Genomic DNA, 47,659 nt, shown 5'->3' on the forward strand with positions numbered 1-47,659 from the left:
GAATCGCGGCATAATGTCATGTCAAACTTGTGTCCAAACAATCGGGTGCGGTACACCGGGAAAAAAATGTGTAATATGGGGGCTTGTTTTTGGAGGGAGGAACCCATAAAATGGAGTTGTATTCGGACACCGTATCGTCCGAGCGAGTATCGTGTATCGTCCTCTGGCCCTCATTCCCTGTTGTTTGCGCGTATCACTATCATGAGTATGGAGTAACGCATGCGCAGTATTTCCCGGTATTGTATTTCCATTGGTATCTTTTCTCTTCTTTGCGGCATCGTGCCGGCGTCCTTCGGTCAGGAAGGCATCGATTGGAAGTCCCGCCTTGCGGGAATCCAGGATGCCTCGCTGAAGCGGACGCTCGAAAACAGCATCGCCGCTGGCCTGATCGTTGATGACGCCGATTTTGAAACGGCTGTCGCGAGGGCCGAAACGAGATTCCGCTCGCAGAATCCCACGTCCTGTTCGTCGGTTCGCGCCGGCGGAAACACGGAGGCGATCCGTGACGCGATCGCGAAGGCCGCGGCGCCGATTCCCGCCCTCGATCGTGACGCGGTCGATGTCAAAAAGAACGAGGGGCTCCGCACGAATCTGTTCAAGCCCATTACGGACAAGGTTCCTGCGAGTTATGAAACCGCCTACCGCCTTGCGGTCCAGTTCGATCCCCGCGTCGGAACGGATGACAGCACGCGGCTCGGGAAGGAAATCGATGCGTATCTGGCTTCGATCGCGAACGACCCCGTGATCAAGCAGGCCCTCTCATCGACAGGAACGACGTTGTCGGATCTCAAGCGCAACTGGTTCGGATCGGGCGCCGGCTTCGAACACGTCATCTGCGGCGAGATCAAGGGAACCGGCGTGAGCGGATACCACTGGTGGTACAAGTTCTATCGCGACGAGCAGAACGGGAACGCGAAATACGTCAGCACGCTCGATAACGCCGGCAGCGAGTTCGCCTACACCGGCGCCTTCACCTGGGACCCGGACGGCTCGGGCCCCCTGCCGAACGCGAAGAAGAAGAAAGGCGGGTTCACGGTCGGCTGCTCGGCGCAGGCCCTTCTTGCGCTTGGGCACATCGCCATCGAAAGCGCCCGCAAGTTTGGTTCCGTTCCCGGCGCGCTCACGTTCGACGCGGCCGTGAACGGCCGGACCTTCACCTGGCAGCTGTACACCATGGGCGGCACGATCCGGAGCCTGTATCCCATGGGCGGCAAAGGATTCGAGGCCGATGAAAACAGGGTGGCGGAAGAATACTTCGAACTCGAGCAAGAAGCCCTGCAGGCCGTGAACTCCGCCGGCTCCCTCACGGTCCACTGACGGAACAATCCCTGCCCACCCCATCGTAACGGGGGGTGAGCCGATTCCCCAAAAGCGTGCGTAGGGGCGGGTTTGAAACCCGCCCCTACGCAGCATCTGCCATTATTCGCCGAAGAGGAAACGGGAGAGGATCGAGACGAGCATCGCGCCCCAGACGACGGCGACGAGGATCCAGACGAAGATCGTCATTTTCGCACGCTGTTCTTTCCGTTCCTGCTCTGCCTGCTCGGGCTTTACCTGCCGAACGATGGGGTCGGACTGGAAAGCCTTTGCGATCTTTTCTTTCGACGCCGTCGAGGCAGAGGCGGGCTGTCCGGGGGAAACGCAGGACCCCGTCTCCTGGATGGACGTTTCGGGAGATTTTTGTTTTTCCAGCGTCGCCGTTTCGCCGGCGAGGAGCTCCTCCGGCGAGGAAATTTTGTCGAGCGCGATGGAAAGCTTCTCGGCGAGTTGTTTCAGAACGGCCTGCTTCTGCTCCGCGATGCCGACGGGGGCCGCTTCGACGGCCAGGGCGACGGAATGCAGGATTTCTCGGTCGGGGTTCGAGCAGAGGATGAGGCCGATTTTTTCAACCAGCTCGGGATTCGTTTCCTGGTGAAAGGCTTTGAGCAGTGGTTCGCGGACGAGGCCGAAATCGACGAGCGTAGCGGCAGGGATGCCGAGGGCCCGCTGTCGGACGCTGTTGGACATCAGGAGACTCGAAACGAGGCTTTTAATCTGGTTCCGGTCGATACCGCCGAACGCTCGGGTTGCGTTCATGCGTATCTTGCCGTTCTTGTGCTGCATGAGCTGCGGCAGGTAGATGCACAGATACTCGGAGTCGAGTTTCGAGAGGGCGTCGATGGCGGCGGAAACCTCGTCGGGATTCTCCTTCGCGAGAAACGGCCGCACGATCTGGGCGTCTTCCGACGAGCCAAACCTTCCGATGACTTTGATCAGTGCTCCGAGTTCCTTGCCGCGAGCATCGCGGATGAGAGAGGGAAGCCGGGATTTGAGGAGCCGGTATCCGTCGATCGACAATCGGTTGAGCAGCTGAATGCGAGCGGTCGCGTCGAGCGAATCATACTCATCGATATTTGTGGGGAGAGGCGTCGATTTCATCGCCGTATCCGATTCAACGGCTCCGGAGTGTGCGTCGATCGAATCGATATCCGGTAAAAAAGCGTTTTCCGACGACGATGTCGAAAGGGCAGCTGTCGGATCCGTTGGGAGCGACTGAACGTCTGGCTTCGGGGATGTGGCCTGATCGACGCCGGAAGTCGGGTTGGCGGAAGGCGGGAGCGTGGGCGGCTCCGAAATGATCGAGAGCGAAGCCCGGAGAAGCCGTTCTTCCTCCTTCCTGACGCGTAATTTGAGCTGATCCAGGAACTCCTGCGCGCTCATCGAAATTTTTCCCGTATCTGCGAGCGCGCGCGCGACACCGAGCAGAATGCCCTTGACGAGGTTCTGGTGCTGTCCACGGAGATTGCGGCAGATCCAGTAGAGGCGAAAGGGAAGCTCGACATGCGCGTTCGCCTTGAAGATGAGGCTCACCCGCAGCAGGAGCCGCGGATCATCGACTTCGGCGGCGAATCGGAGAAGGTGGGGCTCGATTTCGGCATACGGGAAGGAGGCGGCGTGATGAAGCGCGAGGGTTCGTTCCGTCGGTTCCTGCGCGAACATCAGTTCGACAAGATATCGGAGGGCATGTGGTTTATCCCAGCGATAGAGGCTTTTGATGGCTTTCGCGCGGATGCCGGGGTTGGGATTGTCGAGAAGGGGCGTGACAAGACTTTGCAGGTTGTCCGGGTCGATTTTCTCGAGGGCATCGAGTGCCGCGGCCAGGACGACGGGTTGGGGGTGTCGGCACAGTTCGACGAGCGCGTCCGAATCCCTGATGTCGCCGAACCGCTTGAAGTAGGTGCAGATCGAGGGAAGGACTTCGGGAGGGAGTGTGTTCCACGCGGAACTTCGGAGCAAATCGTTCGCGAGAAACGCATCGGAGGATTCGAGACGCGTCATGACGAGCGCGAGGTCCTCGCGCTTCGCGGGATCCGAGAGGACGGCCTGGAGATCGGCAAGGGTCGAGGGCTGGACGGCCCCCCGGAGTTTGAGCAGTTGGTACTTGACGGTTTTCGCGACCTGGAAGGCGAGAACGGAGTCTTTGATCTCGGGAAGCGTCTGCTGAAGGGCTTCGACGACCTGCTTCGCGAACGGCGAGGCTTCGATCTCGGCGAGGAGATCGAGAACGAGGGTTCCGTCGCCGCTTCGAAGCGTCGATTTGATCTCTTCCGTCGCGAAGTTCGATGAAGAGGTTGTCATGGGGCGGCCGGTCCCGGAAGATGGGGCATGGTCAGAACCCGAAGTTGAGGCCGAACCGTACGTCGGGTTCGACGTTGATCGAGGTGACGAAGAGTTCGGCCTGGACGGTGTCCGAACCGCCGCGGACGCCGGCGTTCAGCGAGATGCGGTCGCCGGAGTCGTTATAGAAGTCGCGATAGTTCAGAAACTGGCTTTCGAGCATGATGCTGACGTTTTTTTGGGGCGCGTAATCGAAAGCGACGGCGCTGACGAGAAACTCCTTCTTGTCGTAATGGAGCTTTCTACCTGAGGGAAAAACGATGTCCTGTTCGTCGGTGAAGCAGTGTTTGAGGTTCAGATATCCGCGGAGTTTTTCCGAGAGCTTTTCTCCGAGGGTGAGGTAGACGTTGCGGAGGTGTTCGATCTGGACGAGGTCGGCGTTGTTGATCTGGACAGCCGACATCGGGGCGAACATGCCGCCGAAGCAAAGATCCTGCGAACCGGCGTGAGCCGAGTATTTCATCCCGAAGCCGGTCGAATCCTCGGAATAGTTCAGGACCCCGATGTAGGGCGCCGAAGAGCGCTTGTAGCGAAGATGGTTGAGCGATACCTCGAGATTCGGCTGGAGCGAATACGCCGCCGACACCCAGTGTTCGTTCTTCTCGAGATCGTATTTTATATTATCAACGATAATATCACGCTTGGTGACGCCCGTCTTGAACGAGAAGCCGCCCGTACGGTTCGTCTGGAAGTCGGGGGTGGGAACGGCGATCAGGCCGCTCGTCCCGGAGAGGCAGAATCCAGTCCGGGGCGTGTCGGATGCGAAGGAGAGCGGCGGTTCCGTATCGTAGATCTTTTCGACGGAGCCCGTGCGCTCGGTCTTCCACTCGAAGCCCTCGTCTTCGCTCAGCATCATCGCGGAGGCGGCCATCGGCATGGCGAACGCGAGAAGAATCGTTGCAAGATATCTGTTCATGGTCGTTCTCACGGCAGATGGACGACGGAAACGATCGTCTGAGCGGGATCGGATGCTCCGTTGCTCCTGATGTAGCACGTTCGTGTCACGGCGACATATGTTGGTACGCCGGCAACGGTACCGGGAACGATGATCGAGTAGGTGTCGGGCCGGAGGTTCTCGAAGAGGAACTTTCCTTCGGAAGTCGTCTTGATGGTGCCGCCCACGGGATCCCCGTTACTGTCTTCAAGCCTGACGTCGACTTCCGGGATTGCGGCGCTGGTACTGGCGAGCCGCACGTAGCCGATGACCGTTCCGACGACCGAGGGATCGGGGGTGAGAGAAATGTTCGACGTTGCGGGATCGACGATTCCATTCGTTGCAATATAGACCGTTCTCGTCACCGGGAGATATCCGGCGGCGTTGACTGATATCGTATACACACCGGCGCCGAGATCGTATGCCGCGAACTTGCCGTCCTGGGTCGTGATGAACGGGCTTGAGGCCACCTGATCGCCGTTGCTGTCACGCACGGTGACGGAAATTTCCGGCAGAGCGGCGGTCCCGTATTTCACGTAGCCGATGATGTTCCCGGTCGCCGGATCTCGCGACAGGACGATATTCGTCGAGGTGGGGTCGGAGGTTCCATTGTTGAGGATATAGCAGGTGCGTGTCACGGAGGTGTAGTTCGTGCCTGATGCGTTGAGCGTGTAGGTTCCAGGCACGAGTCCGTAGAAGCCGAACTTGCCGTCCGCCGTCGTCTTGAGCGGGCTGCCCGTCACGTGGGCGTTGCTGCCGTTCTTGAGACTGACGGAAATCTCGGGAATCGCCAGGCCGGTCGTATCGAGTTTCACGGTGCCGACGACGTTGCCGACGATGGCCTGGGCAACGGAGGTCAAGGTGATCCTGGGCATGGCAGGATCCTTGGTGCCGTCTTCCTTGATGGTGATGGCGTAATCTCTCGAAACGTAGCCGGTCTTCGAGACGGCGGCAAGATACAACCCCGGATCGATGCCGGAGAATGAGAAGTAGCCGCTTCCGTTCGTGACGGTGTTCAAGCCGAGCGCGTTCCACAGGCCGGTGTCTTCGTCGTATTTGGAAAGCGACACGTCGGCGAGACCGATGCCGGCGTTAGTCGACGCATCGATGACGTATGCCTCGATCTTCGAGCTTGCCATAGAATAGGAAAGAATCAGATCCGTCGACGGAGGATCGGCCGCTCCGTCGGTCTTGATATAGCAGGTGCGCGTCACTTCGGTATACCCGGTTCCGGAGGCGGTCACGGTGTATTCGCCCGGGGGAAGGTCGTAGAACGAATACCGGCCTTCCGATGTGGTTTTTCGAGGACTGCCGGCCACGAACAGACCGGTGCCGACGTTTTTGGCCGTGACGGTGATTTCGGGAAGGACGGCGTTCGTGATGTCGAGCCTGGCAAACCCGGTGATGGTGCCCTTGATATCGGTCACGCGGGTGAGAGCGATCTGAGTCGTGACCGGATCTGCCGTCCCGTCACTCCTGATGTAACAGGTGCGGGTGGCGGTCGAGTAGCCGGCGCCCGTGGCGGAAACCGTGTAATCACCCACGGGAACACTCTCGAAGATGTATTTGCCTTCGGTCGTCGTCCTCCGAGGACTGCCGGCGATGGCGAGGCCCGTATTGATGTTGGTGACGGTGATGGTGATTTCCGGCAACGGCGTGCCGTTTTCCAGCTTCACGTAACCGACGAGTGAGCCGGTGATCGCCGTGATCGGGGCGAGAATGAGATCCGTCGAGGATGGATCGGCCGTTCCGTCGTTCCTGATATACGACGTCCGTGTGACGGATGTATATCCGACGCCTGCCGCCGTGATCGCGTATTCGCCGATCGGCAGATTGTCGAAGGTGAATTTTCCCTCGGTGGTCGTGACTCTCGGGCTTCCGGTGACCTGGATGCCCGTTTTGGAGTCCTTGACGGTTATCGTAATCTGGGGAATGACTTTCCCGGAAACATCTTTCGCATATCCGGAAATCGTGCCCGTGATCGTGGGAACAGAGGAAATGAACGTGAGCGGGATCTTCGGCTTCGACGGGCTCATCGCGCCGGTACTCTGGAGATTCACGGGATACGCCATCGATGCATATCCCGCCTTTTGAATGTTCAATGTGTACAGCCCGGGCAGCACGTCGCTGAAAAAGAAATAGCCGCTGCCGTCCGTCAGAGTCGTGCGATTCTGGGGAACCCAGACGCCGCCGGAATACACGGAAAGAGAAGCGGTCGCCAGCATGATGGGGTTGTTCGTCGACGCATCGACGACATACGCCTCGAGCGTGCCCGATGCCGGAATGACGTTCGGATTCCGGAGTTCGATCGGAATGACGAGGTCGGCGGGCGACTGGGCCCCGTCTTCGGTCACATAGACCGGATACAGCATCTCAGTGAAGGTTGCTGAGCCATGACCGACCCGAAGCGTGTACAGAGCGGGCCCGAGGTTTGAGAAGATGAACTGGCCGTTTCCCGCCGTCTGGACGGGCGATGCGACCTCCTTGTTGCCGACGAACAATTCCACGGGCAGGTTGACGACGGGCATGCCGTCGTTCTTGACGTACCCCTTGATCGAAAAAGTGCCGGAGAATTCGTCGAGCGTGCCGCTGGTGGCCTGAATGCCGGAAAGAGTCATGGATATGGGGGTGGAATTGTTCCCTTCCTTGCAGCCGCTGCCATAAATCACGAGCAGGCAGAGCGCAAGAAGGAAAGCCCCTGTGATCCAACCGGGTATCCGTTTAACCATGATTCGCCCCCATCGCGAAAAATAATAATCCAGTATTCGTATCGGCAGATCGTCGTCAGATGCGAAGAGCGAAGAAAAAGACGATGCGGCTCAGTCTTTTGTAAGGGCCTGTTCGAGAGCCTTTCCTATCTTGCGGAGCTGCCTGGCGCCTTCGATTTTTTCCTTGACGGATGGAAGACCGATTTTTTCCATGATGCCTTTCGTTTCTGAACTCGGTTCGGGAGGCGCATCTCTGAGGAATAACTCGGAAATCCAGCCGTTGTACGGGATGCCGGCGGAATCCGTACCTATTACGCGAAACCATCTGACGCCATCGACGACTTTCCAATCGATGCCGTGCGGTTCCGATGCCGTGGCGATGGAATGATCGCGATCGGTCTCAGACAGGGTGTACATGGCGTCGATGGAAAACCGGCCTGAAGCGATGTAATACAGGAACACGACGCCTGCAACGGATGACAAGGCATATCGAAGCCCGCTGCGACCGCGCGAGGGCATTGAACAGACGTCGTCACCCTCGGATACCGCCAGCGAATGCAGAGAACTGGAAGATGTACCCGTTTGGTCTGGATGCGAAGGAAATTCGTGGCTTGCGTGGATGATGCCGCACTTTACCGCGAAGAGACGCATCAGGGGAAAAACGAAAACGAAAACCAGTACGACCGTGGTCAGGAACAGAAAGACATTCATCGGTGCAGATTCACGGATGGTCCGGGAGGGCGAAGGGGCGCGAGGTCCGTCATCGGGTCAGCGATGTGTATTGCAGACGACGCTCCCGGACTGATCGAAGGAATAGGAGCACGGACAGCCTTGCGGGAGATTGAAGCTGCCGGAAAACAGACGCTTGAGATCGAGGTCTTTCATCGGAGGATTGTTCAATGAGTAGAGTTGAAGTTGCTGGGTGATCAGCGATCTGTTGGCGGCGCAGACGGCATCCCAGCTTCGCTGAACGGGAGTGGGACCTTCATTGCCGCCTGTCGGGACGAACGACCTGGTTGCCATGAGGGAGCCGACGGCTATGACGAGAACCGCCAGAATGAGCATAATGATGCCTGAGCCGCGTCTCGATATGTTCATCCGTGTACTTCTCCGATTGAAAAAATGTACATAAAGAATACCATAATGGGCGAACGTACACATCGGCATGAGAATATATAAATGACAATATGCAGTTCGAAAAGCCTTCGGGCGCCGTTCAGATGACATGTGAACGGTGCGTTCGCGAGCCGGACGGAGGGTAGTCAATAGTGGAATGTCAAGAGAGGCATGGATTGTTGGTCAGAGAGATTGAGAGAGTCGTCACCCGGCAACATGTGTGAGGGTATGAATGGGTGAAGGCCGGAGGCTGGTGATTCATGCATTTCTTGATGATCGGCATCCCCGCATAAATGCACCATGAAGCCCTGAGCCAGGGGAGATAGAGGTGATATCGGCATGTCATAGCCCTCACCGGATGCGTGCAACGGGAGATGATGAGTTGGTGCAAAAAAAAATATTTTGCCCCACTTGACATTCGCAAATCATGCTTCATATAATCCCATCATAGTCCTCAAAAACAAATCTGAAGGGAGATACAATCAGGATGAACAAAGCAGATCTCGTGAAGACCATTGCCCAGAAGGCCAAGCTGAATCAGGCCGCCGCTCAGAAGGCTCTTGAGACCATGCTCGACACCTTCAAGGACACCCTCAAGAAGGGCAACAAGATTCAGCTCATCGGCTTCGGCTCCTTCGAAGTTTCCAAGCGCGCTGCTCGCAAGGGCGTCAATCCCCAGACCAAGAAGCCCATCAACATCCAGGCCAAGAAGGTCGTCAAGTTCAAGCCCGGCAAGGAGCTCAAGGAAATGGTCTCCAAGGGGAAATAATCCGCCCCTCGGACTCGTCCTTATAAAAAGCCCGGTCGACAAGACCGGGTTTTTTTTCAAAAAAATCTTCAGAAACGCCCCTTACTTCTCTCGACGTTCTGGGGTATGATGCCGTATTCCCTTTCGGGTTCCATACCCCTGTGAGATCCAGACAGTGACTCGTTCTCTCATGACGTCCATCGGTCCTCGTGCAGTGCGTTCCGGCAGGCTGAAGGCATGATGAAGCTTCTGCGTGCGGCTATCGCATCGATTGTCCTGTTCTCGATCTTCGCTGGTATTCTCCTTTACCGTGGATGGACAAGTCGAGTCGAACTTCCGTCCCCCCTCGCATCGCTTCTCAAATCCGCCATCAAAACGCAGACAGGTTCTCGACTGCGGTATGAGTCGCTGAAAATCAACGGATCGGAAGGCACTGGAACCCTTTCGAACGCCGCCCTCGAGAATGCCTCTTCCGTGGCTTTTCTCACGATCCGGGAAGCCGGCATTCGTCTTGCCTCCGGCACCTCGGTTCTCAGCGTCCTAGCGGGAGATGCGCCTGTCCATCTGTTCGAAGCCCGTGATATCGATGTCGATCTCGATCACCTGAAGCTTCCTGAACGGAAATTGCAGACCGGGGAATACCCGGGAACGATGCCGATAAACCGTTTCATCGCGAGGAATATACGCGTACATACGGTCGTGGGGACGTTCACGATCGATGCGCTGGAACTCGACGCCCGGCGTGTGGCCGGTGAGTATGCCGGCCAATTGGGAGTGGCTCGGAATCCTCTCGGCGGCGTGGCATCGGTATCGTTCCGGATTCCGTTCGACCTTGGTACCGGGTCGGTCGCGATCGACTGGAATGACGTTGATATTCCGAGGTTGACGGCCCTGTATCCCGTCCTCTGGTTGTGGGGAATCGCGGTGGAAAGCGGCAGCGCCACAGTATCGCTCCGATGGACGGGAAACCTGCGGGAGCGTCTCGAAAAGCTGGACGCGCGGCTTGACGCGCTCTTCAGAAACGAATTGAAGGGACGACTTCGCGTCAGCGACCTTGCTGTCACTCGGGATCGTCTCACGACGAAATGGAACGGAACGATTCAGACGGCTCCGAATGCTCATGGAACATGGAACTGTCGCCTGGATGGAGGCCATGCCCGCGACAGCATCCTTGTCGAGTCCGTCATAGACGGATCCGGGCCGGGATGGGGAATCGGCGCCAGCGGAACAGCCGATGTTTCGACCGATACGTGGAGCCTGATCGAGGCATTCGCACCCGTGACGGCGGCCGTCGAGCCGGGCGCCGCCAGGCTGCGCTTCAACGTGAGGCGTCCCCACGGCAAACCCTGGCAGGGCGACGTCGCCGGCCGCCTGGACGGCTTCCTCGTCGAAGGCGTGCCGGTCGAAACGGCCAGTTTCTCTCTCCGAACCGAAGGCCGGAAAATACGATATACCGCAGCGGTGCGCTCCTCGACGGGCCGATGCGACGCCGAAGGCACGTATGATCCCGACACGAGTCTCGGGGATGCCGATCTCTCGATCGCCGCCATCAGAAGCGATCGAATTCAATATATTCCTAAAGAACTCCAAGGAATTTTCTCCGGAACCTTTCATGTGTCGGGAAATCCCACTCGGCTCGAGGATGCATGCGTGACCGGCTTTGTCGCCATCGACCGGCCGAAGTTCCCGGGGCGCGTCGTCGAGAGGCTCGAGGGACATATCACCTGGGACCGGGGGGCGTGGTCGCTACGAAATCCGGTCCTGCGGCTTCCCGGCGGACAGATAGCGTTCGAAGGCATCGTCTCGGACGGACACATTGAAGGGGAGCTTGCCGGCCGGGACGTTCCGGCGGAATTTCTCGGTATCGACGCGGATGTCGTGAAGGGGACCTGTAACTTCAGGGCCGACGTGGCCGGTGTCCCATCCGCTCCCCGGTATGCCGGAGAACTCTGGACCGACCGTGCGAGATTATGGGACCGGCCCATATCGATGCTTCGAGCCCGTGTCACGGGCGGGCGGGCGTCTCTCGCCCTGGACGAACTGCAGGCAGATCTCGCGGCGGGCGGTGCGATCTCCGGATATCTGAATGTCGATCTGAACGCCGGCAGGATGACGGCGAGCCGGTTCGATATCGTCCATGTCGCCTTGGCGCAGTTTGCCGACCGTCTGCCCGAAGAATGGAGGCGCCTCGAGCCTGACGGGCGTTTAAACGCCATGTTCGAGCAGATTCCGGCGGAAACCGAGGCGATGATCTGGAATTTTTCGGTTTCCGGCAGCAAGATCACGCTCGCTTCCGCAACGATCGATGAGCTTTCCATTGGCGGCATCCTGCGGGGTGGGCGCCTCGAGAAGTTCGAGACAGCCGCGAGAATCGGGGATGGTCGCATCGCCCTGAAGGGGCATCAGGTTCCGAACGACGGGTATACCGGCGAACTTGGCCTTCACGAGGTCGACTTGAATGTTCTGGGTGTCTTACTGAAGGCCCCGTCACCGCTTCGAGGCATTCTGAGCGCCGACGGGACGATTCTCTGGAACGAGAGCTCGCCCTCGGGAGCGCTGCGGGTGGTCGTGCGCGATCTCGGCATCGGTGACCGCTTCCTCGGAAACGGCGGCGGCGAAATCGTCCTCGACACGAACGGGGCACGGATGGAAAACGCCGCATTCGACCGGCTGGGAGTAAAGCTCGACGGATCGGTGCGGTTCGATGGCCGAAATTCATACGACATCACGTGCCGGATGGATCGGACGGACCTTTCGGCGCTTCCTGCGGCGTATGGGTTCCGGAGCTTCCAGTCGGGCGATCTTCTCGTCACGGGTTCCGGCCGGCTCGAGGGTCGCATCGGGGAGGCGAAACCGGATCGTATAGAAGCGAATATACAAGCTCTCGAGATCAGGCGCGGCGATGATCTCATCGTGGCGAACAGGCCGATGCGGTTTCTCTACCAGAACGGCATCGTCGAACTTCGTTCCTTCGAGCTGAAATACCGGCAGGGGCTGTTCGGCATCGAAGGCGTCTGGGATCCGGCCGGCAGGACCGCCATGACCCTCACCGGTCGCGACTTTTCGCTTCTCGCACTCGGAACCCTCCTCGAGATCCCCGACTGGACGGTCGGCGGAAGCCTGTCGTTCGACGGTGGAATCGTCGGCTCGTATCCGGCTCTGCGGCTCGATTCCAACATCAACGTGAAAAACCTGACCTTCAATAACCGTTCGATCCCCGAAATCACGGGCAATATCGGTCTGACGCCCGACAAACTGAAGCTTGCCTACGTCACGGTGAAGCTGAACCAGATGAGCATCGGCGTTTCCGGAGGGATCCCCCTTCCCGGAAGCGGCGCGCCCGACTCGATGGATCTCGCGCTCGACATCGCCTCGTCTCCCATCAACGATCTTCCGCTCCTGCTGCCGGAGGTATTCAGCAACGCGAGCGGAAGCATTCAGGCATCCCTGAGGTTCACGGGGAAGCCGAAAGCGCCTGTCGTCGCTGGATCGATGGCATTCCGAGCGGATCAACTGGGTCTGCGGGGCATGAACAAGCCGCTCAGGCAGGTTGACATCGGCCTCACGACGAAGGACGGTCTCATCAGGCTCGACCCGCTCAGGGCGACGATGGGGCGCGGCGTCTTCGAGGGCGGAGGCAACATCGATTTCCAGTCAGGCATTGGCTCAGTCTCGGCAAAACTTTCCGGTCAGAAGCTCGACCTGAATTGGAACGGCATCGACATCAACGGCGCGAGCGCCTCGTTCGATCTCGGGGGCACGATGTACCGCCCCGTCGTCCGCGGAAAGATCAGGATCCCCAAAGGCCGCGCCCAGGTCGGTGAATTCAGGACTTCGCCCGATTTCAAGCTGCGCTTGCCGCTCGAAAGCCTCGATTATCGGTTCGACGTCGAGATCCCGAGGAACTTCTGGGTCAAGAACTCGTTCATCAACGCCGAAATGCGCGGTTCGTTCAGCGCGTTCGGCGACCTCGAGAAGTTCCATCTCGGCGGCATGATCCAGAGCGTCCAGGGATGGCTGTTTTTCCAGCGCAGGAAGTTCCAGTTGGAGAACGGCGAGATCAGGTTCGGCGAACAGGACGAGCAGATCAACCCGTATCTCTACATCAAATCCGTCACGAACGTACAGAATACGCAGATCTACCTGACGCTCGACGGGACGGTTTCATCGCTCACGCCGCGTCTTCACTCGTCGCCGCCGCTCGCGGAAAGCGACCTGATCGCCCTTTTGACCCTCGGCCGGAGCATGGAAGAGGCGCGCCAGTCTGATTCGAAAGACCTGTTCGAGAAAGAGATCCTGGAGGGCCTCAAGAACACGTATCTGTCCGGGCTTCTCGGCTCGACGATCTCCACGGCGCTGAACCTCGACGAGGTGTTTTTCGGCTCGCTGTTCGACCGGCGCACCGGCATCACGAGTTCGTTCCTCAGGGTCGGTAAATATATCGGAAGAAATCTATTCATCGCGTACGAAGGCACCCTGTCGAACGAAGGCGACAAGACGTACATTTTCGAATACCGCCTGCCGAAAGGGTTCTTCATCAACATCGAAATCGAAAAACCGCGCAATCAGACGAGAATTGGCGTAAAATACGACTGGAGATTCTGAACGTCCCGGCAGGATAAAACGGGCGAAAGAGGTGAACCATGAGCGATCTGAGAAATTTTTTCCTCCAGATGGAAACGTCCCTGGGGTCCGGCATCCCGCTGGTCCGTTCCCTTCAGCTTATTTCGGCAAACCTGCCGGCGTGGGGTCTGCGCGGGAAAGTCGAGCGAATCGCGAAACTGGTCGACGGGGGGGCGTCATTTTCCGGGGCGATGGAACAGGTCGGCAAGCCGTTCACCCGGCTGCACGTCAGTTTCATCAAGTTCGGCGAAGAAGCCGGCTGTCTTGACAAGGTCTGCTCATCGCTCGCCCAGCACTCCGACCGCGAGGTCATGTTGCAGCACGATATCGTGAATGCGATGCTGTACCCCGGGTTCGTTCTCGGCATCGCGTTCTTCATGCTGCCGATCATCAACGCGATCCAGGCAGGCCAGGAATGGTCGACCGCCCTTCCGTGGGCGATCGGAAACCTGGTTATCTACGCCGGAGCGATTTTCGGCGGGACGCTGGCGTGGAACTCGAGCCTCGGCGGATCGCTGGATGCGGTTCTCGTGCATGTTCCGTTCATCGGCGGGATCATGCGCCAGACCGCCCTGGCCAGGTTCACCAGAACCCTCGCCGTCGGCCTCGCCGCCGGCGTGCCGCTCATCCAGTCGCTCGAAACGGCGATTAGCGTGAGCGGGAATCCCTGGCTCCAGAACCAGCTGCAGCACCTGCCAAAACACGTCGGCAGCGGGAAGGGTCTCAGCGCAGGCCTCGAGCAGGCCGGCTGTCTCCCGGGGACCCTCCGCGAAATGATCGCCGTCGGAGAGCAGAGCGGCCGGCTCTCGGAAATGCTCGAAAAGACGGCGAGTTACTTCGAGCAGGAGGCGTCGAACCGCGTCGGCATGGCGATGAAAATCCTGCCGGCGCTTCTCTTCCTGCTCGTGGCGATGTACGTCGGGTACAAGATCGTCGGATACTGGCAGAACACGTTGACCACCCTGATGAAATAAGGGACTCTTGCCCCCCGGGAGAGCTACGACTGGTGCGGGAGCGACTCGAGCGGTTGTTGAACATCCGCCCCGACGAATGGGGCGAGCTGGCGTATTTCGGACTGCTCAACACCCTGCTCTGGACGGGGCTCACGATCGGCGAGTCGGTCGGCGAAACCCTGTTCCTCAAGCGGGTCGGCGTCGAGCATCTCCCGAAGATGTTCATCCTCTGCTCTCTCTTCGCGATCCCGATCGGCATCGCGTATGACCTTCTCCAACAGCGAATCGAGCGGAGGCGCCTCTCCTCCGTGCTAGGGGTCGTCGCCGTCTCGGCGGTGCTTGTCTGCCTGTTCCTTATCGACGGCGGATGGACGATCGCCGGAACGGCCGTAGGATATCCTTTGTTGTATATCGTACAGAACATCCTGGCGACCGTTCTCGCCGCTCATTTCACGATTCTCCTGTCGGGACAGTTCAACACCCTCGACTCGAAACGGCTGATTCCGATCATCCTCGGGGGGGCCGTCGCAGGTTCCATCGCCGGCGGTCTTTCCGTGAGAGTGCTGGCTGACGGGTTCGGAACCGTGAACCTCCTCTGGATCTGGATCTTCATGCTCGGGCTCGGCGAGGTATGGTTCGCCTTCGGCGGTCGATCGCTGAAGGCTGCCATGTGGGCCCGCGAAGAGAAAGAGCCGCCACCGAAATACGCCGGCGAGGGGCGGCTCGACCGATGGTTCTACGAAGCCCGGGCGGTCGTCTCGACCCCCCTCCTGATGCTGCTCGCCGCGTCGATGTTCATGATGACGATCTGCAGGTATTTCATCGAGTATCAATATAGTGAAATATTCAACGCCCATTTTACCTCGGAAACCGCTCTCGCCGGCTTCATCGGCGTGTACACCATCGTCTCGAACCTCGCGGCTCTCGCCATCCAGAGCATCGTGACGGGTCGGCTGATTCAGACTCTTGGCGTCAGCAGCGCGAACCTGTTCTATCCGATCTCGACCCTGCTCGCCTTCACGGGAACGGCGTTGTCCTACACGATTCTTCCCGGCGTCTTCGCCCGCTTCAACCAGGAGGGACTCCGCCGGGCCGTATTCCACCCGGTCATCAGCCTCTTCTACAACGCCATTCCGGCGAAACGGCGCGCCCGGTCGATCGCGTTCAACGAAGGCATCATGATCCCCCTCGGAACCATCGCCGCGGGGATCATGATCATGATGCTGCAGGGGCACACGCGGGCGCTGCTGACCGTGTCGGTGGCGCTCGCGGCCGTCTGGTCGATCCTTGCCTGGGGGCAGCGCCAGGTCTACAGCCGGAGCCTCATCGAACTGCTGCGCCGGTCGCAGATCGAGAGCGTCTCCGACGACGAGAAGGACCTCGGCACGCTCGACGGTCATACCCAGGCCCTGGTGATCGAAGCCCTCAAGGACGAGAACGACGAAGTCGCTGAGCTCGCGGCCGACCTCCTGATCCGTTACGGGTCATCCTCCGCCAGGGCCGCGCTTCTGCGCCAGGCCGTCGATGCGCGACCCTCTTTGCTCATCATTCTTCTCGACAAGCTTTCGTCGTTTCCGGGACCCGACACCAGGCAGTTCCTGCTTCGCTCTCTCTGCCACTCAGACGCGGAAGTCAGGCTCTCGGCGCTCAAAGCCCTCATCGTCTACCCACACGATGACGAGATCCGCGCCCGCATCGCCGAGTTCCTCTCCAGCGGCGACATTCGCCACCGCACCACGGCCGCTGCCGGAATGATCCGCGGCGGCGATCTCGGCCAGATGATGAAGGCGCTTTCCGTCCTCCGGCAGATGCTGTGCGAGAAAGACTCGGATACCGTCGCCCTCGGCATCCATTCGCTTGGCCTCACGCGCGACGAACGATTCTGGGTCAACCTCCGCCCCTTCCTGCTCAGCGAAGATCCCAAGCTTCGGCTCGCGGCGATGCGCTCGATGAACCTGATGGTCCAGGCGGGCGAAATCTACGAGCACCTCGACGTCCTCCAGGCGCTGATTCGCGACTCGGTCCGGGAGATCCGCACCCTCGCCATCCGAATCGTCGGCCGCGTGCGCGCACGACAGAGCGTGCCGCTCCTCCTCGAAGCGCTTTCCGACTCGAGTCCGCGCAACCGGCGCCTCGCGTTCGAAGCGCTGTCAGGCTGGGGACCCGATATCCTCAACGACCTCCTGATGATTCTCGACGACCCGCAGGCCTCGATCCATGCCCAGGAAAGCGCCGTCAGGCTCCTGAGGTTCTCTCAGGATCTCTGCATCCAGGATCGGCTCGCGCGGTTCGGATTCGCCCAGATTCGCACGATCTACGAAATGAAGTGCGACGAACTCACCATCGTCCGGGAACTCCCGGCGGAGGGCGGCGAATTCCTGCGCATGTTGCTGAACGAGCGCGCCCTGGGACTGCTGAAACTGGTTCTCGCCCTCGTCGCCCCGGAAGAAAGCCGCGAGGCGAGGACGGTCTTCCGCGGGCTGTATTCTCCGAACCAGGAAATGATGAACAACGCCATCGAAGCCCTTCAATCGATGGGCGAGCGGACGCTGATCTACCACATCGTCCCCGTACTCGAAGGCCTGCCGCTCGAGCAGATCGCCGAATACGGGCGACGAACGTTCGGCATCGAGATGCGCACGGCCCGCATGGTGATCGGCAAGCATCTCGTATCGATCGAAAAGAATCTGAAGGAAGCCGCGATCTACACCGTCGGCATCAACGGCATCGACGATCTCCTGCCGGCGCTGAAGAAGATCCTGACCGCAGATGCCGGTCAATCCCAGATCGCCACCGTCTGCGCGTGGAGTATCGCGAAACTCGCCGGCGGCATGACGCGTTCCGAAATTCCCGGGCCGGCGACGGCGCGATGACAGGTGCAGACAGATGATCACGATTGAAAAAATTCTGTTTCTGAAACGCATTTCGATCTTCCGGAGTCTGAACAGCCAGGAACTTCGCATGATCGCCGAGGTCGTAAGCGAGGAAGAGTTCGCGGCCGGCGAAGTGCTGTTCCAGGAGGGCCGTCCCGGCGATTGCATGTATCTCGTGGTCGAGGGCCGGGTTGCCATTTACACCGGCGTCGCGCCGCAGACGAAGACGCTGGCGGTGTTCGAGTCGGGAGACTTTTTCGGGGAAATGGGCCTTTACGACGACAAGCCCCGTGCCGCGTCGGCGATGGCCCGCGATGCCGCCCGTCTGCTGGTGCTGAGGAAAAACGATTTCTGCGAGTTGATCTCGGAATACCCCGAGGTCGCGCTTGGGATCATGAAGGAGCTGAACCAGCGCCTGCGCGACACGAACCTGAAACTCCGCTCGTTCGAGGGCCAGATCCTCGACAAGACGACGAAACTATACTCGAGAGAGTATTTCACGGAATGCATGGCTACCGAGTTTCTGAAGGCGAAGAAGGAAGTGGTCGGCCTGTCGTTCATCGTCGCGAAATGTTCCGTTTCGGGAGAAAACGTGTATCTCGAGCAGTTGCTCGGAGAGATCGGCAGGGTGTTCGGCCTGCACCAGCGGCCCACGGACCTGTCGGCACGACTCGGAAACGCGAAAGCCGTGATCATGCTGTGCGAGGCGAACCGTGACGGGGCGGGGGCTTTTCTGCGCAGAGTCCGCAGGGATATCGACAAGTTCATCGTCGAGTTTCGCGAGTCGCGGGGGAGCGAAGCGGACGTCGCGTTCTTCACGTTCGTATTTCCCGAGGATTCGCAGGAACGCGAAGCCATGATCGCGCTGCTCGACCAATGCTGATTGCGGCCGGTCGATCGCGTCTCGGTGCCGCGCTCATCGTCTTCGCCGCCGGGCTCGCCCTCTATCTGCCGACCCTCCAACCCGGCATCGGCTGGTATAACGCCCCGGAGCTCGTCTGCGCTGCGCTCACGCTCGACGTGCCGCACTCGCCGGGATACCCCCTGTTCACCCGGCTCGCCTCGGCGGCGATCGCGCTGGTTCCCTGGGGCGACCCCGCCTGGCGCGTCAACCTGCTTTCAGCCGTCCTTGGCGCTGCGGCGGCTGGCGCGTGGACGGCATGGCTCGCGGGGTGGGGGATCCGCCGGAGGATCGCCGCATGCGCAGGCATCTGGCTGCTTCTCGTTCCGACTTTCTGGGAACAGGCCACGTCGTCTGAAGTATATACCCTCGAATGTTTCATTCTGGCCTCGTTCATGCTTATCGCCCAGGCGGCCCGCGAAGGCAGGGTCGGCTTCGGGAAAAGCCTGGCCACGGGGCTGCTTCTCGCCGCCGGGATCGGGCACAGGCCGACCTTCGCCCTTCTCGCCGCAGGCGCCCTCTTCACGCTCCAAGGGACTGGCTTGAGATCACGCCTCGACGCATCGTCCGGCGCTGGGATCGCCTGCGGGCTCCTGGTCGGCGCCATTCCGACCCTCGATCTCTTCGTCCGGCTGCAGAATGAAAACCGCATTCTCATCGATCCGATGATCGGACGCGGTCTCGACGGGTTCTGGAGGTTCTTTACCGGCGCCGATTACCGGAATGCGATCGGCGTCTTCGGGCCGGGCGAGCTTTTCGAACGGTTCAAAGGCTGGCTGTCCGTCGTCAGCGGCGCCGGAATCTGGATGCCGATCTTGGCCACGGCGGCCGTTCTTGCAAAAAATCGTGACTGGCGCATCATCGGGGCCTGTCTGTGGTTGACCGCGGTCAATACGGGGTTCGTGCTCAACTATAACGCGTTCGAAGCGCATACGATGCTTCTTCCCACGCTGATGGCGATCGGCGGTCTGGGAGCGTCCCTTCTCTCGCGCCACCAGGGCGGAAACGTGTCCAGCGTGATGCTGGCCGTGATGGTGGCGACCGGACTCGCCGTTCCCATCTCAGCGACGAGGATCGAAGGCCGTTCGCGCGATTCCGAGATCGTCACGAGGCGGATCGCGGCGCTCGTTCCGGAACGCTCCGTGCTGATGATGAACAACGATATCGAGTTCAGGCCGTTGTATTACCTCCGCCTGACCAGAAAGTTCAGACCCGATCTTGGCATTCGCCTCGTCGACGCGCTGACCGCGTCCGATGCGGCTGATCTCGAGCCCGAGGTCGCGCGGGGAGTTCTGTTCGGGTCCCTCATTTACCCGGCGAGCTCCGCAAGGGTTCTGGGCGAGCGATATATGGTCGAATCGTGGGGATACCTCCGGCGGATCAGAAATCCCGACGCGGCAGACTTCGCTGACGAGCTGCCGCCCACGTGGCGTCGACTCGAAATCGGATCGTCCGCATCGATCGCGGTCGATCCCGACGTGCAGGTTCTCCCTCTTGGCGGGCAGGCGGGGCGAATCGCCTCGAATACCCTTCTGCCAGGCGACGTGATCGTGTACCGATACATGATGCCGATCCGGGCAGGCTTCAATCCATGCCTGTTGAAGGCGGAACTCGTCGATGACGACGGCAGGGGATTCGCTGATGCCGGCGTGAAAACGGGGCACGACATTCACTTCCTTTCCATTGGAAATGCCCTGATGCAAAGCGGATATGCGCGTGCCTACGCTGTCGTTCAGCGGACGATCGTCGTGCCTGACCGAGTATGGGGCACGAACGTCCGGCTGACGATGTGCACCGTGAGTGTTGGCAACTTGCCCCTTGAAGGGTGGATTACGGATGTCCTGCCCGGAGCTCACCCCCTGAATGCGGAGGGTGCGACCGAGCTGTTCAGATTGCGTAACGGAATGGGCGGAGCCCCGCTGTTTTTCTCGGGGAGATCGGGTGGCATCGATGACGCACCGAGTTCCGGGCGTATCGTTGTCGCTGAATTTACCGCCCCCCCAAACATTCCTTGATTTCCCCTATCTCCCCGACTATAATGCATCAGCCTCGCATCTTATTGTTCGGGGAGTCTTTTTGCCACACGCATTTCTGCTGGAAGCAGGGTTCTGGGGGTTGCCCTACGGGACGCTGGCACGCGATCTCCGCGATGCTCCGGCGGCCGTTCTTGCCGTTTTCACACGGGAGCGCATCCAGGCTGGCCGCGCCAGGCTCTGGATAAGCGCGCATCGAGTCGGCATCCTCATCGACGGCATCCCCGAGTCCCAAACCGACCAGATGACCGAGATCCGCGGTCCCAAAGCGTCGGTCGCGTATGATTTCAACAGGCTTCCAACACCAGCCGCCCGCGGATTCGCATCAGCCCAGGGCGTCGAGCTCAAAGATCTCGTGGTTCGCGACGTCGACGGAGAAAAGTTCCTGTTCGCCCGCCGCGGGGATAAGGGGAGACCGTCCCTCGACATCATCCCGAAGCTCATTCCTGCGATCCTGGCGGCCCTCCCCTGGACGGGCAGACCGTGGAACGACGATGCGGCGTTTCCGCAGCCGCCGGCCTATGTCTGCGCTCTCGCCGACGAAAAGATCGTTTCCTGCTCGATCGACGGCGTCACGTCGGGAAGGGACACCGGTCTGCTGGAAGGCGGAGTGTTCCGCAAGATCGGCGTTCCGTCGGCTGTCGAGTATCCCGGCATCATGGCGGGACTCGGGCTGACCCAGCTCCCCGCCGACCGGCAGAAGCTCATGGATTCCCACTTCCAGTCGGTCGTCGAATCCGGCGCAACGGTGCGGAAGGAGCCGCGCATCCTCGAGCGTATCGCATTCGAAGTCGAGCGGCCCCAGCCCGTTGTCATCAACCTGAGGGACGACGCCTGGATCGAACTACCAGATCCGGTCTACATGCAGATTCTCGGGGAATCCCCCGCCTACCTGCCGACGGAATCGTCACGCGGAGGGCTGCTCCCGAAACTCATCGGGTTCGTCGAGAAGCGCAATCTCGCTTCGAACGAGGCCGACGTGCGCGCCCGCGATATCGAGCGACGAATGATGGCCGCCGCCGACGCCTGGGCTGCGGATCTCGCAAAGCCCCTCGACGAATGGGCGGCGGGGCTTCGCCAGCTGCCCCAGCCCTCCGGCAACGGAACGATGTACGACGCTGCCTTGAACGTGTCCAGGACGGCCCAGCAGCTGAGCAGGCTTCCTGGGCTTGCCGCCGAAATCCAGGAGTCGCAGGTCGACCGAGTCATTCTGCTGGCGATGTCGGAATACTGTTTCGCGATCGTCCGCAAATACCCCGAGCTCGCCGGAACGCTGATCGCCGTCGTCGCAGAGCGCAAGGGCGTCCCTCCCGAAACGGTCTCGATCGTCCGCGACACGGCCGGGTTCTGGGCCGGACGCGACGTGATGCCCACCGACCGCATCGCGATCGTCTGCTCTCTGGCCGGCATGCTGGCCAGACTGCGTGAACTGCCGGCCGATGGAAACAGGGAGGCGATTGCGGACAGGATTCTGAACCTGCTCGTCTCAAATAATATATGTGTTGATATTATACAGGCCGCCGGAGTCTCCGACGTCGCCGCCGCAAGAACGTTCTGGCTGGAGGCTCTCACACGGAAAATGCAGCGCGAGGGCATCGACAGGCGGAAGTTCGACTGGCTGATTCCCGAGGGCCCGATCGATCCCGTTTCGATCCTGACGGCCGCCCGCTCCTGGAAAGACGGCGTTCCCGCAGATGCGGATCAGCTCAAATCCCTGCTCGGCAGGCTCCAGCAGAGGCTCGCGCTCGCCGGCACCTCCGAGCTTCCCCTGCCGCCCGAGACGCCGCCGGAAAAGGCCCTGCACGCGAAGCTCGAGCTCCTCGAGCATCCGTCCTGCCTCTCATACGTCGATCTGTTCGAACACCTCGCCGGCGCGAGAATCCACGCCGAAGCATGCCTCATGGATCTTCCCACCGCTCTCGATCTCTCCCGGCCGGATATCGGCCGTCGCGTCGCCCTGCTCAGACGATATGCCTGCCAGCTTCGTCGCCTGCCGTTCATCGGCGGCGCGCAGAAACAGCAGACATCGGCGGCGGCAGGAGGTGCCGCATGACTCGGACGCTTCCGCCCGCCGGCTTCCGGAGTTTCGTCGTCTCGGTCCCGTCGCGGCCCGGGAACAGGCCTTGGCTCGTAAACGTAAACTCGCTCGCGCACGCGCGTGAGATGTCCCTGTCAACATCCCAGGAGGAATATATCGCATGATCGCTTCTGAAGACCATCCCAACACCCCAGCAACTCCTCCCGCCGGCGGCGCAGGACGCGACGGAATCAAGGGCACGTATCCGTTGCTGCCTCTGCGCGACGTGGTCGTGTTTCCGTATATGGTGGTCCCGCTGTTCGTCGGCCGCAAGAAATCGATCCGCTCGATCGAGGAAGCGATGATGAAGGACCGCAAGATCATCCTCTGCGCGCAGAAAGTCGCGAAGACCGACGATCCGAGCGTCGAGGACCTGTACACCACGGGGACCGTCGCCGAAATTCTTCAACTCCTCAAGCTGCCCGACGGCATTCTCAAGATTCTCGTCGAAGGGACGACCCGTGTGAAGATCGACAGGTTCACCAAGGACGACGACTGCTTCGAGGTCGAAGCGGCGGAAGTCGTCATCGCCGACGAGAAGACGGTCGAGCTGCAGGCGCTCATGCGGAACGTGATCAGCCTGTTCGAGCAGTATGTGAAGCTGAACAAGAAGATCCCCCTCGAAGTCATCATGGTCGCCAACAACGTCGAGGAGCCGGGACGGCTTGCCGACATCATCACGGCCCACCTCCAGCTCAAGGTCGAAGAGAAGCAGGAGATCCTTGAGGCGTTCGAGCCCCGCGCCCGCCTCGAGAAGATCGCCACGATCCTCAACCGCGAGCTCGAGATCATGATGGTCGAAAAGAAGATCCGCGGCCAGGTTCGCAAGCAGATGGAGCAGATCCAGAAGGAATACTACCTGCGCGAGCAGATGAAGGCGATCCAGAAAGAGCTCGGCGAGGGCGAGGAGCGCGGAGACGAGCTCGAGGAGTTGAAGGAGGCGATCGCGAAGGCGAAGATGCCCGAAGACGCCCGAACGAAGGCGGACAAAGAGCTGAACAAGCTGATGAAGATGCCGCCGGGCTCCGCCGAGGCGACCGTTTCCCGCAACTACATCGACTGGCTCGTTTCGCTGCCCTGGTCCAAGCAATCGAAGGACCGCATCGACATCGAGAAGTGCGAGGCCATTCTCAACGAGGACCACTTCGGCCTCAAGAAGGTCAAAGAGCGGATCATCGAGTATCTGGCGGTATGCAAGCTGAAGAAATCGATCAAGGGCCCGATCCTTTGCCTGATCGGCCCTCCCGGCGTCGGCAAGACCTCGCTCGGCCGCTCGATCGCCCGCGCGCTCAACCGCAAGTTCGCCCGCATCTCGCTCGGCGGCATGCGCGACGAGGCCGAGATTCGCGGCCACCGGCGCACCTACATCGGCGCCCTTCCCGGCCGTATCATTCAGGCTCTGCGTGACACCGGCACCCGGAACCCCGTCATCCTGCTCGACGAAATCGACAAGATGGGAATGGACTTCCGCGGCGACCCGAGTTCGGCTCTTCTCGAGGTGCTCGACCCCGAGCAGAACCATGCGTTTTCCGACCATTTCATCGCCACGCCGTTCGACGTGTCAAAAGTGCTCTTCCTCACGACGGCGAACGTTCCACACACCATCCCGCCGGCGCTGAAGGATCGCCTCGAGATCGTATATCTTCCCGGATACACCGAAGAGGAAAAAGTCCAGATCGCGAAGAAATACCTGGTTCCCAAGCAGCTCGAATCGAACGGCATCGACAAGTACGATATCACGATCCAAGATTCGGCCATCATCGAGGTCATCCGGAAATACACCCGGGAAGCCGGCGTCCGGAGTCTCGAGCGTGAGCTTGCCGCCGTCGGCCGGAAAGTGGCGCGCAATATCATCGTGAAGCTCCAGAAGTCCGACATCAAGACCAACACGGATGACAGCGATGAAAAGGATGCTCAGGCTGAAGCGGCTTCCGACGCGAAACAGGCGAAGGAGTCGAAGGAGTCGAAGGAGCCCCGCGAAGGGAAGAACGGCGGCGAGGCGAAGGGGGCGAAAATGACCGAAGCCGAACTCGCCGCGCGTGCCGCGATCGGCCCGATCGTCGTCACGGCCGCGAGCATCGAGTCGTATCTCGGCGTTCCCACCTTCCACATCGACAAAAAGGAAGAGAAGGACGAGATCGGCGTCGTCACGGGCCTTGCCTGGACCGAAGTCGGCGGAACGATCCTGCCGATCGAAGTCGCGGTGATGCCCGGCCGCGGGAAGATCATCCTCACCGGCTCGCTCGGCAACGTCATGAAGGAGTCCGTCCACGCGGGCATCTCGTATCTGCGAAGCCACGCGCCCGAACTGAAGATGCGCCCGATCGACTACGAGAAGATCGATCTGCACGTTCACTTCCCCGAGGGCGGCGTTCCGAAGGACGGTCCGTCCGCCGGCATAGCAATAGCGACCGCTATCTACTCCGCGCTGAACGAAGTGCCGGTGAGCAAGGACGTCGCGATGACGGGTGAAATCACCCTGCGCGGAAAGGTGCTTCCGGTCGGCGGAATCAAGGAAAAACTCCTCGCGGCGCACAGACATAATATTCACAATATTATCCTGTCGGCCGAAAACGAGAAGGACCTGACAGAGATTCCCGAGGAAATCCGGAACGTCATGAACATCACCCGCGTGAAGGATGCGTCGGAAGTCCTCAAGCTCGCTCTGACCGGCGAGCCCAAGACCACGCCGCTCGAGTTTCCCGACTGGCCGTTCGGGGGCCCCTCGGGCAGGAAAAAGCGGCTGAAGGACCTCGGTCGCGAGAAGCACGAGAAGGCCATCAACAAAACACGCAAGAAGCGGAGCGCAAGGGTATGACCGTCAAAGTCACTTCCGCCGTTTTCAACGCATGCGTGACGAGCAAGGATGCGTTGCCGACGGACGGCCTGCCTGTCATCGCCCTCGTCGGCCGGAGCAACGTCGGCAAATCGTCGCTCATCAACAATCTTGCCGGCCGCCGAGAGCTCGCGAAAACGAGTTCGACCCCCGGAAAAACCCTCACCATCAACTTCTACCAGTTCAACGAGGCGTTTTATATCGTCGATCTTCCCGGCTACGGCTACGCGAAAGCTTCGAAGATCACGAGAGAACGCATCCAGAAGATGATGGACGAGTTTTTCGAGGCTTGCCCGACGCTCAAGGCCGTCGTGCAAATCATCGATCTGAGGCACTCGCCGAGTTCGCTCGACAAGCAGATGTTCAAGTGGATCCAGGATCAGAACTTCAACTACCTTGCCATTCTCAACAAGGCGGACAAGCTTTCGACCCAGCAACAGATCCGCATGTTCCGCCAGATCATGCGCGACCTCCACACCGACGGCCCCGGCATCGTCTTTTCCGCCCAGACCGGACAGGGAAAGGACGACGTCCTCGAGGCATTCGTCCGGCTTGCGGCGGGCGAGGAGATTCAGCGATCCGTCTCGAAACCGCGCCGCGCCGAACGACAGGGCGACGGCGGCCGGCGCGGCCGGCGTGACCGTAGACCCGGCCAGGCCGATTCCCAGAAGCCCCCTTCCCCCGATGCTCCGCAAGCGGAACAGGCACAACCACCCGCCGCCGGCGATCAACAGCCCCCGCAGGGACAAGGTCAGGGCCGGCAGCGTCCGCAGGGAGGAGGGCAGGGGCCCCTGGGCCCGCGTCGTGAAGGCCAACATCAGCAGGGGCACCAGCGACGACGAGATCGGAACCGCAGAAATGCAGGTCAGAAAACCGAGGGGCGGGATAAAGCCCCGCAACGTCCGAACGATTTGAAACCTGAGGGAGGAGAATCAAAATGAGCAGGATGACGACCGCAACAGCCGCCCTGGCAGTATTGGCACTCGTAGGATTATTTCAGCCGTCCGGTGCGTTCGCCGCACCAACGGCGTTGCTCGAGGCTTCTCGCCTGGTGACGGCGGCTGACGGGTTGGCCGACACCGCGCCCGACGAAGCCGGGAAGATGTATCGCAAGGCGTTTCAGACTGCCCTTTCGCTGACCACGCCCGCGTCCGGAAAGCGCCAGCGGGAAGAGGCGCTCGCCCTCGCCACCCGCTGCATTCACCCCGACCTTTTCGAGGAACTCCGGATCGCGATCGACACGTATCTGTCCCTGTATCCCCACGGTCGCCATGCATGCGACGTCCAGATGCGCAAGGCGCTGATCGAATATGCCGACGGGAACGCCGCCGAAGCCGAAGCCGCCCTTGCAGCCGCGAAATCCCTCGCGAGAGGCTCGAAGCGCGCAAAGCTCGAATCCCTCCAGTTCGACGGCCACCTGACGGCCCACATGTACCGGTCTGCCGAAACGGCCCTCACCGAGATGCCGACACGGAATCGCACGATCCGCCGCGACAAGAAGCGGTTCAAGAAGGGTTCCGAACTCGTCGCCGAGGCGCTCAGCCAGGTTCGTGACGGCAAATTGACCGGCGACAGCGCCATTCGCGCGCTCGAAGAAGCCATCGAAGGCGGGTATTTCGGCGCGGCCGCTCCCGCCGCGGAGCTGGAACTCTCGGCGGCGCTCGACCGGAAACAGCCGGCATACCACCGCTGCGAAGTGAGCTTCATGAACCTGGTGCGCGAGCACCGCCATCACCTTGCACCGAACCAGCGGCTCGAACGGATGGCTGCGTTCCTGAGCGATTATCCGCAGGCCGACGAGGAACTTCGCGGTCGGGCAATGTTCCAGGCCGCGACCGTGTGCCGCTACGAGCTGAGAGACCCGGCCCGCGCGGCCACGTTCATGGAGCAGCTCCAGTCGCTCGAAACCTGGAAAGAGCGCGTCGCCGTCGAGCGGCTTCTCGACATCCTGACCCCTGAAAATCTCGACAAGGCCGAGTTCCGTTCCGCCGTCCGCGCCCTCGTCATCGATCACGCGACGTCGTTCCCCTATGACAACGGCGTTCTGCCGGTCGTGACCATGGAAGCGCTCACGGAACTCGACGCTCTCAGCGCGACCCTCACCGAAGCGAAGTCGGATCTCGGCTCGCTTCTCGAGACGTTCACCAGCACCCTCACCGTCCGCGGCATCCCGATGCAGGCGATCTACCTCGCCGCGTGCGACAACCGCATGCGCGCCTGGGAAACGATCGAAAACGCCGGAAAAGCCGTCGCCGAGCGCGAGAAAAAAATGATGAACGATATTCTTCGGCCGTTCTTCCTGATGACGTCGCCTACGGACAGGCTGCTGATCTCGGCTCTCGCTCTGTATGAGCGGTTCCCGATCAAGGCCATCGACACGCTGCTGGTCTATCTGACCCGGCGGCCCGATTCCCTCAAGTCTCAGCATGCGCTGGCTCTGCTGGCCGATCTGTATAAGCAACACGGCGATTATATCGAAGCGCAGTCCGTCTGGAGCACCCTCCGAAAGTTCTACCCAAAATCGCTCTGGACCAAATAACTCGGGAGTAACTCATGAATCGGTTTCTTTCCTTGACGGCGATGCTCGTCGCCCTGTCTGTAACCCTGCATGCGGAAGGTCTGTTCGAATACAACGGCTTGTTCCCTTCCGACAGGCCCGCCGAGGCCGCGATCAGCAACTACATGCTGATCGACAAGCCCCGCCAGATCGAGTTCGAAGTCATCGACCGTCAGGGGAAACCGTGCCAGACCGTGAAGGTCGTCGAGATCGTCCTGACGTCCGACACCTCCATCCAGAAGAAATCCGACGCGGGACTGAAAACGGTCGACCTCCCCGAACCGGGAATCTACGAAGTGAAAGTGCGTCCCTCGGCCGATGCGCCGGGAGAAATTGGCTTCACCCTCCGGGTGAAGGATACGGGAAAGTCGCCGCAGGTCACGGATACTGCCTCGTCGACGCAGGCGCCAGTCCCGGCACCCCAGGCTTTGCAGCAGGCAACCGCTCCGTCGGAAACGTATCTTCCGCTCCCGGTCGCGACGCAGACTCCGATAGAGCCGCCTTCCGTCTCCGTACCGGCGGCGGTCGGTCCGGTTCCGGCCGATTCAACCGGTCCCGTCATGCTCATGCCCTCGGGAAACGGGTATGCGGATCCCTTCAAGCCGATCGAACTGCGCTTCGGAGCGGACATTCCCGAGGGAACCCCGCTCGAGGCATGTATGCAGGTTTTCGTGCTCGATGCGAAGGGCGTTGAACAAACGGCGCAGGGGCAGTGTTTCCCGGCAGGCACCCGGGGCGTCCGATTCATCCCGGCCGGTCTCATCAACGGCGCGGTGTACCACGTGCGCGCCATCGATCCGCAGTCGCGCCGGCGCCTGGCCGACTTTTCCTTCCCGACCTTTCCGGAAGTTCGCCTGACGATGGCCCGCGGCGATGCAGGCGACGTGCGCCTCGAGATCACCTGGTCTCCGCTCAGCGGACTGATGCCGAGCGCGGAAGGCCAGGTCATCCGTCTCGATATGACCGAGCTTGCCGTCCAGTCGTCGGCAGGCGACATCATCACCTTCGCGATGAAGCCCGATCTGCCTCCGTTCGGAAACGTGAACGGTATCGAATACCGCGCCCAGCCCTGGCGGTTCACGATGACCATTCCCCCCGAACATCTTCAGGGCGCGACCCAGTTGATGGCATCCCTGCGGGTTCCGCTGGCGGGCTCGGAAAAGCCGGTCGACGTCGTGAAGTCCACGCTCGCGTTCGCCGGCCCGACCCAGACGGCGGCATTCGGGTCGTCGGTTCAGCCGGTCATCCCGGAAACGCCGATCGTTGCCTCGGCTTCGGCCGGTGACCCGCCCGTCGCGTCTCTTCCCGAGGTCGACATCGCGACCCTGACGGGGCCGGCCGACCAGGCGGCGCAGGCAAGCCCGGCGATCGACGTTCCTGCTCCGGCGGCCGCTTCCCAGGCGTTCGAATCGACTCTTCCCGCTCCCGAAGTTCTTTCCATCCCGCCGGTCGTTCCGTGTGAAGATCCGGGAGCATCGGCAACGCTGACGATCCTGAAAAAGTTTGTGGTTGGAGAGGGCGGCCCCAACGATGCGTTCAGCTGGCCGAAAGGAATGACATGGGCTGAGGACGGGACCCTCTGGGTCGTCGACAGTCAGAACCGCCGGCTCTTGCGGTTCATCGACGACGGCCGCCTGATCACCGCGCTTGGAAAGAAGGGGAAGGGGCCCGGAATGCTTGGCCTGCCCATCGACATCTCCGTCGCCACCTCCGGGATCGTCGTGTCCGATACGGCGGCCCATACCGTTCATCTGTTCGATGCCGACGGAACCTTTATCCGCGCGATCGGAACCTGGGGCACAAAGACGGGGCAGCTCGACCTGCCGCACGGCGTCTTCATCGACGGCGACCAGGTCTGGGTGACGGACCGCGGCAACACGAAGATCCTCCGGTTCGGCCTCGACGGCGTCTATCGAGGAGGCTTCGGAAAGAAGGGCGAGCTCGACGGCTACATCACCGAGCCCGTCAGCGTTCGAATAGCGAATGATATTGTTTGGGTGCTCGAAGGCAAGAATGGCCGAGTCCAGAAGTTTTCCCGAGACGGGAAAGCCCTCGGCTCTTTCCCGACCTCCTCAAAAGATCCCGTCGCGCTCGAGATCGACCCCTGGGGCTATATCTGGGTCGCCGACGGGGAAGGCCACCGTATCATGCGTTTCGACCAGGCGGGGCGACTTCTGCTAAGAATCCAGCCCCCTGCCGGCGGACGGCAGTGGATTCCGACGTCCGTTGCGGTGCGACGTGACGGAATGATTGCCGTCGGTGACGGCGAGGACCGGTCGGTGCACCTCTACCGACTCACGAAGCCCTGAGTCGATGCGCCCCGAGGCAAATACAATGTATCGGAAGATGCCGGCGAACACGCTCCTCGTGTGGGCTCTCATTTTCTTCCAGGCGGTGATCTGTTTCGGTCAGACCGCAACCGGTACCGTCCAGGCGGAATGGCATGTCGCATCGTTTTCCGGAGGGGTGACGATCGAACGGTCGAGCCGCTCGACCGAGGCGATGTCGGAGAGCCGGAACGCGCCGATATGGATCGGCGAAAAGGTCGATACCCGGGAAACCGGTCAGGCCAGGATCGACGGGCCGGACGGGCACCAGATCAGACTCCGCGAGCGGACGAAGATTCGGCGTGCCGACGTTTCCGCCTGGGAGGTCGAGTCCGGCCTGGCCGGCTTCCGGTTCGAACAGACGGCCGGTGAGCCTCCTCTAAACCTCGTTCTGTCGCCATGGGCGAAGGTCGAGTTCAGATCGGGCATCGTCATCGTGAAGGTCGCCCCGTATCTTACACGCGTGGCCGTCCTCAAGGGAACGGCCGAGGTAACGGGGCAGGGGGGCCTGACGCGCACGCTCGGGCCGAAGCAGGAATGCGCCGCCGTCCCCTCGGCCATCTCATCCGTCTACGAAGCCACCGACGATCTCTACTTCGCCTGGTATTGGGACAAACCCTGAGACGAAACACCCAGGGCGCGTTTCACACAGCGCCCCTCCGTTGGCAATCGAGCGTTTCAGTGCGTAGGAGCGGGGTTGAAACCCGCTCTGTCGCAACAATGCGAAGCATGTTCAATTGAACACGTCGGGGAAAACGTGGATGTTGCGTCGTTTCAGCACGTCGTTTTCATACGTGTCGGCGATGAGATGAATCTCCCAGCGGCCGCTTCGCGGGCTGATCGATTCGCGGATGCTTCCCGAGTAGGTGTTGGGGATGCTTTCGTAATAGACGAAATTGCTGGAGCTGTCCAGAAGCCGCATGAAGTATTTCACGACGCCCACGCCGGGAAGCGGATCGTAATAGATCGCGGCCTGCTGACCGTCATACTCGAGGCGGGGCGTTCCCGAGAAGTTGTTCGAAAGCGTCCAGGAGAGATTTTCGACGAGAAGGGCGTTCGTCTCGCCGTTCCTGGTGTATTTTAACGTATAATTTCCGATATTGAACGAGTTCAGGCCGCCGACGAGGGTGGTCTCGTATCGCATGAGGTAGTTGTTCAGACGAAGCGTGTCGGAAATGCGGGTGCCTTGGGCGTTTTCGATCCAGCCGCCCGTGACACCGTCGCCGCCCGCGTAGGCGAACATGCCGTCACGGTCGTTGGCGCCCTCCTGGGTGATGCGCACGGGAACGATGCCACCCCTGAAGGGCCCGGTGGAGGCGGAACCTCCGCCGTTCCCCCCGCACCCGGAAGCCGCGACGACCGATACCAGAACGAATATCAGGAAAAGCCGTTTCATATCGTATTGCACGATAGCACATTTCCGAAATCCGGTGTAGGGGCGCTTCGCGAAGCGGCCGTACTTGACATGTGGGAATGCTGCCGATAGCATCTTAGCCCATGCGCATTCTTCATTCCCTCGAAGGTCACACCTGGAGCGGCGGGCAACAGCAGGCGCTTCTTCTGGCAATGGGCCAGGCCGCGCGAGGTCACGACGTCCTCCTGATGTGCCAGCGAGGAAGCGAGCTCGAACGGCGAGCCTCCTCACACGGCGTGCGACTTCGCCCCCATGACTACCGCGGCGAACTCAACCCCGTGTCCATCGCCGGACTTGCAAATGCGTTCAGGGAATTCCGACCCGACGTGGTGAACGTCCACCGCGCCTGGGCCCATACCCAGTGGGCGCTCGTGGCGCTTGTGCATCGGTTCCGCGGCCTGATCGTCACCCGCAGAGTGCTCTTCAGGCCCGATTTCAATCCTGTCAGCCTCGTGAAATATCGGACCCCGGCCGTCCGAGGCTACATCGCCGTCAGCAGGGCCGTCGCGGACCGCCTGAAAGAGATCGGGGTGGAGGAGCGCCGGATCCGCGTCGTGTATTCGGCGACCGATACGAACCGGTTCAGTCCGGCTTCGCGCGAGCCTCTGTCCGGCCCGTGGCCCGTTCCGGAACACGCTCCCGTCGGCCTCTTGGTGGGAAATTACCATCGCAACAAGGGCCACGACCTCCTGCTGGGGGCGTTCCCGAAAGCCGCGGAAGGCTGGCCCGCCCTCCATCTCGTCATCGCCGGAAACGGCACCGATTCGGGGCCGCTGCCGGCGAAACTGGAGGGACACCCCCTGCGTGAACGTATACATATACTTGGCTATAGAAACGACGTGCCGGCGCTGATCTCCCGCTCGACCTTCACCGTCAACGCCTCCTACGAGGAAGGATTTTCGGGGACCGTCCGCGAGTCACTCTCGATGGGCGTTCCCGTCCTCGCCTCGGATATCCCGGCGAACCGCGAGATGAACGAACTCGTTCCGATCAGCCTCTTCGAAAGCGGAAACGAAGCCGATCTCGCACGCGGCATCCTCTCCATGAACGTGCGGGAGCGGCCGGAGGAACGCCTGAGACGTCGGGAAGCGGCCGTCGACTTTTTCTCCCGGGACTCCATGGTCGATGCGACGCTCCGCGCCTATCGCGATCTCGGCATCCCGGCCTCATGAACCGATCCGTTCCCGTCCTGTATTATCATCGCGTCGGCGCCCCGGACCCGATCCATCTCAGCGTTCCGACTCCCTTGTTCGCAGCGCAGATGGCCTATCTCGCACGGCACGGCTGGAAAACGCTCACGATGCGCCAGTTGATCGATCATGTGACGGGAATTGCGCCGGCGCCACGGAAGTCACTCGCGATCACCTTCGACGACGGGTTTCGCGACAACCTCACGGAAGCGATGCCGATCCTCAAACAACACGGTCTGCGGGCGACCGTGTTCGCCGTCGGATCCCTCGTGAGGCCCGATTCGTCCCCTCCCGCTCGGGAACATCGCCCGTTCACGACGGCTCACACGGCGGCCCGGAGGGGAGACCTCGGCGATTTCCTTTCGGAGGCCGAACTCGACCTGCTCCTGGAAAACGGAATCGAGACACATTCGCACGGCTGGGAGCACTCACAGGCCTTCTGCGGCTCCCGAATCACCGGCTTCTATCCGCGAACGGACGACCACTGGGCGATTCCTCCTGCCTGGCGTGGAGTCCCCGACGTTTCGGATCTTCCCGTGTTTCCCAGAAAACCCGGTCTTGTTGTGAATGCCTGGGTTCCGAACAAGGAGCGGTTCAGGCGGCTTTTGGAAGCAGGAGATACGCATATGACGATCGGAAGCGAGCTCGAATCCGGGTTTTTCGAGATCGAAACGGATGCCCAGCGTGAACGGCGCGTGCGAGACGATCTCTCGAAATCGAGGCAACGGTTCGAACGTTGGCATGAGTCCGGTTGCGACGTCTTCTGCTGGCCCTGGGGGGCCCACGACGAGTTGACGCGGCGGGTCGCCCGCGAGGTCGGCTACCGGGGGGCGCTCGCGACATCGACGGGGGCGAACGCGGTCGGAATAGACCCCTTCGCGATTCACCGCTTTCCCGTGAAAAAAAGCGGACTGGCGCGGTTCGTCGTCGGTTTGTGGCTGAGAGCGCATCCCGTTGCGAGCCGTGTGTACGGGTTTCTGCGGGGACGCGTCTGAATCTTGTGATATAATGGAAACATGATTCTCCATCCAGACGAGATCATCAAGAAAGCGCAGAAATGCCTGAAGGAAGGCCGGAATCCGGCGAGCGCCCTGTCTGCGATCGGCATGGCCTATTTCGAAAAGGGCCTTCTCGACAAGGCGATTTTCTATTACCAGAAGGCCCTCGAGCGCGACCAGGCCTTCGCGCCTGCCTATGCCGGCCTCGGCATCGTCTACGGGAAAAAAGGCCTCGTGACCGAATCGGTCTACAACCTGAAGGAGGCCATCCGCCTCTCTCCCGACTGCGCCCTGCTGTACAACTGGCTCGGCGACGCATACTTCGACCTCGGCCGAACCGAGGACGCGATCAGGGAATACGGCAAGGCCACCGAGCTCGACTCCCTCGACTCGAACGCCCACAACGACCTCGCCGACGCCTACCGGCGGAAGGGAGATTTCGCCCAGGCCCTCGATTATTATCAGAAGACTCTCGAGATCGATCCGTCCGACACGAACGCCATCCTCGAAAAGGCCCAGGTGCTCCTGCATCTCGACCGGCGCGACGAGGCACGCGCTCTGCTGCTCGACATGGTCGCCCGGTTCCCCGAGTCGGAAGACACCAAAACGGCGAAAGTCGTTCTGGGCGCGCTTTTTACACAGGAAGGCGATTACATCTCCGCCCGCGACTACCTCGTCCAGGCCGCTAAAGACTACCCGTTCAACCCGACGATCCAGTTCCATCTCGGTCTCTGCGATCTGATCCTCGACGAACCGGAAGCGGCGAAGGCGCATCTTCAGCGCACGGTCGATCTCGATCCCGCGAACGTCCGCGTCGTCAAGCTGGTCCAGCAGCTCAGGAAACGTTCCGTATGACGCGGACATCGATCGGCCGCACCGGCATGGTGCTCGTCGTGGTCGCCGTCGGCCTCATCTTCGTCACGATCTTTTTTGCCACGATGATCGGCCGCGTCAGACACGAAACGGGGCTCACCGCTCGCGCGTCGATCAACGAGCGCCTCTACCAGATCGCAACGGCGATCGGGAGGCTGACCGTCCGCAAGCTGCAGCGCGATTTCGAGACGTACGACAAGAAATCCGAAGAGAACATCATGGACATGGTGTTCAACGGCAAGAAAAAGATCAAGGACGTCTCATACGACGATGTGATCGGCGAACTCGACGTCGTGAAGCAGATCCGAGAGGAGTTCAAGTCACGCTGGGGGGAGCTCGACATCGCCGTGAAATACAGCGTCGAGATACCCGATAAAAACAATTTCTCTTCCTATATGGCGGGCCTCGAAAACTCCCCATTCGAGAGATATGGATATATATCAGCCGATGTCGTCGTCACCCACAGAAACCACCGGAAGCACTGCAAGATCAGCAAGCAGTTCCTGCTGACCCGCCTGTTCGCGGCGCCGTTCCACCGGTTCACCTTCTTCGTCAGCAACGCGGCCTCGATCGACCCCGACAAGCTCAACCGGCTGAAGGAGATCCACGACGACGGAACCGTCGTCGACGCCGATCCGCCGCTCCAGTTGTTCAACATGCGCATCACGGGGAACCAGTCCCTTCCGCGCGTCCAGTTCAATCCGGGGACCCCTCCGGTCGTCGAGACCGCCGATGACCTCAACCAGAACGGATGGGTGTATCTTGGCGGCTCCGGAAACAGCGGCGAAGGCATCACCCTGAAAATCATGTCCGGCTCCCAGGGAAAGATGCCCGACGACGCCTCCGATTCGAGCAACAAGAACAAATACGGCGAGTATTTTCATTGCTATTATACGGATCAGTCCCTCGGCTGGCGCGGATCCCAGATGTGGACCCAGTGGCTGGCTTCCCACGGCGTTCCCGAGGCGAACCCGCCGGTGATGAAGATCTGTTACGTCGATTACGGCTTTTTCAGCCATGTCGGCGGAAGCCCGCCCATCCCGATCGAAAATCTCGAGGCGCCGCCCATGTCGGGGCAAAACCTCTTCGCAGGCTTCAAAACCGACATCACGAAAGCCAGTGCCCTGCACCTCTTCGGCACCCCCGAACTCTGCACCCCGACCCTCGTCTTCGGAAAGGTAAAGCGCAAATATCTCCGCATCTGGGCCTTTCTCTTCGGAGGAAACGTCTGGCCGTTGAAATACATGTCTTCGGGGGAATATCTCGGTTTCGCATCGTCCATCAACACATGGATCGATACGCTTTCCGGCAACTACGATCAGTCGAAACAGGCCGTCAATACGATCCTCAGCCCGGATCCCGCCACGAACAAATCCGTTCTCGAATACGACCGATACAAGAACAGCCTGGCTCCGTCCTATCTTGTACCCTCTTCGGACCGCCCGATGTGCTACCTGGATGCACTCGTGAACCTTGCGAAACCACACACCGTCCAGGCCTGGAACAGCATCGAAGCGTTACAGCAGAACGACTATGTGCGGGACGGCCCGACGAAGCTCTGCGTTCCCGATTACGAGTTCAAATCCGATGAAAATCTGCACTACACGGGAAGAGTGAATGCGATCAAGGTCGATTCAAGATATTTCGACGCCCTCAAACAGCGAACGAGTTTTCTCATCACCCAGAAACCGGCAGGCAACGGCGTCCTTCCCCTCTCGAAATGCACCTTCTTCCAGGACGAGTTCATCGACACATCGACAAGCCTCCCGAACGGGAAGAAGGCCTGCTACCTGAACCAGATCATCGGGTTCGATTCTTCTGTCGAGATCGACGAGCCTCTGCTGATGCTGAAGGGCGGCATCATCTGGTCGAAGAAGGACATCATCATCTCGAAGCCGGTCATCAACCCGATGGTATATCCAGGCGTTTATAACATCAAGACGCCCGACAACTTCGGGTGGCTCACCCTCGTGGCCGGGGGAAACATCATCATCCGTACTGGCGGCTTCCCCAGCGGGGAGACGAAGGGATACCCCGAGCTTCACGCGTTCCTGGTCGCCTGCAACGGCGGTTCCGGCAAAGTGCTCACCGACAAGCCGGTCCACCTGATCGGCGGGGTTGCCGTCGACGACATGGCGCCCCTGATCGAAAAGGGCGGCATCATCGAATGGGGCTTCATGCGCGGGGAGCTCTGCGAGCGGTTCAATGCAAACGGCAAGAACGACATGACGAGCGAGGATTTCCACGGTCTCTCCATGGGCCCCATGGACGGGGAATACGTCTACGAACAATGAGAAAACTTTTGTCGCCGACGCGAGTATAAGAAGATGGGAAACGATCAACGCTCTGATGCCGAGGTGGTGTCGGCCGTTCTCGAAGGCGACACCGACCAGTTCGGCATCATGGTGGAAAGGTACGAGCGGCTCATGTACAGCTACCTGCTGTCCCAGGTCCGAAGTCTGCCCGAGGCTGAAGATATCGCCCAGGAGGCCTTCATCAAGGCGTTCCGGCACCTGTCTTCGTTTGATGCCTCGCGCAGGTTTTCCGCCTGGCTGCTGAAAATCGCCCGAAACGTCATGATCGACCGTTTCCGGAAACAGCGGAACGATCCTCCCATCGCCACCGTCCCGGAAGAATGCATCGCTCGAATGAATTCTCCTCTTCCCAGGAACGATCCGGCGTCCCATGCCGAGATGCACGAGGAGTTCCGGCGCACGTTCCGCGACATCCTCGACCTGCCGGAAGACCTTCGGACACCGCTCATGATGCGCATCCTCCAGGATCTCCCCTACGAGGAAATCGCCGACGTTCTCGACCTGCCCCTCCAGACCGTGAAAAACCGCATTTTCAAGGCGCGCCAGGCACTGCGCGGAAAGCGGGATGCAGAACATGTCATGTGAACGCGAAGAACTGCTGAGCAGATATATTGACGGAGACGTGACCGCCCAGGAATCCTCCGAAATCCGGCGGCATCTTTCCGCGTGCCGCGACTGTCAGGCAGCCTTCCACGAGATCCGGCAACGGGAAAAATCCCTCAAGGACGTCCTCCAGCCCGTGATCGAATCGATGCGCCTGCGCGATCTCGTCATGCGAAGAATCGCCGCCGAAGGCCTCCGGCCGGAACCCGCCGCTGCCGGCCGGCAAGTCCCGCCGGCCCGGGCATCCAGGCTCCTCGCCTACGCCGTTGCGTTCATGCTCGTCGTTGCCTGCGGCCTCATCTTCCACCTGAACGTACCCCGCGGTACGCAGGATAGCCAGCAACTCGACATGATCGTCGTGATGGGCCTGGGCGACCAGTCCTCCTTCGGGCGAAAGGTTCTGGCGCGCGGAAGCACCTGTTACGGTCAGCTCGGAGAGGGATTTCCCGTCCGGGGCCGGATGGCGATCTTCGTGAACGGCCAGCGAATCGCCCCGGTCGTTCTCGACGGAAGCGCGACGATCGTGCTCCGAACGGCCGCCATCGACTGGATTTCCGGCGAAGCCGTCGTCGAAACTCCTGCGGCGCCCGAGTTCACCCTGACCGTCGGTGATGACCGCATCAGAATGGCCGATGCCACCCTCGAGATCACCGGAACGGCGGCATCGAATGCCGTGCGACTCCGCCGGGGCACGGCGTTCCGCTTCCGGAGGGGGGGCTCTGAACCCCTCCCGCTCGCCGTTCCTGCTCCCCCCCAGACGCCCGAAATATCCACCGGCGTGGTGGTCGTCGCTTCTGAAACCGCTTCCGACTCCATTCACCGGCTGGCGCCCGCGGACGAAACGTCGCCCGTCGCCTCGCCGGCGGAACCTTCGCCCGATGCGTTCCACTCACACGCTCAGACTCCCGCGAGCGTTCAATCCACGCCAAGAGAAGACCCGGAACCCGTGATCAGCCCCTTTGGCGGCCGCCCGGTCACGAAGCTGGAGGGCGAATGACCAGCCTGACTCGCCGGCAACCCGGCTTTTCCATGCTCGAGATCCTCGTGGCTCTCGTCTTCGTGAGTTTTGCGTTCCTTCCCATCTACAACATGTTCCGGTTCGGCACGCGCGGCGTAGTCAGCAACGCGCGCGAAATAGAGGAAACGAACTATGCTTCCGACCTGATCAACTTCATGCGCGACCGGAAAGCCTCCGAACTCGACGCGATCGTCACCGAGCCCGCAGGCAAACTGAAGACGCTGAACAACGACAAGGAAATCATGGATTTTCTGAACAAGATGAGCAAGCCGCCAGGCTCGAAACCCGCCATTCCGCCGATCGAAAACAAGGAATACACGCGCAGCATGTCGATCACGAAATACAAGGCGACGAGCACGAAGCTCCTCGGCAAGCTGATGGACTATTTCAAGAAGCGGGGCGAGGTGCCGAACTATCTCGTCTCCGTCAGGGTTGCCCACGTTCGGGCGGGATCCGTGAACGCTGACGACGAGGTCGTTCTGTACACCATCGTCATGGATTGAAAGGCGATATGAAACGAAAACAGGGATTCACGCTGGTCGAGGTGATGGTCGTCGTGATCGTCGGCGCCCTCGTATCTGGCGTCCTTTACAAGATCATGGCCGGCACCTTCGGCACGTTTTCCAAAACCCAGATGAAACTGACGAACCTGAGGGCCGGCAGTATCCTGATGGAATATCTCAAGACCGACATCCGTCTTGCCACGCCCGATGCGCCGACGATCGAAAAATCCGGCGACGATCTGACCTTCAAATTCAACACGAAAAAAGACGGTTCCGTCATCCCCATCACCTACGAATACGAAAACGGTTCAGTCCGCAGGGCCGGCGATACGCGCGACCGCATCATCAGCCAGGCAAAGGTCGCAAGCTTCTCGATCACCGAGGAGTCGAACGATTTCGGGAAGTATCTGAACATCACGATCATCGTCGATGACGAACGCGATGACGCGAAGCGCACGACGTCGAGCCGCGAGAACAAGGTCACGCTCCGCGCGGCGCTGTTTCCAAAGTTTTTCAAAACGGCCGGCCAACTGGACGAAGCCGAAATCTACTGGAACGCTGCACGAACCAAGGGAACGACAGGAGGAAGCTCATGATGAACGTGAAACGGGAATGTCTGACCGGTGCTCTCATGCTGGTGCTGTTCGCATCGCTCGTCGGAACGTCGCCGGCCATCGCCGGAACGACCTACACCATGAAGGAAGGCGACACGCTCTGGGAACTCTCCGCCAAATATTACAATGATCCGACCCTGTACCCCGTATTCCTCGAGGTGAACAACATCGACAACCCCCGGATGATTCCGGTGGGTCGCGAAATCATCATTCCGTCCTTCGACGATATGAAGAAGGTCGCCCAGGAAGTCGACCCGGCGAAACGCAAGAGTCTCATCAGCAAGCTTTCCTCGAACGCCGGCTCGAGTTCGAGTTCGAGTTCGGAATCCAAGACCGGTTCCGGCTCGAAAAAAGAGCCCCTCAAGGACGAGGACGGCCGGGAACTGAAACCCGTCGACCCCAAGTCGGTTTCGATCCTGAAAATCCTGGGTGGGAAAAAAGTCGATCCGAAGAATATCAAGGACGACCAGGCCCCCGCAACATCGAACGAACGCTGATCTGGAGTTTTCTAGCCACATCGCCCCGCCGCACGAGCGGCGGGTTCCTTTTTGTCCGTCGTACCCTTGCGCCTCAGGTTCCTTGACAGGGTACGATTTCGTTCGTAGAATTGAAATATCCTTTTTCCGCCTCGTATGATGAGCTGATAAGAACGTAAGGAGTATTGATGATGAAACGGGGTTGGTTTATTGCTTCATTTGCAGCTTTTTTCACGGCATCGATGGTCTGCGCGGAGACCCCCAAGTCTCTCGTGAGATTCGACGGGCTCACCAGAAAGACCGTAGCTGAAATCGGCATGGCGGGATACGACGTGGCGAAGGCCGGTCCCACGTTCGCCGAAGTCGTCGTCGATGCGCAGGAATTGAAAACCCTGACGAAGAAGGCCGCATCGGTCAAGACCCTGATCCCCGACCTCGACGCCTATATCGCCTCCATCCTCAAGAAACAGAAAAAGGGCGCCGAATATTATACCTTCGAACGCATGACGTCCACCCTCCAGAGCTGGGCGGAAACGTATTCGTCGATCGCCCGCCTGGAGTCGATCGGCAAAAGCTGCGAAGGCCGCGATATCTGGGCCATGAAAGTCAGCGACAATCCCAACCTCGACGAAAAAGAACCCGCCGTCATCATCATGGGCGCGCATCATGCCCGCGAATGGATCTCGGTCGAGGTGCCGATGGCTGCCCTCAAGTTGTATCTCGAGTCCTACGGCAAGGACGAGAAGCTCACCCGCCTCGTGAACGAGCGCGAGGTTTGGTTCGTGCCGATGGTGAACCCCGACGGCGTCACCTTCTCGCAGCTCAAGTCGAAATACTGGCGCAAGAACCGCCGCAACAACGGCAACAATGTGTTCGGCGTCGATCTGAACCGCAACTACGGCTACCAGTGGGGAAACGTCGGCGCCAGCAACAGTCCGTCCGCCGATACGTATCACGGTACCGGCCCCTTCAGCGAGCCCGAGGCGCAGGCGGTCAAGGCTCTCTACGAGCGCGAACATTTCCAGGCCGGCGTCTCCTTCCACAGCTACTCCGAGCTGATTCTTTACCCGTTCGGATACGGCTACAACATCCCGTGTCCCGATGAGGCCACGCTCAACAAGCTCGCGAAGGAAATGTCCGCCTTCAACAAATACACGCCCCAGAACAGCGCCGAACTGTATCCCGCCATGGGCGATTCCGACGACTGGGCCTACGGCGACCAGAAGGCCCTTGCGTTCACGTTCGAACTCGCCAAAACCTTCATTCCTGCCCCAACGGAGATTGCTGGCATCAACAACCTGAATGTTCCCGCCTTGATGCACCTGATCGACAAGGCCGGAACCTACGCGATCACCACCCCCACCGGCAACGAGGAGTTGGCGGCCCATCTCGACCTGAACGACGCCCTCCAGGCGATCGCCGACGGTAACGCGATCCTGTCGGCCACGACCCAGGAATCCGCGAAACTCGCCGTCAGCGACAGGCTTCTCCGGGTCGGAAAGCGCGCCGCCGAGTTGGTCGCCGCCGACATGCTGAACGGGTCCGGCGCAGCGCTCGAAAAACTCGCTTCCGCACGCGGTGCCGGATACGTGTTGCCGCTGCTCAGGGCACGGATCAACTTCGAGATCGGCCATGGAGCGAAGATCGACGGTGAGATGCTCAGGAGACTCGAAGCCGTCCGCTGACCTCTTTACAACGAAAAAGTATGGTATACTGAGACCACCGAAAGGTGGTCTCTTTTTCTGGCATGACGACAGGCACGACGACATTATCGAATATCGCACTCTTCACCGGATACAGCCATATCGGCTCGTGTCGGGAATTCACCTGGATCCCGGGCGACGTGATCGGGAAGCAGCAGATGCCCTCCAGGTTCATCATCCGCGGCCTCAAGTGCGAGTATGACGTCGAGGCCCTGATGATTCGGAAAGACCTGTATCTTCGCACCGATTCCGGCAAGGAATACGTCGTCAACAACTTCCAGATTACAGACATCAACGACGTCGACAATATCATCGGTTTCGCAGAGAATTTCGCGCTTCTGTTCGAGAAGTTCCCCGAGATGAAAACCATGATCGAGGGCGAGAACGTTGCGATCACGAAACAGACCCAGGTGATGGCCTTCAAGGTCGTGTCGACCGTCGTGAACAGCGTCAGGGCCGGCCAGCCGATTGATTCGGGCGCCTCGAAGGAAGTGGCGAACGAGCTCGTCAACGAGATCATCCAGGCCCCGGACGCGATCGTGAATCTCGTCGACATCAAATCGTTCGACGATTACACCTTCACCCACAACATCAACGTCGCGACCCTCTCGATCCTGATCGGGCAGGTGATGCAGATCCCGAAACCCGACTTGCAGGAACTCGGCACCGGCGCGCTTCTTCACGACGTAGGGAAATTGAAGGTGTCGCTTGCCATCCTCAACAAGGACGGCAAGCTGACCGACGCCGAGTTTGCCGAGATGAAACGTCACCCCACCTACGGCTACGAGATCCTGTGCCGTTCCGGCGACATCTCGGAACGCTCCCGCATGGTCGCGCTGCAGCACCACGAAAAATTCAAGGGCGGCGGGTATCCCAAGTCCCTCAAGGGAAACGATATTTCGCTGTTCGCCCGCATCACCGCGATTGCCGACGTCTACGACGCCCTCACCACCGATCGACCCTACCGCGTCGCGATGACCCCCTACGACGCCATCAAGATCATCATGAGCGGCGTCGACACCCAGTTCGACCCCGAAGTCCTCAAGCATTTCATCAAGCGGTTCTCGCTGTATCCGAACGGCAGTCTCGTCAAACTCAATGACGGCTCGATCGGGATGGTTCTCAAGATCAACCAGAACGCCGTTCTCCGGCCGACGATCAAGATTCTCCGCGATGCGAAGGGCGTCCGGACGAAAGGCCGGGTCGAAGTCGATCTGATGGAAGAAAAGTCCCTGTTCATCGCCGGACCCGCGACGCAGGAAATGCTCAACGTGACTTCCCAGTCCCCTCAGCCGGCGCAGACGCCGGCGTAGCGCGGCACCAGAGGCTCGCCCCATGCGTTCGCATCTCGACACCTTCCGCGCGATCCGGGGCGGAGCCAATGGCATGGCCTGCAATATATATATAATATTATATATCGTGCTGCTGGTGTCGGGCGGCGGATTTTCCTCCGTAGCCCAGGAGCCGGAAACGGCGAGTTCCTCCGACGTCCTGGCCAATATCGACCGTTTTCTCTCCGAAGGACTCGAGGAAGAGGCGAGCGCCACGACCGGAGTTGCCGCCGGACCGGCCTCCTCAACGATGAAAGACACATACGCCGGCGAGTCTGCGACGGAAGGCAAAGCCGCGACCGAGTCGGCTCGGCCGGACGAGTCTGACGCTCCGGAAGGCTGGATGCCGCTTCCCGTGCTGCCGCCCGCCCCGCGGACGCCCGCCTCCGAGATCGGAAAGACCGTCCGGCCCGAAGGAGAAGGGACCCTCGAGGTCGTCGTGACGACCGTGCGCGAAAAAACGCCGCGACAGGTCTCGATCATGCCGGACCGCATCGAGCTCTGGGCGCAGGACCGCCTCCTCGCTTCCCTCGAAAACGGAGAGCCCGGCGTCGAGAATGCATTCCATCGCCGGACCTTCTCCTTCCCGCCGCTGACGCTTCCCGCCGGCTACTATTTCCTGACGATCCGAGGCTTTGCCGAAGGCTTCGTCACCCGCGAGCGCAAATGGAAAGGAAAAACCGTCCAGATCGGCATTCACGACGGAAAAACGACGAAGCTCCGGGAAGCCCTTTCCATGTTCGTATGGTAGAAGAAACGAACGATTTCACGATTCCTGGAACCCAGGACTCCCCGGCGAAGTCTAAGGATATCGAGGCCGGGGAAAACCTGGAGCGAGAGCTCATCCGGCGGGCCGCCGCAGGACATCGCCCCTCGTTCGACCGGCTTGCGGCCGGATACCATCAGGCCGTCTACAGGGTTGCCTATCGGTTCTTCAACGACAAAGAAGACGCATGCGATGCGACGCAGGAGGTGTTTCTCAAGGCATGGCGGTCGATCGGTTCGTTCGAGGGGAGGTCGAGCTTCAAGACGTGGCTTCTGCGGATTGCCGGCAATACCTGCATCTCCCTTTCGCAGTCGCGGGCCAGGCAGAAGAAATCGTTTCTCGAGTCGATCATCGACTGGTTTTCGAAACGCCCCGAAGACGATCCGGCCGACATCGTCGTCGAACAGGAATACCAGGCAGAACTCCGCCAGGCGATCGAGCGGAACATCGCCAAACTCCCCGAGGCCTATCGAATGCCCGTCATCCTGCGCGACTTGGAAGGGTATTCGCATGACCAGATCGCCGAAGTCCTCGACATCAGAGAGGGAACCGTCAAGTCGCGCATTAATCGCGGCCGCAGGCTGTTACAGGAAGCCCTGGAGCCGCTTCTTCGGCAGAGGAGCAGAACATGAAATGCACCCGGCTTGAGGATTGGTACGAAAAACACGGCGACGACCGCCCGGACGACTCGTTCCGGGACGTGATCGCCCATGCACGCGGCTGCCCCGAATGCGCCGCCGCCATGGCGAACCGGGCCTTTCTCCTCGAGACGATGCATGAGATGCCGGCCCCCGCGGCACCCCACGATCTCGCGGCGCGCATCGGCCAGTTTATCGACATCGAAGAGGGCGAACCCGACGATCCGGCATCCGCGCCCAACTTGCTCGATTCGTTCATCGAGGCCTGGTTGCGCCCCGTGCAAACGGCGCTCGTCGCAGCCTGCGTCGGGACCATCGTCTGGATCGGCATTGCAGACGTCCCCCGCCAGGCCCCGGCTCGATACCAGATCGCCCGGTTCTCCGGGGCATCCGAACGCCATCTCCCGGAACACCAGAGCATGGGGCGGGCTCCGGATGAACGCGGCAGGTCGACTTCCGCGGCGGGCCAGGCGCTTACGAAACTGAGTGAGGAAGACGTCGCAGCCTTCATGCGGAAGATGAACGAATACCGCCGAAGCCACCCCGAAATGGACGATCCCGAATCTCGCATGCCCGCCGGCATGCTCGCGGCCGACCGCTAAGCCGCTCAATCCCCTGTTCCGGAGGCTTTGATATACCATGAAATATCCGTTCCTTCTGCTCGCGATTCTGATCCTTTTCACCAGTCCGGTCCTGGCCGGGCCGGCGAACGAGCTGTTCGGCACCTCTCTCATCGCCGACATCGCGGAAAAGGTGAGCCCGGCCGTCGTTGCCATCGAATCGGTTCAATACGTCCGGCGCCGGAGCTTCGGCTCGGGAGACCCGTTTCTCGACCAATTCTTCGGCCATCTCTTCGAAGACGATTTCTCGGGCTTCAACAATGTCATCCCGCAGAAGGGCAACGGCTCCGGCGTCATCATCAGCGCCGACGGGCATCTGCTGACGAACGAGCACGTCATCGCGGGCGCGGACGAACTGCTCGTGAAGCTGAAAGACGGCCGGAAGGCGAAGGCACGCCTCATCGGCAAGGACGCGAAAAGCGACTTGGCCGTACTGAAGATAGACGGTGAATCCGCCCTTCCCTTCGCGCCTCTCGGCGACTCGGACAAACTGCGGGTGGGGGAGTGGGCCATCGCGATCGGCAACCCCTTCGGCCTCGGCATCACCGTCACCGCAGGAGTCATCTCGGCCCTCGACCGCGAGCTCGCCATAGATCGCAATCGCGGCTTCAAGAACCTCATTCAGACCGATGCCTCGATCAATCCCGGCAACTCGGGCGGCGCTCTCGTGAACGCGAAGGGCGAGGTGATCGGCATCAACACGGCGATCCTCCCGTACGGTCAGGGAATCGGGTTCGCGATTCCCGTCAGCTCGGCGCGGCGGATCATCGGCGACCTGATGGCGTTCGGAAAAGTCAAAAAGGTTTTCACGGGTCTTACGCTTCAGGAAATCAACGACAGATTGGCCGAACACCTGGAAATTCCCCGGAAAGGGGTGCTCGTCACCGAGGTGGCGCAAGGCTCGAATGCCGACGGCATCGGCATTTCCCCCGGCGACGTGATCGTTTCCGTGAACGGGAAGGAAATCGACGGCATCGGCGCGTTCAACGACCAGATTACCCGGTTCCGTGTCGGGGAGGCGGTCGAACTCGGCGTTCATCGAAAAGGGACGGTCAATATCGTCAAGCTCACCCTCAGCGAAATTCCGAGCAGCGGTAAGCGTGGGGCCGCGATGGCCGCAAAAAACCGCCTCGGCCTCGGACTTGCCGATCTGAACGGCGCAACGCGCGATGAGTTCGGCATCCAGGTCACGTCCGGCGTCGTCGTCACGGCGATCCGTTCCGGCAGTCTCGCCGAGGAAATAGGCCTCAGGCCCGGCGACGTCATTCAGACGATCAATCGCGTGCCCGTCACGTCGGCGGCAGAGTTGGATGCGATTCTGCGGCGGCTTCCCTCCGGGGGGCGCATCATCCTCGGCGTGATTCGGGGAACGGTCGGAAACCTCATTCTGATAGCCGTTCCATGACGGAATCGAATAATTTCCTCTCAATTGATTGACCGAATCAGCCGACCTTGGTAAGGTAATACTCGTCTGATTTTCATTGACGACAGCGGAAATATCCTATTATACTCACACTCGCAGCAGTAAGTCGTAGGCAGACAATCGGAGGAAGCCCGAATGCAATTGGCGGATGTTTTGCATGAAAAGATGGTGTTCCTGGATTTCAAGGCCGTCGGAAAAGACGAAGCGATCGATGCGTTCGTGAAGGCGATCGTCGATTCCGGCACGGTCGATGAACCGGCGGCTCTCAAGAGCGCCCTTCTCGAGCGTGAAAAGCTCGGCACCACCGGTGTCGGTGGGGGAATTGCCATCCCGCATGCGCGCTGCGGCGTGATCAAGGATCTTTCGGTCGCGTTTTTCCGGTCGCCCGAAGGCATCAATTTCGGCGCCATCGACGGGAAGCCGGTCAATCTGATTTTCCTTCTGCTTGCCCCGATCGCTTCGGGCGGCCCCTACCTGAAACTGCTTGCGAAGATTTCCCGGCTTCTGCGCGGAGACGAATTCCGCCAGGCCCTGATGGATGCCGACGGCCCCGCCGCGGTTCTCGAGATCATCCGGGATAATGAATGACCGTTTGACGCGACCCCGATCCGGCGCACACCGGGTCGGGGTTTGCTTTATATCCGCCGTTTTCTCCTGTCTGCTTCTTTCGGGCGAGACGTTGCAGGCCGCAGGGCGCGCGTCTTCCAGCGATTCGAAAAAACGCCAGGAAAAGACCGTCGCGAAGGAAAAAGAGGGCGATGCGGTTGACGCGGCCGAGACCGGTGAAGATCTGTTCCTTCGCGAGGGCAAGGAAAACCAGAAGTTCCTTCC

At 60.4% G+C, this 47,659-nt stretch carries 37 protein-coding genes; 31 read left to right on the top strand and 6 right to left on the bottom strand.

Annotated elements, in window-relative coordinates; genetic code table 11:
* Positions 1-219: 219 nt before the first annotated feature.
* The gene (locus PLU72_16400) at positions 220-1,317 is read left to right on the top strand and encodes a hypothetical protein (GenBank protein HOT29759.1); all 1,098 of its coding nucleotides are present in this window, start codon (positions 220-222) and stop codon (positions 1,315-1,317) included.
* Positions 1,318-1,419: 102 nt separating this feature from the next.
* Here PLU72_16400 and PLU72_16405 read toward each other — a convergent pair whose 3' ends face one another.
* The 5 genes from PLU72_16405 to PLU72_16425 form a co-directional block, all read right to left on the bottom strand.
* A complete protein-coding gene (locus PLU72_16405; GenBank protein ID HOT29760.1) occupies positions 1,420-3,618 on the bottom strand; it encodes a HEAT repeat domain-containing protein in 2,199 nt (732 codons plus the stop codon).
* A gap of 31 nt (positions 3,619-3,649) precedes the next feature.
* On the bottom strand, positions 3,650-4,573 hold the full coding sequence (locus PLU72_16410; GenBank protein ID HOT29761.1) for a hypothetical protein: 924 nt from the start codon (positions 4,571-4,573) through the stop codon (positions 3,650-3,652).
* A gap of 8 nt (positions 4,574-4,581) precedes the next feature.
* Positions 4,582-7,320, bottom strand: coding sequence for a carboxypeptidase regulatory-like domain-containing protein (locus tag PLU72_16415; protein HOT29762.1), 2,739 nt, complete (start codon positions 7,318-7,320; stop codon positions 4,582-4,584).
* 90 nt (positions 7,321-7,410) lie between these two features.
* On the bottom strand, positions 7,411-7,782 hold the full coding sequence (locus tag PLU72_16420) for a hypothetical protein (GenBank protein ID HOT29763.1): 372 nt from the start codon (positions 7,780-7,782) through the stop codon (positions 7,411-7,413).
* A gap of 285 nt (positions 7,783-8,067) precedes the next feature.
* Positions 8,068-8,397 (bottom strand): hypothetical protein, encoded by a 330-nt coding sequence (locus tag PLU72_16425; GenBank protein ID HOT29764.1) that lies wholly within the window; start codon positions 8,395-8,397, stop codon positions 8,068-8,070.
* 505 nt (positions 8,398-8,902) lie between these two features.
* On the opposite strand from PLU72_16425, the gene PLU72_16430 reads away from it, so the two are divergent.
* The 13 genes from PLU72_16430 to PLU72_16490 all read left to right on the top strand — a co-directional run bounded on the left by PLU72_16430 (position 8,903) and on the right by PLU72_16490 (position 30,965).
* Complete coding sequence (locus PLU72_16430; GenBank protein ID HOT29765.1) at positions 8,903-9,184, top strand: HU family DNA-binding protein; 282 nt, start codon at positions 8,903-8,905, stop codon at positions 9,182-9,184.
* Positions 9,185-9,400: 216 nt separating this feature from the next.
* Entirely contained in the window at positions 9,401-13,768 is a 4,368-nt protein-coding gene (locus PLU72_16435) for a translocation/assembly module TamB domain-containing protein (protein HOT29766.1), read from the top strand.
* A 38-nt stretch (positions 13,769-13,806) separates the two neighbouring features.
* Positions 13,807-14,760 carry a type II secretion system F family protein gene (locus tag PLU72_16440; GenBank protein HOT29767.1) on the top strand — a complete coding sequence of 318 codons (954 nt, stop codon included), beginning with the start codon at positions 13,807-13,809 and terminating at the stop codon, positions 14,758-14,760.
* A gap of 32 nt (positions 14,761-14,792) precedes the next feature.
* Positions 14,793-17,612, top strand: a complete 2,820-nt coding sequence (locus PLU72_16445) for an MFS transporter (protein ID HOT29768.1) — start codon at positions 14,793-14,795, stop codon at positions 17,610-17,612.
* Positions 17,613-17,625: 13 nt separating this feature from the next.
* Positions 17,626-18,495, top strand: a complete 870-nt coding sequence (locus PLU72_16450) for a cyclic nucleotide-binding domain-containing protein (protein HOT29769.1) — start codon at positions 17,626-17,628, stop codon at positions 18,493-18,495.
* Positions 18,489-20,528, top strand: a complete 2,040-nt coding sequence (locus PLU72_16455; GenBank protein ID HOT29770.1) for a DUF2723 domain-containing protein — start codon at positions 18,489-18,491, stop codon at positions 20,526-20,528. Before PLU72_16450 ends, PLU72_16455 begins: the two co-directional genes overlap by 7 nt.
* A gap of 61 nt (positions 20,529-20,589) precedes the next feature.
* The gene (locus PLU72_16460) at positions 20,590-22,599 is read left to right on the top strand and encodes a glycine--tRNA ligase subunit beta (protein HOT29771.1); all 2,010 of its coding nucleotides are present in this window, start codon (positions 20,590-20,592) and stop codon (positions 22,597-22,599) included.
* Positions 22,596-22,748 (top strand): hypothetical protein, encoded by a 153-nt coding sequence (locus tag PLU72_16465; protein HOT29772.1) that lies wholly within the window; start codon positions 22,596-22,598, stop codon positions 22,746-22,748. The genes PLU72_16460 and PLU72_16465 overlap by 4 nt, the downstream gene beginning before the upstream one ends.
* The gene (gene lon, locus PLU72_16470; protein ID HOT29773.1) at positions 22,745-25,441 is read left to right on the top strand and encodes an endopeptidase La; all 2,697 of its coding nucleotides are present in this window, start codon (positions 22,745-22,747) and stop codon (positions 25,439-25,441) included. The genes PLU72_16465 and lon overlap by 4 nt, the downstream gene beginning before the upstream one ends.
* Complete coding sequence (yihA, locus tag PLU72_16475) at positions 25,438-26,400, top strand: ribosome biogenesis GTP-binding protein YihA/YsxC (GenBank protein HOT29774.1); 963 nt, start codon at positions 25,438-25,440, stop codon at positions 26,398-26,400. Before lon ends, yihA begins: the two co-directional genes overlap by 4 nt.
* Positions 26,397-27,998: a hypothetical protein gene (locus PLU72_16480; GenBank protein HOT29775.1), complete on the top strand. Its 1,602-nt coding sequence runs from the start codon at positions 26,397-26,399 to the stop codon at positions 27,996-27,998. The genes yihA and PLU72_16480 overlap by 4 nt, the downstream gene beginning before the upstream one ends.
* Positions 27,999-28,012: 14 nt before the next feature.
* The gene (locus PLU72_16485; GenBank protein ID HOT29776.1) at positions 28,013-30,325 is read left to right on the top strand and encodes a 6-bladed beta-propeller; all 2,313 of its coding nucleotides are present in this window, start codon (positions 28,013-28,015) and stop codon (positions 30,323-30,325) included.
* Positions 30,326-30,350: 25 nt separating this feature from the next.
* Positions 30,351-30,965 (top strand): hypothetical protein, encoded by a 615-nt coding sequence (locus PLU72_16490; protein HOT29777.1) that lies wholly within the window; start codon positions 30,351-30,353, stop codon positions 30,963-30,965.
* 111 nt (positions 30,966-31,076) lie between these two features.
* Here the strand turns inward: PLU72_16490 and PLU72_16495 are convergent, their stop codons facing one another.
* Positions 31,077-31,751: a hypothetical protein gene (locus tag PLU72_16495; GenBank protein HOT29778.1), complete on the bottom strand. Its 675-nt coding sequence runs from the start codon at positions 31,749-31,751 to the stop codon at positions 31,077-31,079.
* A gap of 89 nt (positions 31,752-31,840) precedes the next feature.
* Between PLU72_16495 and PLU72_16500 the strand changes: the two genes are divergently transcribed.
* From PLU72_16500 to PLU72_16580, 17 genes are all read left to right on the top strand, one after another.
* Entirely contained in the window at positions 31,841-32,929 is a 1,089-nt protein-coding gene (locus PLU72_16500) for a glycosyltransferase family 4 protein (GenBank protein ID HOT29779.1), read from the top strand.
* Positions 32,926-33,942, top strand: coding sequence for a polysaccharide deacetylase family protein (locus PLU72_16505; GenBank protein ID HOT29780.1), 1,017 nt, complete (start codon positions 32,926-32,928; stop codon positions 33,940-33,942). The genes PLU72_16500 and PLU72_16505 overlap by 4 nt, the downstream gene beginning before the upstream one ends.
* 21 nt (positions 33,943-33,963) lie before the next feature.
* Positions 33,964-34,800 (top strand): tetratricopeptide repeat protein, encoded by an 837-nt coding sequence (locus PLU72_16510; GenBank protein ID HOT29781.1) that lies wholly within the window; start codon positions 33,964-33,966, stop codon positions 34,798-34,800.
* A complete protein-coding gene (locus tag PLU72_16515) occupies positions 34,797-37,112 on the top strand; it encodes a hypothetical protein (GenBank protein HOT29782.1) in 2,316 nt (771 codons plus the stop codon). The genes PLU72_16510 and PLU72_16515 overlap by 4 nt, the downstream gene beginning before the upstream one ends.
* Positions 37,113-37,145: 33 nt before the next feature.
* Positions 37,146-37,718, top strand: a complete 573-nt coding sequence (locus PLU72_16520) for a sigma-70 family RNA polymerase sigma factor (protein ID HOT29783.1) — start codon at positions 37,146-37,148, stop codon at positions 37,716-37,718.
* Positions 37,708-38,733 (top strand): zf-HC2 domain-containing protein, encoded by a 1,026-nt coding sequence (locus PLU72_16525; GenBank protein ID HOT29784.1) that lies wholly within the window; start codon positions 37,708-37,710, stop codon positions 38,731-38,733. The genes PLU72_16520 and PLU72_16525 overlap by 11 nt, the downstream gene beginning before the upstream one ends.
* Positions 38,730-39,257: a hypothetical protein gene (locus PLU72_16530; GenBank protein ID HOT29785.1), complete on the top strand. Its 528-nt coding sequence runs from the start codon at positions 38,730-38,732 to the stop codon at positions 39,255-39,257. Before PLU72_16525 ends, PLU72_16530 begins: the two co-directional genes overlap by 4 nt.
* A gap of 8 nt (positions 39,258-39,265) precedes the next feature.
* Positions 39,266-39,853, top strand: a complete 588-nt coding sequence (locus tag PLU72_16535) for a prepilin-type N-terminal cleavage/methylation domain-containing protein (GenBank protein ID HOT29786.1) — start codon at positions 39,266-39,268, stop codon at positions 39,851-39,853.
* The gene (locus PLU72_16540; GenBank protein ID HOT29787.1) at positions 39,850-40,368 is read left to right on the top strand and encodes a LysM domain-containing protein; all 519 of its coding nucleotides are present in this window, start codon (positions 39,850-39,852) and stop codon (positions 40,366-40,368) included. The genes PLU72_16535 and PLU72_16540 overlap by 4 nt, the downstream gene beginning before the upstream one ends.
* Positions 40,369-40,535: 167 nt before the next feature.
* Positions 40,536-42,032, top strand: coding sequence for a M14 family metallopeptidase (locus tag PLU72_16545; GenBank protein HOT29788.1), 1,497 nt, complete (start codon positions 40,536-40,538; stop codon positions 42,030-42,032).
* Between the two features lie 62 nt (positions 42,033-42,094).
* On the top strand, positions 42,095-43,363 hold the full coding sequence (locus PLU72_16550) for an HD-GYP domain-containing protein (protein HOT29789.1): 1,269 nt from the start codon (positions 42,095-42,097) through the stop codon (positions 43,361-43,363).
* 22 nt (positions 43,364-43,385) lie between these two features.
* Positions 43,386-44,132: a hypothetical protein gene (locus PLU72_16555; GenBank protein ID HOT29790.1), complete on the top strand. Its 747-nt coding sequence runs from the start codon at positions 43,386-43,388 to the stop codon at positions 44,130-44,132.
* Positions 44,126-44,779, top strand: coding sequence for a sigma-70 family RNA polymerase sigma factor (locus PLU72_16560; GenBank protein HOT29791.1), 654 nt, complete (start codon positions 44,126-44,128; stop codon positions 44,777-44,779). Before PLU72_16555 ends, PLU72_16560 begins: the two co-directional genes overlap by 7 nt.
* Complete coding sequence (locus PLU72_16565; GenBank protein ID HOT29792.1) at positions 44,776-45,387, top strand: hypothetical protein; 612 nt, start codon at positions 44,776-44,778, stop codon at positions 45,385-45,387. The genes PLU72_16560 and PLU72_16565 overlap by 4 nt, the downstream gene beginning before the upstream one ends.
* A 37-nt stretch (positions 45,388-45,424) precedes the next feature.
* On the top strand, positions 45,425-46,810 hold the full coding sequence (locus PLU72_16570) for a Do family serine endopeptidase (protein HOT29793.1): 1,386 nt from the start codon (positions 45,425-45,427) through the stop codon (positions 46,808-46,810).
* A gap of 153 nt (positions 46,811-46,963) precedes the next feature.
* Entirely contained in the window at positions 46,964-47,416 is a 453-nt protein-coding gene (locus PLU72_16575) for a fructose PTS transporter subunit IIA (protein HOT29794.1), read from the top strand.
* Positions 47,417-47,420: 4 nt separating this feature from the next.
* On the top strand, positions 47,421-47,659 hold a 239-nt coding region (locus PLU72_16580; GenBank protein ID HOT29795.1), incomplete at its 3' end, for a hypothetical protein.

The sequence above is a fragment of the Candidatus Ozemobacteraceae bacterium genome, from assembly GCA_035373905.1.
In the GTDB taxonomy this organism is placed as follows: Bacteria; Muiribacteriota; Ozemobacteria; order Ozemobacterales; family Ozemobacteraceae; genus MWAR01.

What these genes read in the sequence shown, in the direction of transcription:
- PLU72_16405 (HOT29760.1), bottom strand. Translation starts at nt 3,618, where the DNA reads ATGACAACCTCTTCATCGAACTTCGCGACGGAAGAGATCAAATCGACG.
- PLU72_16515 (HOT29782.1), top strand. Translation starts at nt 34,797, where the DNA reads ATGACGCGGACATCGATCGGCCGCACCGGCATGGTGCTCGTCGTGGTC.
- PLU72_16500 (HOT29779.1), top strand. Translation starts at nt 31,841, where the DNA reads ATGCGCATTCTTCATTCCCTCGAAGGTCACACCTGGAGCGGCGGGCAA.
- PLU72_16520 (HOT29783.1), top strand. Translation starts at nt 37,146, where the DNA reads ATGGGAAACGATCAACGCTCTGATGCCGAGGTGGTGTCGGCCGTTCTC.
- PLU72_16525 (HOT29784.1), top strand. Translation starts at nt 37,708, where the DNA reads ATGTCATGTGAACGCGAAGAACTGCTGAGCAGATATATTGACGGAGAC.
- PLU72_16530 (HOT29785.1), top strand. Translation starts at nt 38,730, where the DNA reads ATGACCAGCCTGACTCGCCGGCAACCCGGCTTTTCCATGCTCGAGATC.
- PLU72_16480 (HOT29775.1), top strand. Translation starts at nt 26,397, where the DNA reads ATGAGCAGGATGACGACCGCAACAGCCGCCCTGGCAGTATTGGCACTC.
- PLU72_16560 (HOT29791.1), top strand. Translation starts at nt 44,126, where the DNA reads ATGGTAGAAGAAACGAACGATTTCACGATTCCTGGAACCCAGGACTCC.
- PLU72_16490 (HOT29777.1), top strand. Translation starts at nt 30,351, where the DNA reads ATGTATCGGAAGATGCCGGCGAACACGCTCCTCGTGTGGGCTCTCATT.
- PLU72_16455 (HOT29770.1), top strand. Translation starts at nt 18,489, where the DNA reads ATGCTGATTGCGGCCGGTCGATCGCGTCTCGGTGCCGCGCTCATCGTC.
- PLU72_16575 (HOT29794.1), top strand. Translation starts at nt 46,964, where the DNA reads ATGCAATTGGCGGATGTTTTGCATGAAAAGATGGTGTTCCTGGATTTC.
- PLU72_16430 (HOT29765.1), top strand. Translation starts at nt 8,903, where the DNA reads ATGAACAAAGCAGATCTCGTGAAGACCATTGCCCAGAAGGCCAAGCTG.
- PLU72_16505 (HOT29780.1), top strand. Translation starts at nt 32,926, where the DNA reads ATGAACCGATCCGTTCCCGTCCTGTATTATCATCGCGTCGGCGCCCCG.
- PLU72_16400 (HOT29759.1), top strand. Translation starts at nt 220, where the DNA reads ATGCGCAGTATTTCCCGGTATTGTATTTCCATTGGTATCTTTTCTCTT.
- PLU72_16465 (HOT29772.1), top strand. Translation starts at nt 22,596, where the DNA reads ATGACTCGGACGCTTCCGCCCGCCGGCTTCCGGAGTTTCGTCGTCTCG.
- PLU72_16540 (HOT29787.1), top strand. Translation starts at nt 39,850, where the DNA reads ATGATGAACGTGAAACGGGAATGTCTGACCGGTGCTCTCATGCTGGTG.
- PLU72_16450 (HOT29769.1), top strand. Translation starts at nt 17,626, where the DNA reads ATGATCACGATTGAAAAAATTCTGTTTCTGAAACGCATTTCGATCTTC.
- PLU72_16425 (HOT29764.1), bottom strand. Translation starts at nt 8,397, where the DNA reads ATGAACATATCGAGACGCGGCTCAGGCATCATTATGCTCATTCTGGCG.
- yihA (HOT29774.1), top strand. Translation starts at nt 25,438, where the DNA reads ATGACCGTCAAAGTCACTTCCGCCGTTTTCAACGCATGCGTGACGAGC.
- PLU72_16415 (HOT29762.1), bottom strand. Translation starts at nt 7,320, where the DNA reads ATGGTTAAACGGATACCCGGTTGGATCACAGGGGCTTTCCTTCTTGCG.
- lon (HOT29773.1), top strand. Translation starts at nt 22,745, where the DNA reads ATGATCGCTTCTGAAGACCATCCCAACACCCCAGCAACTCCTCCCGCC.
- PLU72_16545 (HOT29788.1), top strand. Translation starts at nt 40,536, where the DNA reads ATGATGAAACGGGGTTGGTTTATTGCTTCATTTGCAGCTTTTTTCACG.
- PLU72_16435 (HOT29766.1), top strand. Translation starts at nt 9,401, where the DNA reads ATGATGAAGCTTCTGCGTGCGGCTATCGCATCGATTGTCCTGTTCTCG.
- PLU72_16440 (HOT29767.1), top strand. Translation starts at nt 13,807, where the DNA reads ATGAGCGATCTGAGAAATTTTTTCCTCCAGATGGAAACGTCCCTGGGG.
- PLU72_16570 (HOT29793.1), top strand. Translation starts at nt 45,425, where the DNA reads ATGAAATATCCGTTCCTTCTGCTCGCGATTCTGATCCTTTTCACCAGT.
- PLU72_16535 (HOT29786.1), top strand. Translation starts at nt 39,266, where the DNA reads ATGAAACGAAAACAGGGATTCACGCTGGTCGAGGTGATGGTCGTCGTG.
- PLU72_16485 (HOT29776.1), top strand. Translation starts at nt 28,013, where the DNA reads ATGAATCGGTTTCTTTCCTTGACGGCGATGCTCGTCGCCCTGTCTGTA.
- PLU72_16410 (HOT29761.1), bottom strand. Translation starts at nt 4,573, where the DNA reads ATGAACAGATATCTTGCAACGATTCTTCTCGCGTTCGCCATGCCGATG.
- PLU72_16555 (HOT29790.1), top strand. Translation starts at nt 43,386, where the DNA reads ATGCGTTCGCATCTCGACACCTTCCGCGCGATCCGGGGCGGAGCCAAT.
- PLU72_16565 (HOT29792.1), top strand. Translation starts at nt 44,776, where the DNA reads ATGAAATGCACCCGGCTTGAGGATTGGTACGAAAAACACGGCGACGAC.
- PLU72_16550 (HOT29789.1), top strand. Translation starts at nt 42,095, where the DNA reads ATGACGACAGGCACGACGACATTATCGAATATCGCACTCTTCACCGGA.
- PLU72_16510 (HOT29781.1), top strand. Translation starts at nt 33,964, where the DNA reads ATGATTCTCCATCCAGACGAGATCATCAAGAAAGCGCAGAAATGCCTG.